The sequence below is a fragment of the Gordonia oryzae genome (assembly GCF_003797185.1).
Classification (GTDB): domain Bacteria; phylum Actinomycetota; class Actinomycetes; order Mycobacteriales; family Mycobacteriaceae; genus Gordonia; species Gordonia oryzae.
In genome coordinates this window covers 1-57,671 of record NZ_RKMH01000020.1, presented here as the reverse complement: position 1 = coordinate 57,671, position 57,671 = coordinate 1, and the positions used below count along the sequence as shown (strand labels likewise).

Genomic DNA, 57,671 nt, shown 5'->3' with positions numbered 1-57,671 from the left:
TCGGCGCCCTCGGCACGTCGCAGGTCGATGTAGGAGATGACGAATCCCGGCGGGGTCACGTCGCCGCCGATCAGGTCGGCGATCGGGGCGAACGGGGCGCTCCCGGCGTCGCGGTACCGCCCGACACTCGCCGCCACGGCGGGCAGGGCCGCACCGAATGTGGTGGCACCACCCAATCGGGCGTGCATAGGGATCACACCGACGAACCAACCCACCGCCTCACCCCACTGGGGACCGGTGCGGGTGTGGACGGGACTGATGAAGCGTAGATCGTCGGCTCCGCTGCAGGCCGCGCCTGCCATCGTCAGCGCCGTGTACACACCGACCGCCATCGAGGTGCCAGCGGCCTTGCACACCGCGTCGAACGCCTTGGTCTGGGCCGGGTCGAGCAGATAGGTCGACAGGCTCGACTGGTATCCCTCGTCGGGGCTGCGGGGGCAGGTGATCGTCGGGTTATGGCCGGCGGGAACCTCGAAACGCGGGAAGGTCGGCATGGGTCCGGGCTGTGCGACCGACGTCGAGGTCTCGAAGAACTCGCGCCACAGGGTGACCGCGGTGTTGTTGGCATCGATCTGCTCGCCGAGATCGCGTTCGGCGTCGGCGAAGTCGAGGTAGCTGCCGTAGTCCAGCAGATTGTGCGGCGTCCCGTCGAGCGCGGCCTCGTACAGGGTGGTGAGCTCGCGGATCGCGAAGACCTGTGTGTAGGCGTCCATCACGGTGTGGTCAGCGGCGAAGATCAGCAGAAAGCGATCGTCGTTACCCGGTTCGACGGTGACCGCAACGCAATGAGGCCAGCGCAGCGGTGACACGGTGCTGTTGAAGTACTCCTGGACGCAAGCTTGTGCCTCTTCGGCCGTCATGGCGTCACCGAGCGCACTCGTACGGACCGAGATCGCCTGGGGTGTGGTGGTGATCCTGGTCAGATCGTCCTCGGGTCCGGTACCGGCATCGGTGCGCACCGACGACCGGAACGCCTCATGCCTGCGGTACCACTCCTCGATGGCGGCCGCGAGTGCCTGTCGATCGAGGGGGCGGTCGATCATGAACGCCGTGCCGATCCATTCGCTGTACCAGTCGTCGCCCATCGTCTGGGCACGACGCGCGTGCTCGAGGTGCATGTAGGACAGCCGCCGCGGATCGGGCTGCCAGGCGGTGGCGTCGGCGGTCGGCTCCCACGCGGTCACCCGACCGCCGGGAATCCGATAGTCGGCGAGTTCTGTGTATTCCATCGAAATCTCCGGTAATGGTCGCGTGAACGGGACGGAGCAATTATTGAAAGCGCATCAACTGTTCAGGCCGTGAGCAATGGTGGGCCAACTCTGCCTCTGCTGGTCGCGCCAGTACGGCCAGGAGTGCGTTCCGGGATCGACGTATCGAATCGTCGCGGGAATGCCCGAGGCGACGAGTCGGGACTGCAATTCCCGCGTACACAGGTAGGTACCGAATTCGATTCCGCCACCGACGACCTGGCGATTCGCCGGGTCACCGTTACCCGGATACCCCGGCTTGTCGTACTTGCCGGGCATCCCGGTACCGCTGGAGATGTAGACGGTCGTGCCGCGCAGATTGCCGGCCAGCGACACCACATCGTGCGCGGCCCATCGGGGATCGTTCGGCGGGCCCCACATGTTGTCGGGGTTTCCGCCGAATGCGGTGACGATACCCCGCGGATAGGCCTGTCCGGCCAGGCCCGTGGTGGTGTAACAGCCGCTGTAGGAGGCCACCACGCGGTAGAAACCCGGATGACGTGCGGCGAGCACCAAACCGGCACCCGCACCCATCGAGATGCCCGCGATTGCGCGTTTCCCGTTTCCGTTGAATGCTTCGTCGATCAGCGGTGGCAGTTCGTCGATCAGGAATGTTTCCCATTGGTAGCGACCAAGTTTGGGATCGTCACGTTCCCAGTCGGTGTACAGACTGCCGTTGCCCGCCAGCGGCATCACGACGTTGACGTTCTTGTCGGCGTAGAAACGCCGGGCGTCGGTCTTGCGCAACCACATGCTGTTCTGCGGATCTTCTTCACCGAGTCCGCTGAGCAGGTACAGCGACGGACGTGGCCGGTCGGCGTGTGCCGGGGTGAGCACCTGCACCTTGATCGTCTTGCGCATCGCCGGGGAGTACACATAGAGCGCGGTGAGGTCGGTCCCCTCCGACGCGGTCCGTTCGATCGTCGCCTTCTGCGGCGCCGCATGGGCCGACCCCGGGTCACCGACGACCCCGGTCATCACCGCCGCAGCGACAACCAGAAGACCCGCGTAAACGCGGAAACGACGCCGCGAACGGCGACCAGAATCACCCGACAAATCAGCACCTCACGAACAGTGGACAACCGAGAAATGTGGCTCCGATAGACCGCAGCACGCTCAAGATAACCCGAATCCGCGGTTTTCGTCACAATTTCTTTCTGCGGATCAATGAATTACCTTGTCGAACCACGTGGGTCTTTCTGCAAGATTCCTGCGAAACCGCGCGCGGTGTCAAACCAAAGCTGACTTTGAATGGCACGGAATCGCCGAGATCTCGTTAGGCTACTCACCACAATCGCGTGGAGAAAGGAGGCCGGCATGGTCGTTTTGCCTCCGACCGCCATCGAGGCCGCGTCGTTGCGCAAGACGTTCGGGCGGGTCACCGCGGTCGACGAGGTGTCCCTGTCGGTCCCGACCGGCTCGGTCTGTGGGCTGCTCGGCACCAACGGTGCAGGTAAGACCACCACCGTCCGCATGCTCTCGACACTTCTCCGTCCCGACGGGGGCAGCGCGCGCATCTTCGGGCGCGACGTGGCGACGCAGGGCACCGCGGTGCGCTCCCTGATCGCATTGACCGGTCAATATGCGTCATTGGACGAAGACCTCAGCGCCGAGGAGAACCTGCGATTGTTCGCCGAGTTGCGCGGGTTCAGCAAGGCCCGCGCGCGTTCTCGCGCCGATGATCTGATCGGACAATTCGGACTTTCCCACGCCGCGAGTCGCGCGGTTTCCGGCTATTCCGGCGGAATGCGCCGCCGTCTGGATCTGGCGTGTTCCCTGATCACCGCGCCCCCGCTGCTGTTTCTCGACGAGCCCACCACCGGCCTCGATCCGGCGACCCGGGCGCAGGTGTGGCAGGCCGTGCGTGAGCTCGTCTCGGGCGGCACCACAGTTCTGCTGACCACTCAGTATCTCGACGAGGCCGACAAGCTGTCGGATTCGATTGTCGTGATGGATTCGGGACGGGTCGTCGCCGAGGGCACCGCCGATACCCTCAAGGAACGCATCGGTACCAAGTCGCTGCACGTGATCATCACCGACCCCGCACAGCTCTCACGAGCGGCCGGGGTCTTGCAGCACTGCCTGGGTACCGAGGTCGCGCAGGTCAGCGGCGAAGCACGGCTGTCGGCGTCGATCACCGATCCCGGGCTGGCCGCTCGCGCCGTCGCCGATCTGGAGGCCGCGTCGGTCGGCATCGTCGAATTCTCGGTTCAGCGCCCGACACTCGACGATGTGTTCTTCGCCCTCATCGGCGACCCGGCGACACATGACACTGCCGGAAACGAGATCTCGTGGCCGGACGCCTCATGACCGAAGACGTGCTGGGTGCCCGCACCTTCGAGACCGACGACGCCATCGACGTGGCACCGACCCCGGCGGCCGGGATCGAATGGCCGATCACCCCGCTCGATCGAGTGCCGCTCACGCAGGCGCTACGGCAGATCCTCGCCCTGGCGCGGCGGGGTTTCCTGCGGATGCGCCACTCGCCACAGGGCCTCATCGACGTCGTCGTCGTACCGATCGTCTTCACCGTCATGTTCGCCAACATCTTCGGCGGTGCGGTCGCCGGTGGCGTCGGGAATTACCTGCAGCTCTTGGTTCCCGGTGTGTTGGTGTCGGTGTCGGTGACGACGTCCATCGTCACCGGAACCCAACTGCGCGAAGACATCGACAGCGGTGTCTTCGACCGGATCGTGTCGATGCCGATTGCTCGCATCGCTCCCCTGGCGGGACTGCTGATCGCCGACACGGCGCGCTATCTCATCGCGACCACGGTGTCCCTGGCGGCGGGTCTGGCCATCGGATATCGACCGACCAGCGCGCTCGGCGTACTACTCGGCATGATCCTCGTCGTCTTCGCCGCGTTCTCGTTGAGCTGGATCTTCGCCCTCATGGGTGTGCTGCTGTCCAAGGTATCGGCGATCCAGGGCATCTCGATGCTGATCCTCATGCCGATGACGTTCACCTCCAACGCCTTTGTGCCGACCTCGACGATGCCCGGGTGGCTCGGGGTGATCGCCGAGATCAACCCGATCTCACACCTCATCTCGTCGTTTCGTGCGCTCGCCAGTCATGGGCAGTTCACCGCGGATGTCGGATGGACCCTCCTCGGCTGTTGTGTGATCCTGGTGATCTTCGCCCCCGCCACCCTGCGCGCCTACCTCACACGCCTATGACCAACCACGACAAGGACACCCGACGTCCTACCACCGAACGCCCCGGCTCCGAGCGTCTGGGCACCGACGACGACCTGTTCATCCGCATGGAGCACGCCCTCGGACTCGGTGTCATCAACCAGGGGTTGTGGCGATTCGACGGACGTCTCGATCCGGATGTGTTGTCCGCCCTGGCAACCCGACTGCGGTACGGGCGGCTGTCCCGCCTGGCACGACGCCGTCCACCCCCGGTCCGCGACCGCTGGCATTACACACCGGCGGCCGGGATGACCCACTTCGAGGACGAGCCCGTCGCCGAGGGTGACGCCGTGGCGTGGGCACGACGGCAGGCCGAGCGCGGGGTCGACAGCGTCGCCGGACCGGCGTGGCGACTGACCGCCGCGTACTCGGCGGACCGACGCACGACCTTCGTGTCGCTGATCGCCGCGCACGCCGTCGCCGACGGGTGGTCGATGGTGACGGCGGTCGAAGAAGCCGTTCTCGGAACCTATTACGCCGTCACCACCGAGCGGGTGGGTGCACTCGACGACGTCGTCGACGGTGTGCGGACCGCCGCGCGGGCCGCGCTGGCCGCGGGTCGGCTCATCGCCGGCACGGTCGGATCCCGGCGCGGGCCCACCCCCACCGGTCCGGTACGACCACCGGGACTCATCGCGGAGGACCCCTGTGCAATCCTGCTGAGCATCCCCGCCGACGACTACGCGCGTGCGTTTGCCCGTGCGCAGGGCAGCGCGAACGCGTTGTTCGTCGCGATCATGGTCGGACTGCTCGCCGAAGCCGGCATCGTTGGACCCGATGACGTTGTTCCCGTGTCGATTCCGGTGTCGATGCACTCCGATGGGGACCGTCGGGCCAACGCCACCACCGGGACAACCGCGCAGATCCGGGCATCCGACGACCGCTACCACGATCTCACCGCGATCCGGGTGGCCTGCAAGGAGGCCTACCGCAGCGTGCACGCCGGCACGTCCTCCATGGTCCACCTCTCGCAGGTTGCCCAGGCGCTCGGCGACCGACCGGTGCGACGCCTGGCCGCCAACGGCTCGACGCCGATGTGCCTGGCCTCCAACCTCGGCGAGTTGTCACCCGAATTCTGCAGCCTGGGAAGCGGACTCGACGCCGAGATCGCGGTGCGCGCCTTCACCGGTCGGCCGGCGGGCACGGCCGACTTCGGTGGCGGGGTGAGCGGATGGGTCGGCGTCGGTCCGCGCGCGATCGGGTTGGCGGTGACGTCGCTCGATCCGCGGCTGGCCGCCGATGACGCCGCCCTGGCGGTCCTGGTACGCGCCGAGTTGAAGCGATGGGAACTCGAGGCGAGCGAGTGGGGCGAATGAGAATCGCCTTCGCGCTGCACGGCAGCCGCGGCGACGTCCAACCGGCGGCCGCGGTGGCCGCCGAATTGGTGCGGCGTGGCCATTCGGTACGGCTGGCCGTGGCGGCCGATCTGGTGGAACCGTTTGCGCGAACGGCGATTCCGACCACCGAACTCTGTCCGTCGACGGCGGATCTGCTCGCCAGTCCACTGATCCGCAACGACCTCAAGTCGCTGAATCCGCGTACCCGTTTCCGGGCGTTGCGTGAGGTCAGCGCGTACGGGGTGGACCAGTCCGAGCGGGTGATGGCCGAGCTCGCCGACGATGCGGACGTCCTCGTCACCGGTCTGCTCGCGCAGGACCGGGCCGCGACCGTAGCCGAGAGCCGCGGGATCGCGTTTGTGCCGCTGCACTACTGCCCGGTGCGTGTCTCCGGGTCGGTGTCGCCGACGTATCGCACTGTGCCGCGAGCGGCCTCACGCATGGTGTGGACGCTCGCCGACCGGATCATGTGGCTCTCGACCCGCGGCGCCGACCGCCGCCTGCGCGCACGTCTGGGGCTGCCGCCGGATCGGCGACCGTTCAGTAGACGTCTGCGCGAGAACGGCATCCCCGAGGTCCAGGTGTACGACCCCGCCCTGTTCTCCGACCTGCCGCACGAGTGGGGACCGCAGCGGCCCTTCGTCGGATTCCTGTGCCCGGACAAGGAGATCCGTGCGGCGATCAACGACGGGCTGGACCGGACCGATGCGGCCATCGGTTTCGCCTGCTCGGGGCCGCCGCCGGTCTATGTCGGTTTCGGCAGCATGCGAGCGCCCCGGGATCGGATGGAGTTCGTCGTGACCACCCTGCTTGATCACGGTCTACGCGTGATCGCCCACACCGATCTGGATCTCCTAGTGGCGGATTCGCGCCTGTTCCGGGTATCCGGAACGGTGGATCACGAAGCACTGCTTCGGCATTGCCGCGCGGCGGTGCACCACGGTGGTGCCGGGACAACGGGTTCGGTTCTACGGGCGGGTATTCCGTCGACGGTCGGATGGTTCAGTGCCGATCAACCGATCTGGGCTGCCGCGCTACGCCGGTGCGGTGCCGGTACCGGGAATCGCCTGAGTCGAATGACCGCTGCCGACCTGTCGGCGCTGACCGACCCGGGTGTGCAAGCGGCCGCACGTAGGATCTCCGAGCGACTCCTCCCCCTGAATCATGCGGTCGACGCCGCGTGCGAGATCATCACCAACGCCGCGGCGTCCATGGCCTGACGGTGCCGACCCCGAACGGCGTCGGCCCCCGACCAGCGTCGACCGCCCGGTGTCGGCCGCCCGAAGGACACGGCGGCGACTCCGGTGGTGTCGAACCGCGGCGTGATGCTTGGATGGCGACATGTTCGGGGTCCTCACACCATGTCGCCACCGCCTGGGAGACGAACTCGCCGACCGGTGGCGCGCACACCTGTGCGGGTTGTGCCTGGCGCTGCGCGACGGTCACGGTCAGGCCGCGCGGCTGACCACCAACACCGACGCGGTGATGATCTCGATCCTCGCCGAAGCCCAGCGCAGCGGTGGGGCGGCGACCGCACGAGCGGGACGGTGCCCACTTCGGTCGCTGCGCATGGCCACGGTGGTCACCGCCACCGACCCGGGTATCCGGCTGGCCGCCGGCGCGTCACTCACCTTGGCCGCGGCCAAGGCCGACGATGTCCGCGCCGAAGGGCGCCTCGGGCTCGCGCCACACTCGCCGATGAGGTCGGCAACCGCCGGGGTGATCGGATCCCGGTTACATGCGGCGGCCTCGAATGCCCCGGTCCTCGACGCCGAGCGTATCCTGCACATCCTGCATCGCCAGTCCGAGATCGAGTGCACGGCAGCATCTCTCGGTGAGATCACCGATCCCAGCGGCCGGGCGTGCGCCGAGGTGTTCGCAGCGACCGCCGATGCCTCGGGGATGCCGGACAACCGCGCCGATCTCGAAGCCATCGGCTACGACTTCGGGACGATCGCCCATCTGCTCGACGCCGTGGACGACTATCACGCCGACGCTCTCTCCGGCGCGTTCAATCCGTTGCGCGCCACCGGAACCGAGGTGACCGCAGCGCTGACCGAGTGTCGCGACCGACGCAACCGGATCACCGAGCGGTATTCACGGCTCCGACTCGACGACGACCGGTTGCTGCGGGCGGTGCTCCTCGACGGTCTGCGGCACGCGATCGCCCGCCGGATGCATGCGCGGACCCGGTGGCCCGCCACGCGGCCACCGGACTTCCCCGACTCCTGGCCCTATCCCCCGCCATTCCCACCGAACCGGCGATTTCGTGATCGTCTCGGCCCGTTCCTGTGGACCGGCTGCACGGGCCGGGCGTGCTGCACCGACCACTGGAATCACTGCAGCGACAAATTCAGCAGCCCCTGCTGCACCGACGACTGCGGGGATTGCTGCGACTGTGATTGCACCTGAACGCTTTCGGTCGATGCCGCTCAGCCGACCCCACGGCCGGCCGACTCCCAGAACTGTGCGCGCAGCGCCTTCTTGTCGGGCTTGCCCAGCGCGGTCAACGGCAGCGCGTCGGCGAAGATCACCTGCTTGGGCGATTGCACCGCACCCTTGCGTTCCTTCACCGCGCCCTGGATCTCGCCGGCGATCCGCGCCCGTCCGTGGTCGTCGGATGCGGCGTCGGCACGCAACACGACGACCGCGGTAACCGCTTCCCCCCATTTGTCGTCGGGTACCCCGATGACGCCGACCTGCGCGACGGAAGGATGTTCGGCGACAACATCTTCGACCTCTCGCGGAAAGACGTTGAAGCCGCCGGTGACGATCATGTCCTTGGTGCGGTCGACGATATACCAGAAGCCGTCGTCGTCTTCCCGGGCGACATCACCGGTCCGCAGCCATCCGTCCCGGAAGGTCGCCGCGGTCTGCTCGGGCAGGCCCCAATAACCGCCGGCGAGAAGCGGTCCGGCCACACAGATCTCGCCGGGCTCGCCCGGCGCGACGGGCGCGTCGTCGGGGCCGAGGAGCGCGGTGTGCAGGAAGGCCGACGGCCGGCCACAACTCGACAGTCGGCGGGTGTCCTCGCCCGGTTTCGGATGATCGTGCTTACCGAGGTAGCTGATCACCATCGGGGCTTCGGACTGCCCGTAGTACTGGGCGAAGATCGGGCCGAAACGTTCGATCGCCTCGGCGAGCCGCACCGGATTGATCGGCGAGGCACCGTAATACACGGTTTCCAGTGACGAGAGGTCACGTGTCTTCGAGTCGGGATGATCGAGGAGCGCATAGAGCATCGAGGGCACCAGCATGGTGGCGCTGATCCTCTTCTCCTCGATCGTCGCGAGCACCTGCCCGGGGTCGAACTTCGACAGCACGATCATCGTGCCGCCCTTCATCAGCGTCGGCACGAAGAACGCGGCACCGGCGTGCGAGAGTGGCGTGCACATCAGAAACCGTGGCCGCTCCGGCCATTCCCACTCCGAGAGCTGGATCTGGGTCATCGTCGCCATCGCCGACGCGGTTCCGATGACGCCCTTGGGTTTCCCGGTGGTCCCGCCGGTGTAGGTGATCGACACAACGTGATCGCCGGGCAGGGTCGCCGCGCTGAGCGGGCGGGGCGAGAAGGTGTCGGCCTCGGCGATGATGTCGCGACCGTACGCGGACAATTCTTCCGGCACCGGCCCCAAGGTGAGGACCTGCTTGAGATGCTCGACGCGGTCCATCAGCGCCACCGCCCGCTCGACGAACATCGGCACCGGATCGATGACCAGTGTGGTGACCCCGGCGTCGGAGAGCACGTAGGCGTGATCGTCGAGCGAGCCGAGCGGATGCAGCGCGGTGCGCCGCCAGCCCTGGGTCTGCCCGGCACCGATCACCAGGAGTACCTCCGGGCGGTTGAGTGCCAGGAGTCCGACGGCAGTTCCCGATCCCGCCCCCACCGACTCGAACGCCTGCACGTACCGGCTGACCGCGTCGGCCATCTCGCCACCGGTGAGTTCGGTATCGCCGAGCTCGAGCACCTTGTGGTCGCGATGCCGTCGCAGCGCCGCGACCATGAGATCACCCAGATGGACCCCGCTGCGCAATGGATCGTATTCGGTCACAGAGCTGTCCTCAGTCATAGGATAAGACTAGGACGTGTTTCAGAACCGAGAAAGGGTGTAGCGAATATTCGTCGTGGACGTGCATAGATAGCAGCAGATCGCGGAGTGAATGGGACTAGAACACGTTGCAGATCCGGTGCGCCCTCATGGGCGTCGACTCCGCACTAGGATCGAGTCATGACTGACCTAGACCTGGCGACTTCCCGTCGCGACATCACCGACGCACTCCTGACCGCTCTCGAGCGGCGCCACGAGGTTCTCGACACCATCGTCGAGGCCGACAACCATTCCGATGCCGTCGCCGCGATCGCCGAATTGCTGGACAAGTCCCAGCTCGGCGCCGAGGCGATCCTCGACATGAAACTCGATCAGCTCACCAAGGACGAGCGGCGCAAGAATCAGGCCGAACTCGACGACCTGAACTCGGCGCTGACGTTCACCCTCGCCGAGCGACCGGCCTCCAGCGGTGACACCCTCGATCTGCGCCCGTTCTCCCCGGAGGCGGACGCCGACCTTTTTGCCACGCGCACCGCCGAACTCGGCGTGGCCGGCGACGGCTCAGGTGCTCCCGCAGGCGATCTGGCCGAGGAACTGAACAAGGCCACCGCGCGCGTCGACGACGAGGAAGCCGTCTGGCTCGTCGCCGTCGAAGGCGAGTCCAAGGTGGGCTTTGTTTTCGGCGAGTTGACCTCCGGCGAAGTGGACGTGCGCATCTGGATTCATCCCGAGCATCGCAAGAAGGGGTACGGTACCGCCGCCCTGCGCAAGTCGCGCTCGGAGATCGCCGCCTACTTCCCAGGTGTACCGATGGTGGTGCGGGCGCCGGGCGCCTGAAAACTCTCCACGGGCGGGTCGGTGCGCTCAGCCGACCCGCCGGGGCAGCCCGAACCGGGCGACGATCGCTCGGATGCGGGTGTCCTCGTCGATGACGAAGGTTTCCGACACCGGCGCCGCCAGTCCCAGCATCTTCGGCGTGACGTGTACGAGGTAGCGGGTGCAGACGCTATGTCCGTCGACCGTGGCCTCGAATCCACTGACACGGTGGATCAACCGGAACTGCGGTCCACGTTCGAGACTGCGCGCGATATGCGGTCCGTTACGCCCGGTCTTGACGCCGAATTCGACTCGGGTGCACTCCGGATGCAGGCCGACCCCGCTCGCGTCGTGACTGACCAGTGCGTCGACATAGGCGCGTGCCGCAGCGATACGGGCTGCCGCCACGGAGTCGGTCATGGTTCCCCCAAGAGATATCTGCCCTACGGTGTCAGCGCACGCCGTAGACCGGCATCGGCACCGGTGCCTTTCCGATGATCTCGGCGATCACCGGGCCGAGTTCGGACGATTCCCAGCGCGCACCCTTGTCTCGTTCGACGCTACGCTGCCAGCCGTCGGTGATCGAGATCTTGCCGCCTTCCACCTCGAAGACCCGCCCGGTGACCTCACTCGACTGCGGCGAGGCGAGCCAGCACACCAGCGGCGAGATGTTCGCCGGGTCCATCACGTCGAAGGAGCCGTCGTCGGGAGCGGCCATCTGCGCGGCCATCGCCTCGCCGGCACCGAGGGTCATCGCGGTGCGTGCCGCCGGTGCAATCGCATTGACCGTGACACCGTAACCGCTCATCTCGGCGGCCGCCTGAACCGTCAGCGCCGCGATACCAGCTTTGGCGGCAACGTAGTTACCCTGTCCGACCGAGCCGTACAGGCCGGCCCCGGACGAGGTGTTGACGACGCGGGCGGCGCGCGGGCTGCCGGCCTTGGCCTGTGCCCGCCAGTAGGCGCCGGCATGACGCAGCATCACGAAGTGCCCCTTCAGATGGACACGGACCACGGCGTCCCACTCCTCCTCGGCCATCGAGACCAGCATGCGGTCACGGACGAATCCGGCGTTGTTGACCAGGACGTCGAGTGCGCCATACTCCTCGACGGCCGTGGCGATGATGCCGGCCGCTGTGTCCCAGTCGGCGACGTCTCCGGTGGCGGCAATCGCGTCCCCGCCACTGTGACGGATCTCGTTGGCCACCGCGTCGGCGGCCTCGGGTATGAAGTCGTTGACGACCACCTTGGCGCCGTCGGCGGCAAAGGCCACCGCATGCGCCCGGCCAATGCCCTGACCGGCACCGGTCACCACGACCACACGACCCGCATTGGACGCGCTCTCAGCCACTGTTGTTGTCCTCTCAGATGTTTCGGTTCACAGCTCTTGGTTGGTACGGATCAGATCAGACGTCGTTGCCGGCGTTGGCAGCGGCGAGGAAGGCCGGCAGTTCGCCACCCCCGTGGACGGTCAGTGTGGCGCCGGTGATGTAGCAGGCCAGTGGCGAGAGCAGGAAAGCCGCGGCAGCGCCGACATCGGCGGGGCGCGCCATGCGGCCCATGGGAATCGTCCGGCCGACCGCGGCGATGCCCGCGTCGTCGCCGTAGTGCAGGTGGGCCTGTTCGGTTTCGACCGGTCCGGCAACGATCGAGTTCACCCGAACCCGGGGCGCCCATTCGACCGCGAGTGAGGTGGTGAGACTGTCGAGTCCGGCCTTGGCGGCCCCATATGCCGACGTTCCCGGCGACGCGCGATGGCCGCTGACGCTCGAGATGTTGACGATCGCGCCACCGCCCTTCTGGCCATGCATGACGGCCTGCGCCGCGCGTGCCACGATCAGCGGCGCAAGCAGATTGAGTTCGACGATCTTGCTCGCGAAGCGCGGTGAGGCGTCGGCTGCCAGTGCGAACGGCGACCCACCCGCATTGTTGATCACGCCGTCGATCCGACCGTAGGTCTCCACGATTCGCGCAAAGGTGCCGGCCACGGCGTCCTCGTCGCGCACATCGCACGGCAGAAACGTTGCAGTGGAGATCGATTCGAGCGCGTCACTCGAATGCCGAGCGCAGGCCACCGGGGTCGCGCCGAAGTCGGCGAGGGCGGCAACGATGCCGAGTCCGACACCCCTGGCACCGCCGGTCACCACCACAACGCGTCCGGCTAGCCCAAGGTCGTATCGGCCCGGCTGTCCGGACACCTGTGCCGCTGTCGTCATGGGTGCTACCCTACCAAAGAACCAAGCAATTGCTTGGTTGGTTTTCTTCAGCCCTTCGCGAGAGGAGCACGCGCATGTCGATCACCACTACCCGCACCGATGGCGGGGTCGTCACCGTCACCGTCGACTACCCACCGGTCAACGCCCTGCCGTCGGCGGCGTGGTTCGACCTCGCCGACGCCATCACCGCAGCGGGCAACGACCCCACCACGCACGTGGTGATCCTGCGCGCGGAGGGTCGCGGCTTCAACGCCGGTGTCGACATCAAGGAAATGCAGGCCACCGAGGGATTCGGGGCGTTGATCGCTGCCAACCACGGCTGCACCGCGGCGTTCAGCGCGGTCTACGACTGCGCCGTTCCGGTGGTCGTGGCGGTCAAGAATTTCTGCGTCGGCGGCGGGATCGGACTGGTCGGCAACGCCGACGTGATCGTCGCCTCCGAGGGTGCGGTCTTCGGTCTTCCCGAAGTCGATCGCGGGGCACTGGGCGCCGCCACACATCTGGCGCGCCTGGTTCCCCAGCATATGATGCGCACGTTGTATTACACGGCTCAGAATGTCACCGCCGAGCAACTCCTCCACTTCGGCTCGGTCCATCGGGTGGTAGCCGCCGACGAACTCGATTCCGCGGCACTCGACATCGCCGAGAAGATCGCCGCCAAGGACACCCGGGTGATCCGCGCGGCGAAGTCGGCGATCAACCACATCGACCCGGTGGACGTGAAGGCCAGCTACCGCCTCGAGCAGGGATACACCTTCGAACTCAATCTGGCCGGCGTCGCCGACGAACACCGCGACGAGTTCGTGTCGACCGGCAAGGCCCTCAACACAGGAGGACACGCCTGACATGGCAGCCACACCCACTGCGTCAACGCCCACCCCATCAATACCCACCGCAGCCACACCCCCTGCAGCCACACCCACCGACAAGACGAGCACGCTCGACGACGTCATCGGCGAGTTGCGCGACGGGATGACGATCGGTATCGGCGGGTGGGGTTCGCGGCGCAAGCCGATGGCACTCGTCCGGGCGTTGGCCCGCTCGGCGGTGACCGATTTGACCATCGTCACCTACGGTGGTCCCGATCTCGGATTGCTCTGTGCTGCAGGAAAAGTCCGGCGGGTCTACTACGGCTTCGTCTCCCTGGACTCGGCACCGTTCTACGATCCGTGGTTCGCCCACGCCCGCACCACCGGCGCCATCGAGTCACGCGAGATGGACGAGGGCATGGTCAAGTGCGGTCTGCAGGCCGCCGCGGCCCGGTTGCCGTTCCTGCCGATCCGGGCCGGACTCGGCTCCGACGTGCCGGCGTTCTGGGCGGACGAGCTCAAGACCGTCGAGTCCCCGTATCCCGACCCCGACGGCCGCACACAGACACTCATCGCGATGCCCGCCCTGCGACTCGACGCCGCCTTCGTCCACCTCGACCTCGCCGATACCCACGGCAACGCCGCCTACACCGGCGTCGATCCGTACATGGACGACCTGTTTTGTGCCGCCGCAGCGCGCCGCTATCTGGAGACCGATCGACTCGTCGACACCGAGTTTCTCGTCAACTCTGTACCTGTGCAACGTCTTCTGCTCAACAGGATGAATGTGGACAGAGTGGTGCATACCCCGAACGGCGCGCATTTCTCCCTCTGCGCCGGGAGCAGCCAAGATGTTGCTGCCGCAGGCGACTACCGCCGCGACGAAGCGTTCCAACGGTTCTACGTCGAGCAGGCCAAGGACGCCGACGCGTGGGCCGCGTTCCGTACGCGCTTCCTCGACGTCGACGAACCCACCTATCAACGCGAGGTCACGGCCTGGCGTGCCGAGCAGGAGGACCGCAAGTGAGCACCGCGACCACCGGGGTCACCCGGGCCGAGTACTGCGTCGTCTCCTGCGCCGAGATCTTTCGTGGCGCAGGCGAGATCATGGCGTCGCCGATGGCGCCGATCCCGCTGCTCGGAGCGCGCTTGGCGCGCCTGAGCTTTGCGCCCGATCTGCTCATCACCGACGGGGAGGCATTGATCCTCGCCGACACACCGGGCATCGGGAGAACGGGTCCCATCGAGGGGTGGATGCCGTTCTCCAAGGTATTCGACGTCGTGGCGTCGGGTCGGCGCCATGTGGTGATGGGCGCCAACCAGATCGATCGCTTCGGCAATCAGAACCTGTCGGCGTTCGGCCCATTGCAACACCCGACCCGGCAGATGTTCGGCGCCCGTGGCGCGCCCGGCAACACCATCAACCATCCGACGAGTTATTGGGTCCCAAGGCATTCGGCACGTGTGTTCGTCGACGCCGTCGACATCGTCTGCGGCCTCGGCTTCGACAAGGTCGATCCCGACAACCCCGCCTTCGACGACGTCGCCATCGCTCGCGTCGTCACCAATCTCGGAGTCTTCGACTTCGGCGGGCCCGACCACACGATGCGGGCACTGTCACTACATCCCGGGGTGAGCGCCGAGGAGGTCGCGGAGAACACCTCTTTCGAGATCGACGGACTCGCCGAGGCGCCGACAACGCGGGAGCCTTCCGGCGAGGAACTCCGCCTGATCCGGGATGTGCTCGATCCCAAGGGTGTTCGCACCAAAGAGGTGCGGTGAGATGACCGGAGATGGTATGACCGGCTCTGCCCCAACGGGTGCCAGGCGCGCCGCGCCCCTGCCTACGAGCTTCACCGATCTCGTCGGCATCGAGTACCCGATCGTCCAGACCGGGATGGGCTGGGTGTCTGGGCCGTCGCTGACGTCGGCGACAGCCAACGCCGGCGGTCTGGGAATCCTCGCGTCGGCAACGATGACCTATGACGAACTCGAAGCGGCCATCGCCAAAACGAAAGCGTTGACCGATAAGCCCTTCGGGGTCAACATCCGCGCCGACGCCACCGACGCACCTCAGCGGATCGACCTGATGATCCGGGAGGGCGTCAAGGTCGCCTCGTTCGCGCTGGCGCCCAAGAAGGAGCTGATCACCAAGCTCAAAGAGCATGGTGTGGTGGTAATCCCGTCGATCGGCGCGGCCAAGCACGCGGTGAAGGTAGCCTCCTGGGGCGCCGACGCGGTGATCGTGCAGGGCGGCGAGGGCGGCGGACACACCGGACCGGTCGCCACCACATTGCTGCTGCCGTCGGTACTCGATGCCCTCACAAAGAACGGATCCGACATGCCGGTGGTGGCGGCCGGCGGATTCTTCGACGGTCGCGGACTGGCCGCCGCCCTGGCGTATGGCGCGCAGGGGATGGCGATGGGGACGCGCTTCCTGCTGACCTCGGATTCGGCGGTGCCCGACGCCGTCAAGCAGGAATATCTGGCTCGTGGCCTCGGCGACACGGTGGTGTCGTTGAAGGTCGACGGGATGCCGCATCGGGTCCTGCGCACCCCACTCGTCGAGGCGCTGGAGAGCGGCAGCTCCGTCAAAGCCCTTCTCGCCGCAGCCCGTAACGCCAACGAGTTCAAGCAGCTGACCGGAATGCGCTGGACGACGATGCTGCGTGACGGCCGCGCCATGCGACGGTCGGGGGAACGTAGCTGGCAGCAGATCATCATGGCAGGCAACACCCCAATGTTGTTGCGCGCCGGACTCGTCGAGGGCGACACCCGCGCGGGCGTCCTCGCCTCGGGTCAGGTCGTCGGATTGATCGAAGATCTGCCGAGCTGCGACGAGTTGATCCAATCGATCATGACGCAGGCACACGAGCGTCTACACGCACTCGCCGCGCCGGTCAGCGCAGTGTGAGGAGGGTTCGCGTAACGAGATCGGCGATGACGCCGCGACGCGAGGAGTGCGGCTCGTCCCGCTCGAGACCTTGGGTGTGGCTGTAGACCACTCCCTCCAGGACGGTCACCAACCGCCGGGCCGCCACGTGCGGCTGCGCGGACCCCAGCGACTCCATCAGTCCTGCGGCCGCATCCTCGGAGAACATGCACCGACGCAAACGCCCGCGGACGTCGTCTCCGATTCCGAGGTCGAGTAACAGTGCCTGGCGCGCGATCACCTCGGCCACACGATCGGTAACGAGTCCGGTCACATACTCGCTGATCACCTCGACCGGGTCGCTGGAAGCGCCGGGTTGCCCGAGCACCACGTGGAACCGCTCACGGGAGAGGGTGATCAGCCGGTCGGCGGCGGCGAGCAATAGCGCTTCACGCGTGCGGAAATAGTACGAGGTCGATCCCTTCGGCAGATCGAGCCGACGATCGATCGCCTGATGCGTGAGAGCGTGCGTGCCCCCGGACGCCGCGAGTCCCAGCGCGGCATCGGCAATCTGGCAGCGGCGATCGGGACGGGACACACGTCACATAATAGCCAGACTCTACGATGATAGAGTCTGGACAATGTTCGGTCGCCGAAAACAATCCGCGCCGCCCGTGGGCAACGATGTCTTCGTCGAGGCCGCGACCCGCGCCGGCTTTCGACTGGATCCGTCCCAGATCGTTGCTGCGCAGCATCTCTCGGGTCGAGATCATCTCTATCTCACCGGGCCGGTGGGCCGGGGGAAGACGTGGCTGGTCGACACCTACCTCGGCGCCTTGCCCCCGAAGTGCGCACGGCGGCTCCATTGGCATGAGTTCGGACGTGACCTCGATGCGCTGATCAAAGGCCGCGGCCTCGAGGGAGCACTCGCGACGATCACGTCGGGTATCCGGGTCCTGTGCTTCGACGAGTTGACCGTCGACGACCGCGCCGACGGGATCTACATCGACGCGGTGATCCGGCGAGCGATCGAGCGCGACATTCGCCTGATCATCACATCCAATCATCGACCTCCTGATCTGATGCCCCACCCGTTACTCCACGCCACGTTTCTGCCGAGCATCGACTTCATTGAAATGCACTGTTCAACAGTAGAAATCGATGGTGGAACGGACTACCGCGCACGGTACCGGGCCGGCGCACACCACGACCAAGGGTTCGCCGGCGGCATGTGGACCACCGTCCGTGCCGCACCGACACATCGAGTGCCACAACCCGAGTCGGTCAACGGGCGCAACTTCTTCGCGTGGGACTCGACTCCCGACCACATCGGGGTGACGTTCGAGGAGATCTGTGGCCGACCGCTCGGGGCCGCCGACTACCTTCACCTTGCACGCCGGTACCGTTCGTGGACTGTCAGCGGCGTGCCCGGCCTCGCCGCAACCGACCGCCAGAGTGCCCGTCGCTTCGTCCACCTCGTCGACATCCTCTATGACCAGGACGTGCCGCTGACCATCGAATGTGCGGTCGGCCGAGGAGAGTTCGTGCATCACACAGTGGTCGACGACGCATCACGAGTTCGCCTGCTGAGTAGGCTCTCTGCCCTACGCGGGGCACCGGCGCCCAGCCGGACTGATCAATCGATCAAAACCAGATGATTCCGGAGCATCTTCGCCGGATGGGGTGGTTGCCGGCCGCTCAGGCAACTTCGATGACATGCAGGCCGTAGATGGTGAACCGGCAACCGTCGAAGGGCCCGGCGGAAACATAGTTTGTCTGGCAGAGCACGATATCCGGATCGTCCTCATTCTGGGGCAGTCGCGCGCCGAAGGTCTTCAACGTCGAGGCGATCAAGTGGGCGATGGTCCCGGCGTCGGCAACGGGATCGATATGGATCGACCGCATGGTGGGTTGATCATCGGCGGGTTGATCATCGGACAATTGCCACCCGAGATCGGCCAATACCGAATCGTCCGGCCCGCCCCAACCCCGAGCCGCCTCCGCGAAGAGGAATCCGTCTTCGTCGTCGATCAAGAACCGAACGAAACGTTCTGGGTGCCCCTCCGGTGCGAACACCACCGACATCCCGTCGCGGAGAACAACGAGCGTGCGACTGAGTACCACGACGGACCGCTCGAGCGCCTCGGTCAGGTCTGCCCAGTCGGTGACGAATCGCATTCCAGGACTGAGCATTCCGCTAAGCTTGTCGCCCGTCCGCGCTCGGACACCGGTCCATGCGGGACACAGCGGCGCGTCGAACGGACCATCCCCGTACTCGCCCATTGTGGCGACCTCGCGCTCGAACCGCTCAGCCGGATGCACAGCGATGCGCACTGTGCCATCGCAGTATTCGACCGCGTAGATCACCGCTGACGAACCGCCGCGAGATCGTCGGCCCCACCTGAACGACGAGGTCTTGCGCGATTCCCGCCACCAGTGGAACACAGTGCCGTCCGAATACCCACCGATCACCTGTGCAGACACACCAAAGTGGTCCTCGGTCGCGCGCAGGCACGCGGCGAGATCATCGAGCGTCGCCTGTTCGGCAATCACTCCGTCGACGCGGACGACGACGTTACAGTCGCTATGAGCGACCTCGCGCTGCCCAGCGTCGAACGGAGATGCAAAGCTGCCGCGCACTGCTCTGTCCACTGACTCAGTCGACCAGTCCCCCATATCGAGTGACCCCGCATGCGCGAGCACAGCGCGGTATCGGTTGACGTCGATCATCTCTTCCCCCAAGCAACCCATAACAATGATGCCGCTGGCCACCACACCGACCGCTGGTAGAAGTCCGGCACGATCCGGGTGGGCGCCCTTGTCGGCCGTCAACCTCAGATGCTCGAGAACTCACGCTGACTTGCCGGCCTGTTCGGATGGCGCCACCACCGTATCACCTCGGCCGCGCCGGGCAGATTCGGTCATCACAGGATGCAGACGGACCGGGAGACTGACAGAAAGTCACATTTACGAGATCCCGCCGACCCGCACGGATGGAACCGTCAGCAAGCCCCATTCTTGCGACTCAGACAGGAGTTTGTCCAGTCTTCGCCGGCCGGCGGTTTACGAGTCGGTGGGTCGAGACCTAAGGTGTGTCTCCCAATTCCCTTGGCGGGTCTTGGCGGCCCGATTGCGCCAATCCCTCGCAGAAGAATTGGGAGACACACCCTAGCCCGCGATCCCGTTGTGCTCGATTCTCAGATCCTTCTTGAGGATCTTGCCGCTCGGATTCTTCGGCAGAACATCGGCGAACACGATGTATTTAGGCCGCTTGTATCCGGCGAGGATCGGCTCGAGATGGGCTGCAACGGCCTCCTCGGTCAGAGTCGCGCCGTCTTTCGGGACGACGACGGCGGTGACCGCCTCGATCCACTTGGGATGTGGCACACCGAATACCGCGACCTCGGCCACCCCGTCGAGCAGATAGATCGCCTCCTCGACCTCACGTGAGGCGACGTTCTCCCCGCCGGTCTTGATCATGTCCTTTTTACGGTCGACCACCGAGAGGTAGCCGTCGGCGTCGATGATGCCGAGGTCGCCGGAGTGGAACCATCCATTGCCGAATGCCGCCGCGGTCTTCTCCTCGTCCTGGTAATAGCCCAGTGCCGCATGGGGACTGCGATGCACGATCTCGCCGACCTCCCCCACCGGTACCGGATTGTCGTCGTCGTCGACGACCTTGGTCTCGACATTCAAAGATGCCCGCCCGGCCGACCCCGCCCGGTCGATCTGCTCATGCGGCTGCAGAATGGTCGCCAGCGGCGACATCTCGGTCTGGCCGTAGAAGTTCCACAACAGCACGTCGGGCAACCGCCGCGACAACTCGCGCAGGATCTCTACCGGCATCGGCGAGGCGCCGTAATACCCCTTGCGCAGCGACGACAGGTCGCGCGTATCGAAGTCGGGGTGACGCAGCAGCGCGATCCATACCGTCGGCGGGCAGAACAGTTTGGTGACGCGTGCGGACTCGATGGTCGCCAGGATCGTCGCCGGATCGGGCGCGGGCAGGATGATGCTGGTCGCCCCGAGGTAGATGTCGGTGGCGAAGAAGCAGTCGAGTTGCGCGCAGTGATACATCGGCAGCGAGTGGATCTCGACGTCCTCACCCGACATTCCGCCGTCGACGATGCACGAAACATACTGTGTGATCAGTGATTTACTGGAGAGCAGCACCCCCTTGGGGCGGGACTCGGTGCCCGAGGTGTACATCATCCGCACCGGCTCATCGTCGCCGACGACGATGCCGGGCGCAGTCGCATCGCCGGAGGTCATCCATGCGGTGGCATCCTCCCACCCGTCCATCGGCGCGGCACCGGACAGGGCGATCCATCCGCGGATGTCGACAGCGGCGGCGGCGAGGTCGATCGCCGTGATCAGCGTCGGCCCGAGTGCATCCTCGACGACGACTCCGCGTGCCCCGCTGTGGGTCAGGATGAACGCGATCTCCTCGGCGCCGAGCCCGAAGTTGATGGGCACAAGAATCACCCCGAGTCGCGCGGTCGCGAAGGTGAGAACCCCGAACTGCCAGCAGTTGTGACTGATCAGCGCCAACCGGTCTCCGCGCTGGAGACCTCGCGCGGTCAGGGTGTTGGCGCACCGGTTCACCGCAGAATCGAACTGCGCGAACGTCAGTGTGCGGTCCCCGTCGATGATCGCTATCTTCTCGGGGCTGCGCTGGGCGCTGCGATGCAGCAACGCGCCGATCGAGTGTTCACGCGCCGTCCGGATCGCGGCGTCGGTCGATTCGCTGAATTCCGGTCCCATCACTGCCTCCGTTACCCGCAGGGTGTTGTCGACCACACAAATTACTCGGCCGTCCAACCAACCGAAACCCGTGGTCGGACAACGACGCCGACAGTGACCCGAACCCAGCGCGACCCCGGTGGAAGGAAGCTCAGCGCGGCAGGATGCCGTCGAGAACCACGGACAAGTATTGGTCGGCGATCTGCTCCACACTCAACGATCCGCCCGGCCGATACCAGCGGACCGCCACCCACACCGTGTCGCGCAAGAAGCGGTAGACGAGTTCGACGTCGAGGTCGGCGCGGAACTCACCATCGGCGACCCCACGCGCCAGCACCGAATGCCACAGCCCGCGAAACTCCTGATTGCGGTCGCCGATATAGGAGAAACGATCCTGCGGGGCAAGGCGTTTGGCCTCGTCCTGATAGATGGCCACCGCATGGTGATCGGCGTCGATGGACTCGAATGAGGCAATCACCAGCTGCCGCAGCGTCTCGGCAGCCGACAGACCGGCGTCGGCGATCTGCCGATAGCGGGCGAACAGGGCGTCGAGGAAACCCCGCAGGATCTCGTCGACCATCGACTCCTTGGAATCGAAGTGATGATAGAGACTCCCCGAGAGAATACCTGCGGCATCGGCGATGTCGCGCACTGTCGTCGACCGCAGACCCTGCTCCGCGAACATCCGACTCGCCGTCGTCAGCAATTCGTCGCGTCGGGAAGTTCCGTTACGTGGCGCCACCCCCGTACCCTAGCAAGCGCTTGGGTACGGGGGTGGCGCCCGCCAGGGGATTCAGCGCTTACGGACCTTCTTCTGTGCCCGCGCATTGAGCTTGGTCCACAGCTTCAGCTGACCGTTGGTCAACTTCTTGTCGCGGTTGGTAAACGGCGGCGACATCATCTCGGCCACGGAGAACGGCATCGTCGAAAAGGCCACGGCTCGTGCATGACTGAAGGTCTCGAAGCCGGTCTTGCCGTGGTAACTACCCATCCCGCTGCGCCCGATGCCACCGAACGGCAGCTCGGCACCGAACATGTGCAGCGCGAAGTCGTTTCCGTTGATCGACCCGCTGCGGGTGTTGTCGGCCAGCCGCGCGAAGTTGTCGTTGTCGTCGCCGCACCAGTACATCGTCAGCGGGTGCGGGTGGCCGGCGATGTAGCTGATCGCCTCGGTGAGATCCCGGTACGGGTACACCGTGAGCACCGGACCGAAGACCTCGTCCTCGGTGATTTTCATCCCCGACTTGACCCCGGTGAGCAGGGTCGGCGGGATCTTGCGACGCTCGGCCGACGGCAACGGTTCACCACCGGGGATGACCTGTCGCTTCTCGGCGCCGAGCGAGACCGCGTCGTCGATCAGCCCGACGATGCGCTCGTAGTTCTTCTGGTTGATCGTCGAGGTGTACTCGGGATTGTCGTAGATCGTCGCGAAGTTGGCGGTCCAGCGGGCCATCACCTTGTCGGTGAACTCACCGAGTCTGGCCTCCGGCACGAAGACGTAGTCGGGACACAGGCAGACCTGACCGCCGTTGACCATTCGGGCGTCGGCGAGCATCTTGGCCGCCTTGTCGATATCGGCGGAGACGTCGACGACGGCCGGGTTCTTGCCGCCGAGTTCGAGGGTTACCGGCACCAGATTCTTTGCGGCCTCCTGGGCCACCGAGGAACCGACCTCGGGCGAACCGGTGAAGAACATGTGGTCGACGGTGAGTTTCGCGAAATCCGATCCCGACCCGTGCGTGGGCGTGATGACCGCAAGTTCCTCGATCGAGAAGTAGTCGGGGGCGTACTTGGCGATCACGCCGGTGGTGCGCGCGGTGATCGACGACGGGCGCATCAGCACCCGGTTGCCGGCCGCGAACGCCGACGCCGCGGGCACGAAGGTCAGCTGCAGCGGGAAATTCCAGGGGCCCATGATGCCGACGACGCCGAGCGGATCGTGACGCACCCGCTGCTTGAAGCCGAGGGCTCCCTGCACACGCGCCGACACGGAATCGGCCATCCACTCCTTGACCCCGCGCCGCTGGTGGGTGAGGTCGATCATGCAGCCCGCAACGTCCGCGGCGATGCTCAGTTCCCTTGGCCGCGAACCGAAGTCGACGGTCAGCGCCTCGGCGATCTCGTCACCGTGATCGAGCAGCAGCGACGAGAGCCGGGTGATGCGGTCGATGCGGGTCGCCGCGTCCGGGATGCCGTCCCGCAGGAAGGCCGCACGCTGGATCTCGAGCAGTTCGGTCATCGAATGCGCCTCTGAGGAGACACGTCCCTCGGTCGTGCTGGTCACGTCAGCAGGTTTGGTCATTCGCCACCCTCCCTGGGTCGAGCGGCGTCTCGCGACCGTCGCTGAGACGTTTCCGTTCGCTCGTTCACCATAGTATGCGTCACGTCACAATGAAGTGGCTACACGTGTTCCCAGATCCCTCGCGACAGCGCCCGTTTGTTCGCCGACAGCGCCCGGCGGGGCGTCGACAGCGCCCGTTTGCTCGCCGACAGCGCTCGGCGGAGCGTCGACAGCGCCCGCTTGCTCGCCGACAGCGCCCGGCGGGGGGCCGACAACGCCCGATTGTTCGCCGACAGCGCTCGGCGGGGCGCCGACAGCGCCTAACAGGGCGCCGTCGGCGTCGTGGCGGGCGCTCTCGGCGTCCTACAGAGCGCCGTCGGCGTCGTGGCGGGCGCTCTCGGCGAACCACCCGCCGGTCAGCCCAGACGCTCGATGATGGTCACGTTGGCCGTGCCGCCTCCCTCGCACATCGTCTGCAGCCCGTACCGTCCGCCGGTGCGTTCGAGTTCATTCAGCAGCGTGGCGAAGAGCTTGGCACCGGTCGCACCGAGCGGATGGCCGAGGGCGATGGCACCGCCGTTGGGGTTGACCTTCGCCGGGTCGGCGCCGGTCTCCTTGAGCCAGGCAAGCACCACCGAGGCAAAGGCCTCGTTGATCTCGATAGCGTCGATGTCCTCGATGGACAGGCCCGTCTTCTCCAGTGCGTATGCGGTCGCGGGGATCGGTGCAGACAACATCATGACCGGGTCGTCGCCGCGCACCGAGAGGTGATGGATACGGGCCCGCGGGGTCAGCCCGTACTCGGCCAAAGCCTTCTCGGACACCACGAGCGCGGCCGACGCGCCATCGGAGATCTGGGAGGCTACGGCGGCGGTCAGCCGCGATCCCTGCGCCAACGGTGCGAGCCCTGCCATCTTCTCCAGCGACGTCTCGCGCGGACATTCGTCGACGACGCAGTCACCGAGCGGCGCGAGCTCGTTGTCGAAATGACCCGCGGCGATGGCCTGCGCCGCGCGCTGATGCGACTGCAGCGCCCACGCCTCCATGTCCTCGCGGCTGATGTCCCAGCGCACCGCCATCGCATCTGCGCCCGCGAATTGCGAGATCTCGGCGTCACCGAAGCGCTCCCGCCACCCGGCGGATTCGGCTGTCGGCGTGGTGAATCCGAATTCCTGGCCGGCGATCATGGCCTGACTGATCGGGATGGCACTCATGTTCTGCACCCCACCGGCGAGCACCACGTCCTGGGTACCGCTCATCACGCCTTGCGCGGCGAAATGGATCGCCTGCTGCGAGGATCCGCATTGCCGGTCGACGGTGGTGCCCGGGATGGCGAGCGGCCCACCGGCGGCGACCCACGCAGTGCGGGCGATGTTGCCCGCCTGCGGCCCGATAGCGTCGACGCATCCGAAGACCACGTCGTCGACGACCATCGGATCGATGCCGGTGCGCTCGAGGATCGCGGTGATGACGTGGGCGCCGAGATCGGCGGGATGAGTCTTGGCCAGCGAGCCGTTACGCTTGCCGACCGGTGTTCGGACGACGTCGACGATATAGGCTTGGGGTGACATCAGTTCTCCTGGTGGGTGTTCGGGGTCAGGCTCGCTGGCTGGAGATCGAGACGACCTCGCCGGTGAGATAGGTGGTGTAGTCGCTGGCGAGCATCGCGATGGTGGCCGCGACCTCCCAGACCTCCGCGGCACGTCCGTATGCCTCGTGCGCGGCGAGCTCGTCGAGCAGTTCGTCGCTGGTGACCTTCGCGAGGAAGGGATGCTTGGCGATCGACGGCGCAACCGCATTGATGCGCACCCCGAATTCGGCGGCTTCGACTGCAGCACAACGGGTCAGTGCCATCACTCCGGCCTTGGCGGCGGCGTAGTGGGCTTGTCCGCGTTGGGCGCGCCAGCCCAGTACCGAGGCGTTGTTGACGATGACGCCGCCGTGTTCGACGGACCGAAAGTGGCGCAGGGCAGCACGCGTGGCACGGAAGGTGCCATTCAAGGTGATGTCGACGACGCGGTCCCACTGTTCGTCGGTCATGTCGGCGACCGGGGTCTCGCCACCGAGTCCGGCGTTGTTGACCAGAACATCGATGCGGCCGAGTTCGTCTGCGGCACGCGCGATCAGCGCATCAACCTGCGCGGTGTCGGAGACATCGCAGGTTGCCTGCGCGACCGTCCGGTCACCGAACTCCGCGGACAGCTTCTCGGCAGCCTCGCCGAGCCGGCGTTCGTGCCAGTCGCTGACGAGGACATCGGCACCTTCGAGCAGTGCCCTTCTGGCAGTGGCGAATCCAATGCCGGTTCCCGCGGCGGCGGTGACCACCACCTTACGTCCCGACAGAAGTCCGTGGCCAGGCGTCTCCGTCGGCGGGTCGGCCAACGGCGAACGGCGGTTGTCGATGTCCGGGATGGTCATGCACGGGCCTCTCGGGGTAGGCCGAGCACACGCTCGGCGATGATGTTGCGCTGCACCTCGTTCGAGCCGCCGTAGATCGTGTCGGCGCGAGTGAAAAGGTAGAGCCGTTGCCACTCGTCGAGTTCGACGTGTTCGGGATCGGTGAGGTCGTTGAACGCACCCTCTGCGGTGGTCGCGGGTCCGATCAACGCCGAGGCGCCACGCACGGCCATTCCCAACTCGCCGAGATCGCGATGCCAGTTGGACCACAGGAGTTTTCCGACGGAGTCGGCACCGGCAACGCCGTCGAGCACTGCTTGCGCGTGGGCTCGCATCACGCTCAGGCCGATACCCGCGCGCGCGATGCGGGTGGCGACTTCCGGATTGTCGAGAGCACCGTTGCCACGCGCGAGATCGGTGACGGCGTCGAGTTCACGTGCGAAGCCGACCTGTTGTCCAAGGGTGGAGACGCCGCGCTCGAATTGCAGCAGTCCCATGGCGACCCGCCAGCCGTCACCAGGATCACCGACGATGTTGTCGGCATCGGTCACCGCATCGTCGAAAAACACCTCGTTGAATTCCGAGGTGCCGGTGAGTTGTTGGATGGGCCGGACGGTGACGCCCTCCTGGTCGAGGGGGACGAGCAGAAAACTCAGCCCCTTGTGCCGCGTCGAGCCCGGCTCGGTGCGACAGAGCACGAACGCCCACTGTGCCACGTGCGCCAAGGACGTCCAGATCTTCTGCCCGTTGATCTGCCACCGCCCGTCGGACGGACTCGCCGTGGTCGCCACGCCTGCGAGATCCGATCCGGCACCCGGCTCGGAGTAGCCCTGTGCCCAGAGTTCGGTCACGTCGACGATGCCGGGCAGGAATCGCTGTTTCTGCTCGTCGGTCCCGAATTCGATGAGCGTCGGGCCGAGAAGCTCTTCGCCGAGATGGTTGACCCGAGCGGGGGCGTCGGCGCGAGCGTACTCCTCGTGGAAGATGATGCGCTGGTTCAGCGTGGCGCCGCGCCCGCCGTGCCGCGTCGGCCAGCCCAGGCACGTCCATCCGGCGCGCGCGAGGTGACGATCCCACTCGAGGCGCTCGGTGAAGAACTCGTGTTCACTGCCGGGGCCGCCGCGACCACGCAACGACGCGAAGCCACCGGCGAGATTCTCCTCGAGCCACCCACGGACCGCCACGGCGAACTCCGCGTCGGCGTCGGGCGTCCGAGCTGCCCATTCGCCAAGATCCAGGGATCTGTCGGCAAGATCGATCGAGGTCATGACCGCTAGCATAACCTACCAAGCAAGTGCTAGGTTGGGGAGCATGGAGAGCGTCTCGACGACCCCGTCCGCGCTGCGTCGGGCGGCCCGCGAGTGGCCGGATCGACTCGCCCTGGCCGATGCCCAGTGGAGCAGTCCGGTCGAGTACTCGTGGTCACAATTGCACGATCGGGTCGTCGATACCGCCGCGGCCCTGATCGCGTCGGGGGTGGAGCACGGAGATCGGGTGGCGGTGTGGTCACCCAACAGCCATCACTGGCCGGTTGCGGCACTGGGCATCCATTACGCCGGTGCGGTGCTCGTACCACTGAACACCCGCTACACCGCCGGCGAGGCCGTCGACGTGATCGGACGGGCGGGGGTGCGTGCCGTCGTCGTCTCCGGCGACTTCCTCGGAGCCGATCACGCCGCCGAACTGATGACCACCCATCGCGACGCGATGCCAGACCTCGTGGTGCGGATTAGTTTGTCGGACAACCAAAAAACACCCGACGGTGCACTCGACTGGACCGATTTCCTCGACCGTGCCACCGACGAGACCCGCGCGCAGGCCCGGGCGCGCGCCGACGACGTCGCCCCCGACGACCTCTCCGACATCCTGTTCACCTCGGGCACCACCGGCACATCCAAAGGCGTACTGGCCGAACATCAGCAGACCGTCGCGGGTTCACACTCGTGGGGCGCCAACGGTCGCCTGTCCCCCGACGACCGCTATCTCATGGTGAACCCGTACTTCCACACCTTCGGCTACAAGGCGGGCATCTTGGCGTGCGTGTTGTTCGGGTCGGCGATGTTCCCGCAGGCCGTGTATTCGCCCGCCGAGGCCATAAAGCAGGTTGCTGCGCAACGGATCACCGTCTTCCCGGGAGCGCCGACCATCTTTCAGACCATCCTCGACGAGCCTGCACGCGAGAGCCTCGATCTCTCGTCACTTCGGTTGGTGGTCACCGGCGCAGCGATCGTTCCGGTGGTCCTCGTCGAACGTATCCAGCGTGACCTCGGCGTCGACACCGTCATCACCGCCTACGGGCTGACCGAGGCCAGCGGGTTTGTCTCCACCTGTACCCCCGACGACGATGACAACACCGTCGCAACCACCTGCGGGCGCGCTTTCAAGGGCATGGAGATCTCGATATCGGAGCGGGGTGAGGTACTCGCGCGCGGAAAAATGGTCATGCGCGGCTACCTCGACAACCCCCAGGCGACGGCTGAGGCAATCGACGCCGACGGCTGGCTGCATACCGGCGACATCGGCACCATCGACGGACGCGGCAATCTGCGGATCACCGACCGACTCAAGGACATGTACATCTGCGGCGGCTTCAACGTCTACCCAGCCGAGGTCGAACAGACCCTCGCCCGCCTCGACGGCGTTACCGAATGCGCGGTGATCGGCGTCCCCGACGACCGACTTGGCGAGGTGGGCCGCGCCTATCTCACCGTCCGCGACGGCGCCGGCCTCGACGAGGACCGTGTGATCGCTTACGCCCGTGAGCATCTGGCGAACTTCAAGGTGCCGCGGTCGGTGGTCGTCCTCGACGCCTTCCCCCGGAATGCGGCCGGAAAGATCCTCAAGCGCGAGTTGGGCTGAGGGTTCGTCCACACGTTTTCGGTTCTTCCCCTGGAAATTTCCGGGAGAAGAGGGGAAATCCAGGCAAGAAGGGCGAGGGCCCGGTCGGCACGATCCGAACGACTGTGGTCGGATGGGAGGGTGTCGACCACCCCCGACCCCACCGATGTGCTCACCGCGGCAGGCGCCCTCGACCCCGACCTGCCCACCGATCGGATCGTCACCCACGGCGCTGTCGTCTTCCTCAACGGCGCCCGCGCATGGAAGATGAAACGCCCTGTGCGCCTGCGGTTCTTCGACTTCTCCACCCCTGAGCTGCGCCACGATGTCCTACAGCGAGAGCTATCGCTCAATCGCCGGTTCGCGCCGGAGGTCTATCGGGCCGTACATGCGATCCGCCGTGCCGATGACGGCAGCCTCGCCCTCGACGGGCCCGGCGAGACGCTCGACTGGGTCCTGGAGATGACGCGCTTCGACGACGACGCACTTCTGGTCCACCGGGCCGCGCCCGGCAACCTCGACGACGCCTTTCTCCGAAAGCTCACCGAGAGCATCGTCGACCTTCATGCGTCCTCGCCGATCCGCGACGACCCGCACGGTGCGACCCGATTGCAGGAGGTGGTCGACGGGAACCTGGCAAGCATGTCGGCGTTCCCCGACGTTATCGATCCCGCTACGGCGCAGCGTCTGACGAGCCGGATCACCGCGATGATCGCCGAACGCTCCTCGATTCTCGACGCCCGGGCCCGCCAAGGGCGGGTGCGACGTGTCCACGGTGACCTGCACCTGGGCAACATCGCGATCATCGATGACCGTCCCGTCCCTTTCGATTGCCTCGAGTTCGACGAGGAGATGGCGACCACCGACGTCCTCTACGACCTCGCGTTTCTGCTGATGGATCTGTGGGCGCGGGACCTACGACATGAGGCGAACGTCGTCGTGAACCAGTACCTCGACCGCTCCCCCGACGACGAGGGCGGATTCTGCCTGCTGCCGATCATGCTCGCCGTGCGGGCCACGGTCCGCGCGCATGTCAGCGCCGCCGCGGACGCCGTTGACGACGCCACACGCTACCTGTCGCTCGCACTGGGGTTCACCGAACCGGTCGCGCCGCGGCTGATGGCGATCGGCGGTGGGTCGGGCACCGGGAAGACCACCGTCGCCCGCAAGATCGGTGGGGACCTCGAGCCCGCGCCGGGTGCACGGATTCTGCGCACCGACATCCTGCGCAAGCGACTCGCCGGTGTCGGCGAGGCCGAGACGCTCCCGCGCTCGGCCTACACACCGCAGGCCCGGTCAGTGGTCTACGACGAGTGCAACCGGCTGGCCACAACGGATCTCGCAGGCGGCATGAGCGTCGTCGCCGACGCCGTCTTCGGCAGTGCCGCACAGCAGGAGGCGATCGTCGCCGTGGCCACCGAGACCGGCGTCGACTTCACCGGATGGTGGCTGGAACTCGATGAGGCCGAACGCATCTCCCGCATCGTCGATCGGGGACCCGATGCCTCCGACGCCGACGAGGCGGTGGCGAGACGGCAGACCGCGACACTCGAACCGCCGGATGAGTGGACCCACGTCGACGCGCACGCCGACCCGGCGCTCTTCCTGAGGACATCCGTTCGTCCGCCGCAGATCTCCCGGGGACGCACGAAAGAGTAGGGGAAGTACACTCTTCCCCTACTTCTCAGCTGATCGGCTTGACCAGCGGGAACAGGATCGTTTCGCGGATGCCGAGGCCGGTCAGCGCCATCAGGAGCCGGTCGATTCCCATACCGGTGCCCGCGGTCGGCGGCATGCCGTACTCCATGGCGGTGAGGAACTCCTCGTCGAGGCGCATGGCCTCGTCGTCACCGGCGGCGGCCAGACGCGCCTGGTCGACGAAGCGCGCACGCTGGATGACCGGGTCGACGAGCTCGGAGTAGCCCGTGGCCAGCTCGAATCCGCGGACGTAAAGGTCCCACTTCTCGACGACGCCGGGAACGCTGCGATGCGCACGGACCAGCGGCGAGGTCTCGACCGGGAAGTCACGGACGAACACCGGCTGCGAGAGCTTCTCGCCGACCATGTGCTCCCACAACTCCTCGACGAGCTTGCCGTGCCCGTAGCCCTTACCCGTCGGGATCTGAAGCCCGACCTTCGCCGCGACGTCCAGCAACTCGTCAACAGTGGACCCGGGGTGATCGGCACCGCCGTCGGGCACGATCTCTTGCCCGAGCGCCTCCGACAGTGAGGGATACATCTGCAACGAGGTCCACTCGCCGGAGAGGTCGTAGACCTCTCCGTCGGCCATCGTGGGCGTCAGCGTCCCCAAGGCACGCTGCGAAACCTCTTGGACGAGTTCACGAGTCATAACCGCGGCGTCGTCATAGGTGCCGTATGCCTGATAGGTCTCGAGCATCGCGAACTCCGGCGAATGCGTGGAGTCTGCGCCCTCGTTGCGGAAGTTGCGGTTGATCTCGAAGACGCGCTCGATACCGCCGACGATGCAGCGTTTGAGGAACAATTCCGGCGCGATACGCAGGTAGAGGTCGATGTCGAAAGCGTTGGAATGGGTGACGAACGGCCGGGCCGCGGCGCCGCCATGCAGGGTTTGCAGCATCGGCGTCTCGACCTCGAGGAATCCGCGCTTACCCAGGGCCGCACGCAGTTCGGCCATCACCGAGATCCTGGTGCGGGCGATCGAGCGCGCCTCGGGCCGCATGATGAGATCCACGTAGCGCTGGCGCACCCGCGTCTCCTCGTTCATCTCCTTGTGCGCGACGGGCAAGGGACGCAACGACTTCGACGCCATCTCCCAGTCGTCGGCCATCACCGATAATTCCCCGGTGCGAGAGCTGATCACCTGGCCGTGGACGAAGACAATGTCGCCGAGGTCGACCTCGGCCTTCCAGCGCACGAGGGACTGCTCACCGACGCCGTTGAAGGAGATCATCGCCTGCAGTTGGGTGCCGTCGCCCTCCTGAAGCGTGGCAAAGCAGAGCTTGCCCTTATTGCGCAAGAAGATGACACGGCCGGCGATACCGACCATCTCACCGGTCTCGGTGCCGGCCTCCAGGTCGGAGAACTGCGCGCGGATCTCGGAGAGGGTATGCGTGCGCGCAACCGCCACCGGATAGGCCTGGCGGCCCTCGTCGAGAATCCTCTCCCGCTTCTCCCGCCGGATGCGGAGTTGTTCGGGGGTCTGCTCGTCGGCAATCGTCTCGTCGGGCGCGTCACTCACGTCCGTGAGCGTATTCGGTGGCGGTAGCGTCCACCAAGTTCGGCGAACAGCCATTCGGGGCCATCGCCATCCGTGTCGGTTATCAGGTGCACCGCTGCTAGTGCACCGCTGTCAGTGCACCGAGAAGATGTCGAGCTCGGCCTGCCTGATCCGGCCGTTGATGCCCGCCCGTCGCAGGCCGCGGTGACCGCCGACGACGAACACCGTGCCGATCACCCCCCGCGCCTGCAAATGCCAGCTCAGCCATTCGGCTTCGTGGCCGTCGTCGGAGACGAGAATCCAGCGGGCGTCGTGGGTGGCCGAGCGCAGTGCCGTCGGCGATCCGGGGGTGAGCAGATCGAGTGCCTCGGCGGCGTCGAGTGCGAGTGCCCCGACCAGCGCACCGTCGGCCTGACGCTTGCGGTGGCTGCGGATGTCGACGGGAACGGCTCCCGAGGCGACAGCCTCGGCATAGCGGCTGGGCTGCAGCGACAGCGGGCCGTTGGGTGTGGGAGCAGAGACGGGTGCGAGAACCTGGACCGATGCGGTCATGGTGAGAAACCTCGAGTGATCGAAAAATGAGCGGGGAGCGCTAAGGAGGGCGACCGCAGATGCGGACTCAGCCCTGACAACACTCCTGACAGCTCGTGATCACGTCGCTCAGTGTGCCACAGTGAACGCCAGCGGGTCCAGGGTCAGCGGGATTTGTGCACCGGGTGAGCAAAAGTCGATCTGCTTCCCTCGCATAGGCGCTGTCGGCGCAGTGCAGGGCGCTGTCGGCGCGGTGCAGGGCGCTGTCGGCGCTATTTGCGTCGCACGGACGCCTTGGTGCGTTCGTGCACCAGACGTAGCCCCTCGAGGGTGAGATGGGTGTGGTGAGTGGTCAGCGTCGAGCATTCGTCATATATCAGCGGTGCCAGGTAGCCGGTCGCCACGACGGTCACGTCATCCCCGTCGAGCCCCGCGACCGTGCTGCGGATGCGGTTCACCAGGCCGTCGATCTGACCGGCGAATCCGAACAGGATGCCCGACTGCAGGGCCTCGACGGTGTTCTTGCCCAGGACACTGCGCGGCGGCAGCAACTCCACCTTGCGCACAGTGACAGTGTGTTCGTTGAGCGCCTCGACACCGAGGTCGACGCCGGGTGCGATGGCGCCGCCGAGGAACTCGCCCCTGACCGACACCGCGTCGACCACGGTCGCCGTCCCGCACGCCACCACGATGGTCGGCCCGCCGTAGGTGTGAAAGGCCGCAAGGCAATTCGCGACGCGGTCAGTACCCACCTCTCTGGGATTGTCGACCAGCAGCGGAACCCCGGTGCGCACACCGGGTTCCAGGATGACATTGTGCGGGTTGTCGAAGTACCGGCCGACCATCACCCGCACCTCGCGTAGCAGCGACGGAACCGTCGACAAGGCCGCGACGCTGGTGACCTGCTCGATGTCGGAGCCGAGGAGTCCCTGGATCAGCAAAGCCAATTCGTCTGCGGTGCGCGCGGGTTCGGTGTGTAGGCGCCAGTCGCGGACCAGTCGCGCATGTGTGCCCGTACCGGCGAACACGCCGAGATGGGTGTTCGTGTTGCCGATCTCGACGGTGAGTAGCATCAGCGGAAGACGCCCGTCAGCAGGTGGCCGGCCTCACGCATGAGCGGCGGCGAGCTCGTCGGCATGGCGAGGATCGCGTAACCCCGACCCCTCCGGCGCGCGGGCCGGGTCGGTGCCCTGCTCGAGAACCCGGTTGTACTCGTCGACGAAGACGACGTGCGGTAGGTATTCGGCGATCTCCCGCTCATCGAGAATACCGTAGGCGATGATGATCACCAGATCTCCGGGATGGACGAGATGTGCTGCAGCCCCGTTGATCCCAATGACCCCGGTACCGCGTTCACCGGCGATCGCGTAGGTCTCGAGTCGCGCGCCGTTGGTGATGTCGACGATGGTGACCTGCTCACCCTCGAGCAGGTCGGCGGCCTCGAGCAGGTCGGCGTCGATGGTCACCGAACCGACGTAATGCAGGTCGGCCTGGGTTACGGTGGCGCGGTGGATCTTCGAGGTCATCATGGTGCGCAGCATGTGTGGTTCCTCCGAGGTCGTGGACAGGATGGGCAGAGAAGTCGTTTGAGTCGCACTCGTTGTCGACGGATCATTCGGACCTGGCCTCGCGTTCTTCCAGGCTCAATCCGATAGCGACGCCGACGTTGTCGATCAACCGCGCCGCGCCGAGTCGGGCAGCAACCAGCAGTCGCCCGTAGCCCTTGTCCGGCGGCTCCTCCAACGAACGACCCCGCAAGGCGAGATAGTCGAGTTCGATGTCGGGTACCGAGGACAAGACCTCTTGCGCCACAGCCACAATGGCGTCGGCACCCTTGGGTGCGGCGTGCGCGCCCGCGGTCAGCGCGGCCGACAGGGTCGTCGCGAGTTCCCGCTGCTCGACGGACAGATACCGATTGCGCGAACTCATTGCGAGGCCGTCGGCCTCGCGGACCGTGGGAACGCCGACGATCTCGACGTCCATATTCAGGTCCGCCACCATCTGACTGATGAGCACCAATTGTTGGTAGTCCTTCTCCCCGAAGTACGCCGTGTGCGGCGCCGCAATGTGCAGAAGTTTGTTGACAACGGTGAGCATTCCGCCGAAATGCCCTGGGCGCGAAGCCCCGTCGAGGATGTCACCGGCCGGTCCGGGATGGATCATGGTGCGCCGGCCGTTCGGGTACATCGCCGCCTCGGTGGGCGCGAAAACCAATTCCACGCCCAACGGCGCCAACAGCTCGAGGTCGGCGTCGAAGGTCCGCGGATAGGCGTCGAGGTCCTCGCCGGCCCCGAACTGCAGCGGATTGACAAAGATTGACACGATCACGACGGTGTTGCCGCGTTCCTGTGCCGCGCGGACCAATTCAAGATGTCCGGCGTGCAGCGCACCCATCGTCGGCACCAGGGCGACGCGTCGTCCGGTGCTGCGCAGTGCCGCGCTCACCCGGTGCAATGCTGCCGGATCGCGGTGCACCGTCAGGGTGCCGGGGGTGAAGAGGTGAGCCTCGTCGGCAATCACGTGGGCACTCATCGTTGCTCCGTATTCATCTGGGCCTCAGGGCATCGAGGACCGCCTGCGGCGCCTCCGACTGGTGTGCGGCGCGGCGCGCCAATACGCGGTACGCCTCGGCGATCGAACCCCCATCGGTGTCTGCACCGTCGGCATCCGCGCTGTCGGCACCGGGCAGCGCCCTCAAGGCCGCCAGGTGGGCGGCGACAGCTGCGCCATCCCCGCGTGCGACCGGACCCGTCAACGCCGACGCGCCGAGGTCGAGGACGTTGTGCAGCGACGCGGTCACCAGCGGTCCGAGGATGCGTTCGGCCAGGCGCACCGGGTTTCCGTCGACGGTCGCTGTCGACTGCCCGGTCCCGGCGGGGCCGGCGATCGCGTGGTTGAGTGCGGCCACCGCATCGCTGATGAGCGCGACGAGGTGATTGGCGCCGTGGGCGAGCGCCGCGTGATACAGGGTGCGGTCGCCCTCGGCCACCCGCACCGGCTCACCGCCCATCTCGATGACGAGGGCTGCAGCGATCGCCTCACCGACCTCATCACCCGCGGTGATCCCGAAACACGCCCGCGTCATCCGCGAGGTGTCGTCGGCCGTACCGACGAAGGTCATCGCCGGGTGGATCGCGAGTCCGGTCGCGCCCAATGCGGTCAGCGGTGCGAGGATGCCGACGCCGTGGGCTCCCGCGGTGTGAGCCACCAGGGTGCGTGGGCGTAAGGCTCCGGTGGCGGCGATGTCGGCGATCACGGTCGGCAGGACGGAATCGGGCACCGCGACGAGGAGGAGTTCGGACCGGGATACGACGTCGGCGAGCTCGAGGATCGCCGATTCCGGCAGCCGCTGCTCCACCCGGCAGCGCGAGTGCGGTGAACGCGCGACAACCGCACCGACCACGTGTCCGGCACGTTCGAGTGCCTCCCCAAACGCCGTGCCGACTCGTCCGGCGGATACGACTCCGACGGTCAGTCGAGCGGGAGCGGGGAGGTTGGTGATCCCTGGGATCGAGGCGCCGTGGTGTACCGATGCGCCGTGGCGGGCATATCCGTCCCCGTCGGGCCGGGGTAGGCCGACAGACGCCGCACGGGCGTCATCGTTCGACGAGGTCACCACTGTCCTCCAGGTCGTTCCAGTCCCGAGGGCTGCCGGGCGGCGCCCACAGCGGGTGTGGTGGGCCGCGACGGCCGGGTACCGGACGTTGCAGAGTCAGGGTAGGTGGTGGCCGCAGCCCGGATCCATCCCGTGTGACGGGACTCACCCCGCGGAGCCGAACGGCAAAACAGCGTGGTTGCGTGAAACGCGATCAGTCGCGACGACGGCGTCGCCCGCCGCCCGCGGCGTCGGTGTCGCGGAGTTGCTTGAGCAATTCCGACACGGGAAGACCGTTGGAATGCGCGTTGTCGGAGTCGTCGGCAGGGTCGTCGACCGCCACCGGCTCCGGCTGCTCCTCAGGGCGTCGCCGACGCCCTCCTCCACCGAACGCGGTTGTGCTTGCTGCGCCGGCGGTTTCATGCCGACCAGACGACCGCGCGGGATTCGGACCGGACGCATCGGCAGCCCAAGCCACGGGCGTCTCGGCGGCGCTGCCCGGCGTGGACATCTCGGGGGCGGTCCGATCCCATTCGTCGGTCGGGGTCTCGTCGACGAACGCGGCGGGCTCGCCGACCGCGTCATGACCGGACCGCTGGTGAGCCACCTGTCCGGGACCGGGCTGATCGTGACCCGACTGGCCGTGACCGGAGCGCTCCGGGAACCCCGACGTCGCGGAATCCGATAGATGGTCGGCCGTCGATGTGGCGAAACGTCCCGACAGCGGGTCGTCGGTGACGATCGGGATGACCTCGGTCATCTCATTGGGGTCGACCTTGCGCTCCACGTGGCGGCCGTCATCGGCAGCCGGAACGGTCTCGGCGAAGTCGCGTGCGGCGACCAGACCATCGTCGGGGGCGTGAAAATCGGCGGCGCCGAAGCCTTCCGGACGGTACTGATCCGGGGCGAAGCCCGGCGCACCATAGGCGCCACCAAGTCCACCGAAGGCGGAGTCGCCGCGCCCGGAATCCGAGTGCGAGACGTACTGGTTGGGATCGACGTACTGGTGGGGATCAAGGCCGCCGCCACCGAGGCCGGATGCGAGTTCGCGCAGCTTCTCGTTGGGCAGAGCGACCTGATCGTCGGGGAGGGTTTCGCCGAGCAGCCGCTCGAGGCTGGCGCGCAGTGAGATCACCTGTTCCTTGAGGGAAGCGAGTTCGACACCAGATTCGGCGGCGACCTCCTTGCGAATGGTGGTCTCGACGTCGAGTTCGTACTGACGACGCGCGGCGATCTCACGCTCGAGCTGGAGTTCGTACACGAGCCTCAGATCGCGGCTCTTGGCCTCGGCGGTCTCGGCCTGCTTGCGGAATCGGGTCACCCCGATCGCTCCGATAACCGCGGCCCACAGCGCCGCGATGACGGCGAGGCTGCCCGGGATCGACCGGTTGCCGGTGAAGATCATCAGAATGCTGGCCGCCAGAGCCAGCACGACCAGCAGCCCCAGCAGCCATTGGCCGACCGAGCGGCCGGCGCGCCGGGTGTCAGAGGAGCGGCCGGTGGAGGTCGTCATATCTGTGCAACTTACCCGTTGACCCGGCTTTGGGTGTACAAGCCCGGCGGAGAGTCACGAATCGTCGATGCGCTATGGCTCGGCGTGAGTGGCGCCGCCGGAATCGTCGGCGTGACCGTGGAGTTCTCAGGCCGGGCCCGGTCGCGTGTGACCGTTGCCGTTGACGGAATTGTCGTCGGGGTCGTCGGGCGCGCGGCAACAGTATTCGAGCCAGAGGGCGGCAACGATGAGCAGCACACCCCCGATCAGGCCGACGACCGCGGCGGGCGTGTCGCGTTCGGCGGCGCTCACCCCGGTCTGATTGAGCAAGAAGACAAGCATCCCGCCCCACAATCCAGTGGCGATCGCCCCGAGAATCGCCGACGCCTTGGCCAGCGCGACCACCCGGGCTGCGGTCAGCGGGTGCAACTGCCCGCGGGCGCGGCCGACCTGTTTGCCCTCGACGCGTGCCCGCACGATGAACCCGGTGGCCGCTTCGGTGACGGCGAGGACGTAGAGGACGATGCCGGCCAACGACGGGATCGGCGGGACGCTGGAGTAGTTGTAGCGCACCAGAATCCATGCGGTGACGCCGACAATGACGGCCACGAGTACCAGGTCGAGGGGCCTGGTCGGCCCCATCCCGTGGTGCTCGTCGTCGTCCTTCTTGGGCGCGGACGGCTCGCTCATCGCAGTGCACTTCTCGACAGCGGCCCGATCCGGCGTACCCCGTCGCGCTCGTCGGCGGGCAGAGCCGCGGAAAGCTCGGCGACCAGACGGGGCCCGGCGTCGGTGAACAGTTCGGCGTCGGGGTCGATCTGCAGCCATGGCAGCAGCACGAACGCCCGCTGATAAGCCCGCGGATGCGGCAACGTGAGGGTCGGGTCCGCCGAGCGGACGGTGCCGCCGGCGGTGTCGACCGTGATGACATCGACGTCGAGGGTGCGGGGTCCCCATCGCACCTCGCGTGTGCGGTGCGCTTGATCCTCCAGGTCGGCGCCGATCCGCAGCCACTCGTGCGGCTGGCGTGTGCCCTCCACGATCAGCGTGATGTTGCAGAAATCGTCCTGCGCGACCCCACCCCACGGTGCTGTCGCGTACACGTCGGACACGGCGACGACGCGGATGTCACGGCCTGCGGCGGCGAACCCGTCGGGCACCAGCGCCAAGGTGGCCATCGGGTCGCCGATGTTGGACCCCGCGGACAGCACCACGCGGCTGTGACCGACAGGGGGGGTGCTCACTTGACCGACTTCCGTGACCGACGGGTGACCACCGCGACGTCGTCGAAAGCCAACGGGATCGGCGCCGATGGCTTGTGCACGACGATCTCGCACGAGAGGACTCGCTCGTCGGCCATCACCGCATCGGCGATCTCCGCCCCGACCGTCTCGATCAGATTCCGCGCCGGGCCCGCGACGATCGCATGTATCTGTTGGGCCAACGCACCGTAGTCGACGGTGTCGGCGAGGTTGTCACTGGCCGCCGCGGCACGCAGGTCGGCCCACAGTGTGGCGTCGACGATGAAGAGCTGACCGTCATGGCGTTCATGCTCAAAGACACCGTGATTGCCGCGGACCCGCAGCCCCCTCAGCTCGATCCGATCGGTCATCAGCGCTCCCCTGCCGATAGGTGGGTGTGTACCCGGCCGCCCTCACCTGCACGCCACGCTGCGGCCACGAGGACCGCGTCGCGGCCAGCGGCGACGTCATGGACCCGCACCCCCCACGCCCCGCCGGCAGCGGCGAGGGTCGACACCGCCGCGGTGGCGACGTCCCGACCGGCCGGCGGCCGGTCGGCGCCGCCCGCAGCCAACAATGTGCCCAGGAAACGTTTACGAGACGCGCCGACGAGGATCGGGAAACCCAGCCCGACAAACGTCGGCAGCGCGTGCAGCAGGGCCCAGTTGTGGTCTGCGGTCTTGGCGAAACCCAGGCCCGGGTCGAGGATGATCCGATCCGGGTCGACGCCGGCGCTGACGGCGGCATCGACCTGACCGAGCAGTTCGCGACTGACCTCGGCGACGACGTCGTGATAGCCGCCGACATCGTCGACCCGGTGCGTGAAGCGACGCCCGGCGTCGGAGTCGTCCCCAGCCGGACGCCAATGCATGAGAATCCACGGCAGTCCGGCATCAGCCATCACACGGGCCATATCCGCGTCGGCACGGCCTCCGGACACATCGTTGACGATGCGCGCGCCCGCCTCGATCGCGGCCGCTGCGACCGAGGCGCGCATGGTGTCGACGGAAACCGTCGCCCCGAGATCGGTGAGCGCGGAGATCACCGGAGCGACCCGCGCGGTCTCGATCGCCGGATCGACCCGAATGGCGCCCGGACGGGTGGATTCGCCGCCGACGTCGATGAGGTCGGCGCCGTCGTCGAGCAGTTGCTGGCCGTGCGCGAGCGCGGCGTCGAGATCCAGGTAACGGCCGCCGTCGGAGAACGAGTCGGCGGTCACGTTGATGATGCCCATCACCTGGGTCGGCGCAGGACTCACCGGGTAATCAGGTCGAGCGCTTCGCCCCGCGACACCGCACTGGTCTTGAACAGGCCACGAACCGCCGACGTCGTGGTCCGTGCCCCCGGCTTGCGGATGCCGCGCATGGCCATGCACAGATGTTCGGCCTCGATCACGACGATCACGCCGCGCGGATTGAGCCGTCGCACAATGGCATCGGCGACCTCGCTGGTGAGACGTTCCTGAACCTGCGGACGTTTGGCGTATAGGTCGACCAGCCGCGCCAACTTGGATAGGCCGGTCACCTGCCCGCTGACGCCCGGGATGTAACCGACGTGTGCGACCCCGTGAAAGGACACGAGGTGGTGCTCGCACGTCGAATACAGCGGGATGTCCTTGACCAACACCAGCTCGTCGTGATCCTCGTCGAAGGTCGTCGCGAGCACTTCCGAAGGATCGGTGTACAGCCCCGCGAACATCTCGCGATAGGCGTTGGCGACACGGGTCGGGGTGCGCCGTAACCCTTCTCGATCCGGGTCCTCGCCGATCGCGAGGAGAAGTTCACGCACCGCGGCCTCGGCCCGTGCCTGATCGAACTCCGGCACCGGTTCCGCAGCAGAATCCGGACCCGGTTGATCGAGTGTCGTCACATCCGTCCCCTTTGTTCGCCTCCAGTCGCCACCGGGCTCAGGCGCCGGTACCGTTCACGTCTTTGCCGGCCTCGTCCGGCCGTCGGGAATGCCCGTTGGCACCCGGGCCATTTCCGTTGCCTTCGTGACCATGTGCACCATTGGGTTCGGTGCCGCCGTTGACCCCGGGGCCCTGCTCGCGCGGCGGCCACCCCGGCGCCGACCAATCATGCGGGGCGCCGTAGTCCGGCCATGTCCCGGCCTGTTGCCCCGCCTGGGGCTGTCCCGGTGGCGGGTACTGGGGCGGATAGTACTGCGGTGAATATGACTGGGGCGGATACGACTGGGGCGGATACGACTGGGGCGGATACGGATTCTGCTGCGGCGGGAGCTGTCCTGGGTACGGATAGCCGGGTGCTGCCTGCGGCGGATACGCCGGTGCACCCGGCTGCCCTCCGGGAGGGCCACCCGCGCCGACTGGCTCGGGTACCTTCACCGGCTCCGGCGGCGGCCAGGGCTCACCACGCTCGATAGCGAGCTCCCCCGGCGTCTTCACCGGCGGCTTGTCACTGGGCGTGCGATCCCCGAAGTCGTTGAACGTCGTGATCCGCGGCCGCTTCTCGACCTGCGAGAAGATCGTCTCCAGATCCTTACGGGTCAGCGTTTCCTTCTCCAACAGCTCACTGGCGAGCACATCGAGAGTGTCGCGGTACTCCGAGAGAATCGCCCACGCCTCGGTATGCGCCGCCTCTATCAGCCGGCGCACCTCCTCGTCGATCTCACCGGCAACCCCTGCGGAGTAGTCGGTCTGGTTACCCATCGAGCGGCCGAGGAACGGATCACCCTGCTCTTGCCCGTACCGGACCGCACCGAGCTTGGCGCTCATCCCATATTCGGTGACCATCGCCCGCGCGATCTTCGTCGCCTGATCGATGTCGGACGACGCGCCCGTCGTCGGCTCGTGGAATACCAATTCCTCCGCGGCACGACCACCCATCGCCATCACCAGGCGGGCGATCATCTCCGAGCGGGTCATGAGGTCTTTGTCCTGCTCGGGCACGGCCAGCGCATGACCGCCGGTGCGTCCGCGGGCCAGGATGGTCACCTTGTAAATCGGGTCGAGATCCGGCATCGCCCACGCGGCCAGCGTGTGCCCACCCTCGTGGTAGGCGACGACCTTCTTCTCGTGCTCACTGATGATGCGGCTCTTGCGTCGTGGCCCGCCGATCACACGGTCGACGGCTTCCTCGAGCATCTCCGCGGTGATTGTGTGCTTGTTCTCCCGAGCGGCCAGCAACGCCGCCTCGTTGACGACGTTGGCCAGATCGGCACCGGACATACCCGGGGTCCGCTTGGCCAGACCGTCGAGATCGGCGTCGGAATCGATCGGCTTGCCATTGGCGTGCACGCGCAGGATCGCTCGGCGCCCGGCCATGTCGGGATTGCCGACCGGGATCTGCCGGTCGAAACGGCCCGGACGCAGCAACGCCGGATCGAGGATGTCGGGACGGTTGGTGGCCGCGATCAGGATGATGCCCTGCCGATCCCCGAAGCCATCCATCTCGACGAGTAGCTGGTTGAGAGTCTGCTCGCGCTCGTCGTGACCACCGCCGAGACCCGCACCGCGCTGACGCCCGACCGCATCGATCTCGTCGACGAAAATGATGCACGGGCTGTTGTTCTTGGCCTGCTCGAACAGGTCACGCACACGGGAGGCACCGACACCGACGAACATCTCGACGAAATCCGAACCCGAGATGGTGAAAAACGGCACCCCAGCCTCACCAGCGACCGCGCGAGCCAGCAACGTCTTACCGGTACCGGGCGGGCCGTAGAGCAATACGCCCTTGGGGATCTTCGCGCCGAGCGCCTGATAGCGCATCGGATTCTGCAGGAAGTCCTTGATCTCGTAGAGCTCCTCGACCGCCTCATCAGCACCGGCAACATCGGCGAACGTGGTCTTCGGCATGTCCTTGGTGAGCTGCTTCGCGCGTGACTTGCCGAAGCCCATCACGCCGCCACGACCACCACCCTGCATGCGACTCATCACGAAGAAGAACAAACCGAAAAGCAGCAACACCGGCAGCAGGAAGATCATGCTCTGCCAGAACACCGACTGCTCGTTGACGTTTGTCTGATACGGCGCACCGGTCGCCTTGACGTCGTTGAAGATTTCCTCGCTCGCCGCGGAGGGATACTTCGTCGAGATCTTGGTCGACTCGTTGTCGCCGACCTTGACCGGCGTAGTGGTCTCGATACGCAGTTGCTGCTCACGGTCGTCGATCTGGATCGACTTGGTGTTCTTCGTGTTGAGCTGCGTCAGCGCGACAGAGGTGTCGACGGCGGTGTAGTCGCGATCGTTGTCGCGCCAGACGCTCCAGCCCCAGAAGGCGAGCACGATGACCGCCACGATGGCGAGATTGCGGAAGACTGTCTTGCGGTTCATGCCAGTGAGGGGTTGGTCCGCGGTGGTGACACCCGACCGGTCCCGTTGGTCCTTCCCATCGATTCGTGACCACAACGAGCCGAGATGACGCGGACAAATCGTGCAGAGGCACGCCGAGCATCGACCGTGATCATTGTGATAAGGCTACCGGTCAACGATCCCGCAGGTAAAACCGTTCCCAGTTTGTTGGCGCCGCCTCCGGCGTCGCTGGCGGGTACCGCTCAGCCTTGGTAGACACTCGGACGCAGCCGACCGATGAACGGCAGGTCGCGGTAGCGTTCGGCGTAGTCGAGGCCGTACCCGACGACGAACTCGTTGGGGATGTCGAAACCGACCTCGGCAACGTCCACGGGCGAGCGAACCGCCTCGGGCTTGCGCAGCAGCGTGCACACCTCCAACGACTTCGGAGAGCGGGTCGCCAAGCTCTTCATCAGCCACGACAGGGTCAGGCCGGAGTCGATGATGTCCTCCACGATCAGGACGTCGCGTCCGGCGATGTCGCGGTCGAGGTCCTTGAGAATGCGGACGACACCCGACGACGACGTCGCCGAGCCATAGCTCGACACCGCCATGAACTCCATCTGCGACGGAAGTGGCAATGCCCGCGCGAAGTCGGTCATGAACATGATCGCGCCCTTGAGTACACCGATGAGGACGAGATCGTCCTCGATACCGGCGTAGCGCGAGGCAACCGACTCGGCCAGCTCTGCGGTGCGCTGTTTGATCTGTTCCTCGGTGATCAGCACCGCTTCGATGTCATCGCCGTAATAGTGTTCGATCTCGTTCGCCACGGCCTCTAGCTTGTCATGCCCGACGGCCGGGGTGGACCCGACGTCGGCGAGCGACCCCGGGCGTCAAGGAAGATGGCCGAGAGGGGGTGCACTCTGCCCGCCGTGGGATGCCAACAGGTCCCCTGATAACGCGATGCCACCACGGTCACAACGCAGATGACGTTGCGGGTTTCCGACGTATGCACGTTGACCAATCATCACGGCAGTAAGGAAGAAGCCCGTGCACCGAAACCGCGGACCCGCACCGGAAGTGCTCGAATCCCATCGCTCCGCACGGACAATGACGTCATTGTTCCCGCTCGGCATTCTTCGCCTTCGCGGATCGGACCGAACCGCCGAATGGATTGGCGGTCATAGCCAGGCACACCGCATCGCGACCACCGGCCGCCGCAGGAGCGCAGACGGGCCGGACGCGAGATGACAGTCAAATCTTCTGATCTATTTGGCTTGCACTGGTGCTGATTTCGCGCCGGCCTCCGGCCAACACCGCAACGCCGATTGGCGCGGGCTACACGCTGTCGAGTACAGCGCCTCACTCACCCTGGCGCTGCACCACGGCAGATCCACGCGCAGCCAGAACCCTGTGGCACTCGTCGACGATGCGGGCACTGCGGTGTTCCACCTACCGTTGCGCTGCCGCCCGAGGACCGCGGAGTACCCGATTTCCGCGTGGATGTGCCGCAAGTCGGTGACACTCACTGGGTGATAACGCCGGACCGATTCGCAATCAATCGATCCGCAAGTGGTGCAACCCGCTCGCGCTGCCGCAGGAAACAACTTCTCAACGCTCGGCCACTCGGCAGGAACGCGACAATCATGCAGTGGCGCCCTTCATGCACAGCCTCGGCGCAGCCGCCACGGTCGGGACGCTGGTGGGCATCATCATCGACGCGACCGCCGGCGAGGTCACCAGTTGTGCGATCGGACTGGCCGCCGCGGTCATCGGCTTCCTGGTAACCGTCGTCCCCGCAGCGGGTCTCGGCGATGCTGCGGGCACGATCGTCGGCGGGTCGCGGCACCCTGGTCGTCGCGAGAACCCAGTACCGGCGAACCGTCAACTCCCCGTTCGGCCCTCCGGACCAGCACCCCCACAAACACACCGGTCCAGCCGCCGCACGCCCGGTCCGGCGACGTCAGCGCGGTGAGTCCCGCACCGCGAGTACGTCGCCGACCCGGACGACCTCGCGTCGGAACCCGCCATCGCCGCCGATGGCGACGCCGCCCTGACCGTGCCAACCGACGGCCAACACGTCCACCGCACCAATCACCCGGCTCGTCAGCCCGGTGGCCCCGACGTCGAGAAGCCACCGCCGGATCACCCTGGTCCGCACCGCGGCGGCGAGATCTCGCACACCCTTGATCGCCAGGCCCGAGTCGGTGCGGGCGGCACGGTAATACTCCTCGGCGAGCGCGTCGAGAGCGTCGGTGTCGGCGCGTAACGCATCGGCCGTGCGGCAGAGCGCCTCGACGACACCTCCGTGGACGACATCATCAAGCAGCGGCAGGACCTCCGAACGCAGACGCACCCTGGTGAACCGCCGATCACTGTTGTGCGCGTCGGCATGCGGAGCCAACCCGAGTTCGGTACAGACGCCGACGGTCTGTGCACGCCGGATACCCAGAAGAGGCCGCCCCCACGGCGCCGACCACGCGCGCATCCCGGCGATCGAGCGCGCGCCCGAGCCGCGTGCCAGTCCAAGCAGGACGGTCTCGGCCTGATCGTCGGCGGTGTGGCCGAGCAGCACCGGACACCCGTCCCGCGCCTCCGCGAGCGCCGCATAGCGGGCCGTCCGGGCCGCCGCCTCCATCCCGCCCGCGGTGCCGACACTCACCTCGATCACCTGCGCGCGGGCCCCGAGCCTGCGCGCTGCCTCGGCCGCGGCGTCGGCGATGTGCGCCGACCCGCGCTGGAGCCGGTGGTCGATGACGAGCGCACGGACCTCGAATCCGGCACGCACGGCGGCCGCGGTCAGCGCCAGCGAATCCGGACCGCCGGAGAGTCCGACGCAGACCTGCCGGTGGCTGCCGAGGTGGTCGGCGCCGAATCGCTCGACGGCCCGGATCAGAGCACCCGCGTTATCCATTTCGCCGGTTCGTCGATCTCGGCGGGCAGTGGCATCGTCTCCGGCGAGGTCCAGATCGCGTTGAAGCGCTCCATGCCGACCGTCGAGACCACCTCGTCGACAAATGCCTTACCCCGAATGTATTGGGCCAGTTTGGCATCCATACCGATGAGGGCACGGATGATGCGCTGCACCGGATTCCTCGGTCCCGTGCGCCGCTTATCGAAGGCCGCTCGGATCGACGCCACGGTGGGTACCTGCGCGGGGCCGACGGCATCCATCACATGATCGGCGTGGCCTTCGAGCAAAGTGCCGAGCATCAGCATCCGACTGAAGGCGTCATATTGTTCGGGCGTCTGCAGCAACTGCATCGCACCGATCACGCCCTTCTCGCGGGGCTTGCCGCCCTTGAGCGCTCCAGTGATGCGTTCGACGACGTCGGAGATCGATTCCCCGGCGTCGGAGGTGAGGATCTCGATGTTGTCGAGCATGTACTGCCGCAGCCACGGATTGGCCGAGAATTGCACCCGATGTGTCACCTCATGCAGGCACACCCAGAGCCGGAAGTCCGACGGCACCACCTTCAGCGTCCGCTCGACACCGACGATGTTGGGCAGCACCAGCATCAACACTCCGGGGTCGTCGGCTGCGCCCGAGACCGACTCCTCCGGCGGCGAGAACGGGTCGTACTGTCCGAGGATCGCCGTGGAGAGGAAGGCCAGCAGACCCGCGGTCTGCAGCCCGCCGATCCGCCCGCTCAGACCGGGTGAGTCGTCGGCGCCACCTGGCCCCGAGAGCATCGATCGCATGGATTGCCCTGCGGCGTCAATCCATTCGTCGCGTTCGAGCACGCGGGCCGCGGGCACCGCGAGGCCGTCGGCCAGACCGGTGACCTCGCGAACCGGCGCTTCGGCACGCACCGCGGCGTCGGCGAGTTCGACCCGTGCGGCCGTCCGCGTGTAGTCGGTCATCTTCGGGCCGGGCCGGGAGAGTTTCTTGCCCACCGTGGACGCAAGGCCCCAATCGATCCTGGCGCCGACCGACTCCAGATCGTGGTCTGCGTGCTCTATCGACATCCACACTCCCTCAGGTCGCCGGGGATGGCGTCGAGTGCCGGGCGGGCATCGGCCGGGGAGGTTCCCCCCGACATCAACGCGAACGACAACACCCGCCCATCGACGGTTTGCACTATGCCGGTCAACGAGCTCACCCCGGTCAGAGTTCCGGTCTTGGCCCGCACCCAGCCCGCTGCCGGGTTGTCCGGTTCATCGAAGCGGTCGGCGAGAGTTCCGGTGCCACCGGCGATCGGCAAACCCTCGAGGATCGGGCGCAGTGTCGCGTTACGGGCACCCTTGGAGCTGCGCGGATCGCCGGGACCGCTGATGGCGCCCATCAGGGCGTCAAGAAACGCGGCGGGGATCTTGTTCTGATACGACAGCCCCGACGAATCGCGCAGCGTCACCCTGGAGGTGTCGAAACCATTGTCCCGCAACGTTTTCACCACCGCAGCGGCACCGCCGGACAGGGTGGCCGGACCACCCTGGGACACCGACAACTCGATGGACAGCGCCTCGGCCATCACGTTGTCGGAGAAGCGGTTCATATCGTCGACGCGGGTGAGCAGCGGGGCTGAGGACACCTTCGCGAGAGTCTGCGCACCCGCCGGCGCCGTCGTCTCGATAACGTCGGTCGACACCCCGAGGGCCGTGGCGAGCGCCCTGCCGGCGGTGAGGGCCGGGTCGGCGACGCGTGGCGAGTACTCGTCGAGCGGTCGCGCGGTGCGACCGCCGTCGACCATGAGCGGCTGGATCGGGGTGATGTCGCCGCCGGCGATGTCGGCGCGATCCCACGTCGGGTCCATCGACGGCCCCGTGTACGCGCTGACGTCGACGGCCACCGAGCGCACGTCGACCCCGGAGTTCTTGATCTGGTCGGCGAGCTGCGAGATCCGGGCGGGGTTGGTGTAGAAGGTGTCGGTGCCGGGCGGCTGGGCGCTGAGCGTCGGGTCGCCGGCGCCCTTGAGGATGATCTGCCCGCCGGGCCCGGCGAGCACGGTGGTGGTGATGCGCTGATCGTGGGGCAGGGCGAGCAGCACCGCCGCCGCGGTGAGGATCTTCGCGTTGGACGCCGGGGTGCGCGGCTGGTCGGCACCCTGCGACCACAGCACGGTTCCGGTCAGCGAGTCGCTGATCTGGCCGGTGAGAGTGCCCAGGGCGGGCGCTGTGAGCGACGCGGCGATGGCTCGTTGAACGCCGGTCGCGGTCGGTTCGGGCGCGGTCGCCGACACCGGGCTGATGGCGGGGGTGAAGGCGATCGGCGCGGGCCGGCCGGGGGTGCCCGGCGGAAGCGGGTCGGGAGTGCTCAGCTGCAGGTAGGTGAACACCCCGCCGACCGCGATGGCCGCGACCAGAACGACCGAGAGCATCAACCAGATGACGCGCCGACGACGCACCCGGGGCCGGTTCACCGCGGCGCGTCCGTGATGTGCACCCACACAACCTCCGGGTCTCGACGTTCTTTCATGTCGACCTAACAGTATCGTTGAGGCGATTCGCGCCGCCGACTCGCACGAGGAGCCAATACCTGCATCCGGCGTTTCGGGCAGCGACGGCCGCGCTCACCCCAACGACAGTGCCACGATCAAGGAGGACGCGTGGAATTCGATGTGACCATCGAGATCCCCAAGGGAAGCCGCAACAAGTACGAGGTGGACCACGAGACGGGCAAGATCTATCTCGACCGCTACCTCTACACCGCGTTCGGTTATCCCGCCGATTACGGCTACATCGACAACACGCTCGGCGAGGACGGCGACCCGCTCGACGCCCTCGTCCTACTGCCGGAGCCGGTGTACCCCGGTGTGATCGTCCGGGCCCGCATCGTCGGCATGTACACCATGACCGACGAGGCCGGCGGTGACGACAAGCTGCTGTGCGTCCCGGCCAAGGACGTGCGTTGGGATCACATCCAGGACATCGGGGACGTCCCCGAGTACGAGCTCAAGGCGATCGCACACTTCTTCGAGCACTACAAGGACCTCGAGCCCGGCAAACACGTGAACCCGGGCGGTTGGGTCGGCACGGCCGAGGCAGAGAAAGTCGCCCAGGAGGCCATCGAACGTCTTCAGAAGCAGCCGCACGACGCCAACGAGCACTCGGGCTCCTGACGCTGGCTTTCGAGCACGAGAACGGCGCCCGTCCCCCGATCGCGGGGGCGGGCGCCGTTTCTTATCACGCCGGGGGCCGAGCCGGTGTCTACTGCGCGGGGCCGGTCGACTCCGGGTCGCCGAGCGGTTTGCCCCTGCGCAGAGGCAATTCCTTCCACGTGACGGTACCGATGATCGCGAGCAACGAGATGATCGAGACTGTCAGGAACACCCGGTCCATCGAGTTGACGAAGCCCTGCTTGATCGGCTCGGCCAGCTCGGTGGGTAGCTTGCTGATCACCGAGGTATCCGACATCACGCTCTCCGACGCCGCGCCGCCACCGGCGCCCGGATTCTGCGACGCGCTGATGAGACCCTTGGCGAATCCGCTGACCTGCGGGTCCGGACTCGACGCGGCGGTCATCACCGCGGTGCGGTACTGCGGAGCCGCCGCAGCGGTGACCATCTCGTCCTTGATGTTGGGGCCCATCAGGCTGAACAGCATCGAGAAGAACACGGCCACACCAAGCGTCGCACCGATCTGCCGGAAGAAGGTCGCGGTACCCGTCGACAGTCCCATGTCCTTGGGCGGCAAGATGTTCTGCATGGCCAGGGTGATCGGCTGCATGAGGTTACCGAGCCCGAAGCCGAGGAAGAACGCGTAGATCATGACCAGCCACACCGGCGTCGCCAGTCCCACCGTGTGCAGCATGAACATCATCACCGTGATCAGGACGGAGCCCAGGATGGTGAAGATCTTGTACCGTCCGGTCCGCGAGATCAGCTGACCCGACAGCACCGACCCGGTCATCAGCCCGAGCACCATCGGCAGCATCTGCAGGCCGGCAACCATCGGGCTCGACCCGCGCAGCACCTGGAAGTACTGCGGCAGCATCGAGATGCCGCCGAACATCACCGCACCGACGATCATCGAGACGACGATGCCCTGCGCGAAGACGCGATTCTTGAAGACGCGCAACGGGATCAACGCGTCGTCACCCATCAGGTGCTCGATGAGCACGAACACCGCGAGCCCGACCGCGCCGACGATGTAGCACAGCCAGGACCAGCCCGACAGCCATCCCCATTCGCGGCCCTGTTCGGCGACGATCAGCAGCGGTGCGACGGTCACCGCCAGCGCGGTGGCACCCCAGTAGTCGGTGCGGCCACCGACGCCCTTGTTCTGGTCGTAGTTGAGGACCCGGTAGACCACGGCGAGGGCGAGGATGCCGATCGGCACATTGACCAGGAACACCCAGCGCCACCCGGAGACCCAGAGGATCGAGGACTGCCCGGCGAACAGTCCGCCGAGCACCGGTCCCAGCACACTGGAGGTACCGAACACGGCCAGGAAGTAGCCCTGGTACTTGGCACGTTCGCGGGGCGGGACGATGTCGCCGATGGTCGTCAGCGCCAAGGTGAACAGGCCGCCGGCACCGAGACCCTGGAAGGCGCGGAACGCGGCCAGCTCGTACATCGAGGTCGCCATGCTGCAGGCCAGCGAACCGATCACGAAGATCGAGATGGCCAGCAGGAAGAACGGCTTACGCCCGTAGAGGTCGGAGAGCTTGCCGTAGAGCGGTGTGACGATGGTCGAGGTGACCAGGTAGGCCGTCGTGACCCAAGCCTGCATGTCGTAGCCCTGCAGATCGTCGGCGATCGTGCGGATCGCGGTCGAGACGATCGTCTGGTCGAGCGCCGCGAGGAACATGCCGAGCATCAGGCCGGTCAGCACCGTCAGGATCTGCCGGTGCGAGAGTCCCGCTCCGGCGTGCTCCTGCGGGGGACTCACCGTCAAGGCGGTGGCGTTGTCGTTGGTCATGGGTTCCTCGAGTTCGTAGGGGCTGGAGTGATACGTCGGGATTCCGACGCCGGTGCAGTCTCAGATCGCCGGCGTTCGCACGCGGGCGGGACAACGGTCTCGACGGCGTCGACGAAGCGGGTGAGAAGGATCACCAGGGTCGCCATTTCGTCTGCCGACCACTCGCTCATGGCGGCGTGCACGGCCGAGCGACGGCCCGCGCGCATCGACTCGACGCGGTCACGTCCGGCGTCGGTGATGACGAGCAGCGTCGCGCGCCCGTCGTGCGGGTCGGCTTCGCGTCGGATGAGCCCGAGGTCGACGAGTTGGCTGACGTGCCTGCTGACCGTTGACGGATCGGCGCCGAGTTCGGCGGCCAGCTCTCGCGAACGCATCGGGCGGGTGGCCAGGTGGAACAGACCTTTGAAGGCCGCCGTCTCGAACTCGCCGTCGGGCGTACCGAAGGTCGTGTGGACCGCGCGCTCGCGCATACGGATGTAACGCGCGAGTGTGTCGAAGAGCTGATCAATGTCGCGGTCTTCGACCATACCGATACCTCGATTGATGACGATGTCCCTTTTAGTTGCTGACCCCAACTAGTTGTCAACTTCATGTAGTTGGGTACCGCAAGTATGCGCCCGGGTTCATCGTCATGGCAAATCCCATTAGGATCGACGGTCGTGACCCCTGTACCACCACCGACGTCTTCAGGAAACCGACCGCACTTCACGTCCATGCCTGACCTGGCCTTACGGGACCTGGGCGGCGCCGTCGTGTGGACCAACGACGATCTCTTCGCGGAGGCACAGAACCTGATCAAGACACCCCCGGCGCAGTATCAGCCCGCGACGTTCGGTCACAAGGGTCAGATCTACGACGGCTGGGAGACACGACGGAGGCGGGAGGCGGGAGTCGATCAGGCGATCGTCCGGCTCGGCGCGCCGGGTGTCATCTACGGCGTCGTCGTCGACACCGCGTGGTTCAAGGGCAACTATCCGCCGTTCATCTCCGTCGAAGCCGCCGCCAAGGAGGGCGTCGTCTCCGTCGACGAACTGCTGACCGACACCGAGTGGGTCACCATCGTCGAGAAGAGCCCCGTCGACGGCGACACCCGCAATCCTTTCCGGGTCGATGCGAAGGATCGCTTCACCCACGTGCGTCTGACGATGCATCCCGACGGCGGTGTGGCCCGATTCCGGGTCCACGGGCGCGGCGTACCCAACCCCCACTTTTTCCGTTACGGCCATTTCGACCTGGCCGCCTTGGAAAACGGCGGCCTGATCACGGCCTGCTCCAACATGTTCTATAGCTCGCCCAACAACCTGCTCATGCCCGGCCGCGCACGGCACATGGGTGAGGGGTGGGAGACCTCGCGTCGCCGCGACGACGGCAACGACTGGGTGCAGGTGCGCCTGGCCGGGCAGGGCCGGGTGAGTCTCGTCGAACTCGACACCAGCTACTTCCTGGGCAACGCGCCCGGCGCGGCAATGGTCCGTGGCCGCGACGGCGAGGACGGCGAGTGGTTCGAGGTGTTGGGCCGCACCGACTTACAGCCCGACACCCGACATCGGTTCGTCATCGATCTCGACCGCCCGATGACCGAGGCGCGCATCGACGTCTATCCCGACGGCGGCATGGCTCGCGTCAAGCTGCACGGCGTGTTAACCGACGAGGCGCAGGCCGAGCTTGTCGAGCAGTGGGAGCGCGGCGAGGCCTGATCACTCCTGCCCGGAGTTGTCAGGCAGCACGTCGCTCCGCGAACGACGGCAATACCAGTTCGCGCACTCGGTGCCGCGTGGCCGATCCGTCGAGTGAGACGAGGATGACTGCGTCGGCGACCTCGGCCGCATAAATGTCGCGGATAAGGGTCACCAGACCGCTCGGCGTACCCACATAGCGCACGGTACCGCCGTCGATGACGTCCGGGATGTGTGCGACCGCCGCCCGCGCCGATGCGGCGCTCGGGGCGATCGCCACCTCCACCTCGAGTGCGACGGAGAAGTTCGCGGTGTCACGGGTACCGGCCCGCAGGAGTGAGCGGGCGCGCTGGGCGTCCCGCAACGTGGGTCGACGGACGACGATCACCGAGGACTTGGCCGGCACGTCGTCGGTGAGTGTGACCCGCAACGCCGGGCGGCCGATGCTGATGCGATCGAGTTCGATGGTCATGTCGGATTCCCTCCAGGTGAGGTCGAGATCAGTTGCGCGAGAGCGTCGATCAACCGATCGATGTCGGCGGCCCCGGTGCCGAGGCCGAAACTCGCGCGCACGGCGCCGTCGGGATGGCCGAGGCGAGTGAGGATTGGGTGTGCGCAGAACTTTCCGTCACGCACTCCAATGCCGTGTTCGGCGCTGAGATACTCGGCGACGGCGCGCGGGGCGATACCGTCGACGCCGAACCCGGCGATCCCGACACGATCGGTGATGTCGTCGAAGATGCGTAGCTCCTCGACGCCGTCGATCCGCGCGAGACCGTCATCGAGACGGCAACGCAATTCGTGCTCGTGCAGGCCGATCGCCTCGAAGCCGATCTCGGTGATCGCCTCGCAGGCCGCGGCGATAGCGATGGCGCCCAACACATTCGGCGACCCTGCTTCATGCCGCGCGGCACCGGTGTGCCAGGCAGTGGCCGCGCAGTTCTCGTCGGCACCGTCGACGACGCTGACTTGCGCCGACGCCCCGCCGCCGGCGAGGTAGGGGTCGGCGGCGTCGAGCCAGTCCGTGCGTCCGATGAGTACTCCCGCCCCAAACGGGGCGTAGATCTTGTGACCGGAGAACACCAGGTAATCGATACCGTGGCTGGCCATCGACACCGGCCGATGCGCGACGAGTTGGGCTGCATCGACGAGGATGCGCGCGCCGTGTCGGTGCGCGATGGCGGCGATGCGACCGATCGGCAGGACCTCCCCGGTGACGTTGGAGGCCGCGGTCACCGCGAGCAACGCCGCGGGTGCCGCCGCCAGTTCGCCTTCGAGTGCGACGAGGGTGTCCTCGATGCCCGGGCGGGCGGTCACGATGCGGGCCGTCCCGGAGTCGCGCGAAACCCACGGCAGCAGATTGGCGTGGTGCTCGATGTCGAGGACCACGACGTCGCCAGGGGTGCAGTGGGCCGCGAGATTGATCGCGTCGGTGGTGTTGCGAGTGAACACGACGATGTCGTCGGCACGCCCACGCACGAAGTGCCGCACCGTCTCCCGGCACTGCTCGTAGCGACCGGTGGTGACCTGAGACAGATGGCCGGCACCGCGGTGGACGCTGGCGTACTGGTGCAGCGACGCGGTGACGGCGTCGGCGACCGCGTTCAGGGCGGGGGCACTCGCCGCATAGTCGAGGTTGGCGTAGGCCACCTCGCTCCCGTCGGCGAGCGGCACCTGTTGTCCCGCGCCGACGACCTCGGCGAGCGGCTCGAAGGACGACGGATCTACGCACACGGTGGGGGTGATCGATGCGGGGGTGACGACAGCAGTCATCGAAAATCTCCTTGTGAATCCACGCTTGCCGTGTCCGGGTGGTACACGGCCAGGTCGTCACCCGGAGCACCCCACCGCGGAGGAGGGTTGCCGACCAGCGAGCCGGGGCTTGTCACTGGCACTCATGACCTGCATCAAGGGTGGCCTATCGCACCGGAGGGTGTCAATTTTCATTCAGCGTGGGCGAAATCCCGATACCGCCCGACGCTAAGTTGGTCGGGTGAGCGGCAAACCAGTGACAGATGTGGGAACGGGGCCTGCTCCGTTTGTGTTGTCGCGTCCGCATGGGGTGGTTCGCGCCGAGGGCATCGGGCGACGGTTCACCGCGGTCTCCGACGCCGTCAGCGCGCTGCGTTCCGGTGCGGCGGACGCGGTGGTCGGTGCGCTCCCGTTCGACCCCACCGATCCGGCCGCCCTGTTCGCACCTGGGCGGCTGCATCGGGAGCAGGCGCTGGGTGGGCGTGCCCCGGTCCGTCATTCACTGACCCACCTCGTCGAGATCCCCGACGCCGCCACACACCGGGAGCGGGTGCGCCGAGCGGTGGCCGCCATCCACGCCGGTGACGTCGACAAGGTAGTGCTCGCGAGAACCGTCGGCGCGATGCTCGATTCGCCGATTGGGATCGGCGTGCTTCTCGACGCGCTGGCGCACGGAAACTCCGAGCACAACGCGTTCGCGGTCGACACCGGCCACTCGTGGCTCCTCGGCGCGAGCCCGGAGTTGCTGCTACACAAGAGCGGCCGCGAGGTGACCTGTCATCCGTATGCAGGTTCGGCTCCCCGCTCGTCGGACCCAGAGGCCGACCGTGAGGCCCGAGACGAGCTCGCCGCGTCGGGAAAAGATCATCGTGAGCACGCGTTCGTCGTCGAGCATCTGCGTGAGCGATTGGCGCCGATCAGCGAGGAGCTTTCCGTCGCGACCCGACCTCAATTGCTCTCCACCGGCGAGATGTGGCATCTGGCCACACCAATTCGCGCCCGCCTCGCCGATCCGGATGTCGGCGCACTCGACCTCGCCCTGAGGCTGAGCCCCACCCCGGCGGTGTGCGGGACACCGACCGAGACTGCGGCACAGTTCATTCGGGATCATGAGGAACCCCGCGGACTCTACGCCGGCGCCGTCGGCTGGGCCGACGCGCAGGGCAACGGCGAGTGGATGGTCACGATCCGTTGTCTCGAGCTCAACGCCGACCGACAGACGTTCCGCACGTGGGCCGGCGGCGGGATCGTCGCCGACTCCGATCCCGACGCCGAACTCGCCGAGACCACCGCCAAACTGCGAACGGTGTTGCGGGCGTTAGGAGTCGATGCGCGCTGAACATAACGGCATGAGATTCCTCCCATTCGCCGATCAGACCGGTCATGAGACGTAACGCCCATCGACGCGGTGTGTCCGGCAGAGAACGAACTGACGGCAAAACCCATCGCCGCCATATGCCCACCCTGATCAGGGTCGACCACCCCCGTGCTGCACACCCCGCCCCGCGCAGCCGACCTCTGCGCAGCCACCTCCGCATTCGGCCGATCCACTCGATCACACATCTCACCGATCACCACCGTGCCGCCCACCAGGACCTCCAAACCGTTCCCCCGAACGCGGTTGGTCGAGATGCCCTTCAACCGACCACCGGGTTCAACTCGAGTCCTCGATGTGCGCCGGTCCCGCCTTGTCCGGGGGCGAGCTCGGCGGATCCACAACTATGACGACTGGCTCGAGGCCGAAGTTGCCGCATTCGAAGGGCTGCTCCGCAAGGCGCAGCAGGCGGCGTAACTGCTGGTCATGAGGCGGTCAGCTACTCACCTCACACGCGGAGATCTTCGGCGCCCATGGGCTCCCAGCGGCGTCATTCTCGGACATCTGTCGAAGTACATCTTGGGCGGCTGTCTCGACTGCCGGCCACCGCGGGTCAATGACGTGTCCTACACCGTCCTCGGCGTCATAGGCATCAACTAGCCATCACACCGCTCGTACCACCCAACACACCCGAGCAGCTACCGCCGGCCCAGCAACCTGGCCACTGCCTGCGCCGGCGGCTCACCCGACGACACCGGAAACACCCCACCATCATCACCAACCAAAAAATATGTCCGATCCACCCGTATTTGACCAGGACGATCCCGCACAAACACCCGCCACCCACCATCCACCCGAGACACCACCGCATCCTCCACCACAAACCCCACCACCGGACTCACCGCCACAAACGCCGCCACCCGATCCACCGCCGACCCACCATCAGCCACCACAATCGGCCGACCACACACCACCGACGGCTCCACCAAATCCCCAAACATGTCAATCGCCCGCGCCTTCACCTCACCCGCCGTGGCCATCGACGCCTCAAAATCCGCAGCCACATCACCACACAACACATGCACCACACCCCGCACCGGCTCCCGATCCACCACCACCACCACCAAAGCATCAAACAACCACAACGGCACCGGAAACTCACGGCGAAAGTCCCGCACAACCGTATTGAAATTTTCTAAATCTTCTATCGAAATTTGCACTGACCGTCGTCGGATTCGCTCACCACCCACCCACGCCGCCTGCGTGCCTACGGTGTGCCCCGGCTCGAAATGATCAATCATCATATACCGGTCCCACGGCCCCTCCCACAGGTCCCCGGTCGAATGCACCACAATATCCGCCAGTTGAGAACCCAACCGCCGCAAACTATCCTCCGGTTCAGACATCACCGCTCACCCGCTTCCGCAACAAATTCCACGATCTGCTTCTTGTAATAACGCCGCTTGTATCGCTGGGACGAATCATTACCGAAATCATGTCGGAGATCCACCTCTTCCAACCAGTTATTCGACCTCGCCGAGTACGCCTTACCGCCAACGGTCACTGTCTCGGGCCTCTCCCCCACGACCGGCGCATCCAGGTCGATCGTCGCCTCTACCCGTGCCCCGTACCGGGCGAAATCAGCCCACTCATTCTCCATCACCCGATACGGCGTCATATTGAAATACCCATCCTGAGCAAACATGTTGCGCAACCCCTGCGTCAACACAAACCGGAAACCGAACACATGCCCACCCTGATCGGTGTCGACCACCCCCTGCTGCACACCTTGCCCCCGCGCAACCCACCTCTGCGCCGCCACCTCCGCACTCGGCCGATCCACCCGATCACACCTGCTGCGCAAGCCGGCGCAGCGCGGCCTCGTCACCGTCGGGGAACTTCTCGCCCATCTTGTCGCCGAGCCACGTCAACCAGCCCGGCAACCCGATGGTCACC

At 66.5% G+C, this 57,671-nt stretch carries 56 protein-coding genes and 1 riboswitch (1 of these 57 running past the window's edge); of the genes, 18 read left to right on the top strand and 38 right to left on the bottom strand.

Going from position 1 to position 57,671, the window contains the following annotated elements:
* Positions 1-1,229, bottom strand: the 5' portion of a protein-coding gene (locus EF294_RS19860; protein WP_123932730.1) for a condensation domain-containing protein. Its footprint begins 247 nt before the window's first position; only the first 1,229 of its 1,476 coding nucleotides appear in the window; the start codon lies at positions 1,227-1,229; its stop codon lies beyond the left edge, outside the window.
* A gap of 54 nt (positions 1,230-1,283) precedes the next feature.
* Complete coding sequence (locus EF294_RS19855; RefSeq protein ID WP_123932728.1) at positions 1,284-2,303, bottom strand: alpha/beta hydrolase; 1,020 nt, start codon at positions 2,301-2,303, stop codon at positions 1,284-1,286.
* A 261-nt stretch (positions 2,304-2,564) separates the two neighbouring features.
* Here EF294_RS19855 and EF294_RS19850 point away from each other — a divergent pair, with 261 nt between their 5' ends.
* From EF294_RS19850 to EF294_RS19830, 5 genes are all read left to right on the top strand, one after another.
* The gene (locus EF294_RS19850; protein WP_123932726.1) at positions 2,565-3,557 is read left to right on the top strand and encodes an ATP-binding cassette domain-containing protein; all 993 of its coding nucleotides are present in this window, start codon (positions 2,565-2,567) and stop codon (positions 3,555-3,557) included.
* Positions 3,554-4,423: an ABC transporter permease gene (locus EF294_RS19845; RefSeq protein WP_123932724.1), complete on the top strand. Its 870-nt coding sequence runs from the start codon at positions 3,554-3,556 to the stop codon at positions 4,421-4,423. The genes EF294_RS19850 and EF294_RS19845 overlap by 4 nt, the downstream gene beginning before the upstream one ends.
* Positions 4,420-5,757 (top strand): condensation domain-containing protein, encoded by a 1,338-nt coding sequence (locus tag EF294_RS19840; RefSeq protein ID WP_123932722.1) that lies wholly within the window; start codon positions 4,420-4,422, stop codon positions 5,755-5,757. The genes EF294_RS19845 and EF294_RS19840 overlap by 4 nt, the downstream gene beginning before the upstream one ends.
* Complete coding sequence (locus tag EF294_RS19835) at positions 5,754-6,998, top strand: glycosyltransferase (protein ID WP_123932720.1); 1,245 nt, start codon at positions 5,754-5,756, stop codon at positions 6,996-6,998. The genes EF294_RS19840 and EF294_RS19835 overlap by 4 nt, the downstream gene beginning before the upstream one ends.
* A 121-nt stretch (positions 6,999-7,119) precedes the next feature.
* Positions 7,120-8,190 carry a DUF5685 family protein gene (locus tag EF294_RS19830; RefSeq protein ID WP_123932718.1) on the top strand — a complete coding sequence of 357 codons (1,071 nt, stop codon included), beginning with the start codon at positions 7,120-7,122 and terminating at the stop codon, positions 8,188-8,190.
* Positions 8,191-8,210: 20 nt separating this feature from the next.
* On the opposite strand, the gene fadD8 is transcribed toward EF294_RS19830, so the two are convergent.
* A complete protein-coding gene (fadD8, locus tag EF294_RS19825) occupies positions 8,211-9,848 on the bottom strand; it encodes a fatty-acid--CoA ligase FadD8 (RefSeq protein ID WP_123932716.1) in 1,638 nt (545 codons plus the stop codon).
* A 159-nt stretch (positions 9,849-10,007) separates the two neighbouring features.
* On the opposite strand from fadD8, the gene EF294_RS19820 reads away from it, so the two are divergent.
* Positions 10,008-10,664, top strand: coding sequence for a GNAT family N-acetyltransferase (locus EF294_RS19820; RefSeq protein WP_123932714.1), 657 nt, complete (start codon positions 10,008-10,010; stop codon positions 10,662-10,664).
* Between the two features lie 27 nt (positions 10,665-10,691).
* Here the strand turns inward: EF294_RS19820 and EF294_RS19815 are convergent, their stop codons facing one another.
* Genes EF294_RS19815 through EF294_RS19805 form a run of 3 tightly spaced genes read right to left on the bottom strand, consistent with a single transcriptional unit; the run spans position 10,692 to position 12,859 of the window.
* Positions 10,692-11,063 carry a DUF8021 domain-containing protein gene (locus tag EF294_RS19815; protein WP_123932712.1) on the bottom strand — a complete coding sequence of 124 codons (372 nt, stop codon included), beginning with the start codon at positions 11,061-11,063 and terminating at the stop codon, positions 10,692-10,694.
* Positions 11,064-11,094: 31 nt separating this feature from the next.
* Positions 11,095-11,994, bottom strand: coding sequence for an SDR family oxidoreductase (locus EF294_RS19810; protein WP_123932710.1), 900 nt, complete (start codon positions 11,992-11,994; stop codon positions 11,095-11,097).
* 55 nt (positions 11,995-12,049) lie between these two features.
* The gene (locus EF294_RS19805; RefSeq protein ID WP_185091167.1) at positions 12,050-12,859 is read right to left on the bottom strand and encodes an SDR family oxidoreductase; all 810 of its coding nucleotides are present in this window, start codon (positions 12,857-12,859) and stop codon (positions 12,050-12,052) included.
* 74 nt (positions 12,860-12,933) lie between these two features.
* Between EF294_RS19805 and echA20 the strand changes: the two genes are divergently transcribed.
* Genes echA20 through EF294_RS19785 form a run of 4 tightly spaced genes read left to right on the top strand, consistent with a single transcriptional unit; the run spans position 12,934 to position 16,582 of the window.
* Complete coding sequence (echA20, locus tag EF294_RS19800) at positions 12,934-13,704, top strand: (7aS)-7a-methyl-1,5-dioxo-2,3,5,6,7,7a-hexahydro-1H-indene-carboxyl-CoA hydrolase (RefSeq protein ID WP_123932708.1); 771 nt, start codon at positions 12,934-12,936, stop codon at positions 13,702-13,704.
* A gap of 1 nt (position 13,705) precedes the next feature.
* A complete protein-coding gene (locus tag EF294_RS19795) occupies positions 13,706-14,695 on the top strand; it encodes a CoA transferase subunit A (RefSeq protein WP_123932706.1) in 990 nt (329 codons plus the stop codon).
* Positions 14,692-15,450: a CoA-transferase subunit beta gene (locus EF294_RS19790; RefSeq protein ID WP_123932704.1), complete on the top strand. Its 759-nt coding sequence runs from the start codon at positions 14,692-14,694 to the stop codon at positions 15,448-15,450. The genes EF294_RS19795 and EF294_RS19790 overlap by 4 nt, the downstream gene beginning before the upstream one ends.
* A gap of 1 nt (position 15,451) precedes the next feature.
* Positions 15,452-16,582 carry an NAD(P)H-dependent flavin oxidoreductase gene (locus EF294_RS19785; protein WP_123932702.1) on the top strand — a complete coding sequence of 377 codons (1,131 nt, stop codon included), beginning with the start codon at positions 15,452-15,454 and terminating at the stop codon, positions 16,580-16,582.
* On the opposite strand, the gene EF294_RS19780 is transcribed toward EF294_RS19785, so the two are convergent.
* On the bottom strand, positions 16,569-17,138 hold the full coding sequence (locus EF294_RS19780; protein ID WP_123932700.1) for a TetR/AcrR family transcriptional regulator: 570 nt from the start codon (positions 17,136-17,138) through the stop codon (positions 16,569-16,571). The two genes, EF294_RS19785 and EF294_RS19780, sit on opposite strands and share 14 nt — an antisense overlap.
* 43 nt (positions 17,139-17,181) lie before the next feature.
* Here EF294_RS19780 and zapE point away from each other — a divergent pair, with 43 nt between their 5' ends.
* Complete coding sequence (zapE, locus tag EF294_RS19775) at positions 17,182-18,198, top strand: cell division protein ZapE (RefSeq protein ID WP_123932698.1); 1,017 nt, start codon at positions 17,182-17,184, stop codon at positions 18,196-18,198.
* A 40-nt stretch (positions 18,199-18,238) separates the two neighbouring features.
* Here the strand turns inward: zapE and EF294_RS19770 are convergent, their stop codons facing one another.
* The 8 genes from EF294_RS19770 to EF294_RS19740 all read right to left on the bottom strand — a co-directional run bounded on the left by EF294_RS19770 (position 18,239) and on the right by EF294_RS19740 (position 27,229).
* Complete coding sequence (locus EF294_RS19770) at positions 18,239-19,372, bottom strand: hypothetical protein (protein ID WP_123932696.1); 1,134 nt, start codon at positions 19,370-19,372, stop codon at positions 18,239-18,241.
* Between the two features lie 336 nt (positions 19,373-19,708).
* Complete coding sequence (locus tag EF294_RS19765) at positions 19,709-21,304, bottom strand: acyl-CoA synthetase (protein WP_123932694.1); 1,596 nt, start codon at positions 21,302-21,304, stop codon at positions 19,709-19,711.
* A 130-nt stretch (positions 21,305-21,434) separates the two neighbouring features.
* On the bottom strand, positions 21,435-22,025 hold the full coding sequence (locus EF294_RS19760; protein ID WP_123932692.1) for a TetR/AcrR family transcriptional regulator: 591 nt from the start codon (positions 22,023-22,025) through the stop codon (positions 21,435-21,437).
* 51 nt (positions 22,026-22,076) lie between these two features.
* Positions 22,077-23,585 carry an aldehyde dehydrogenase family protein gene (locus tag EF294_RS19755; protein WP_123932690.1) on the bottom strand — a complete coding sequence of 503 codons (1,509 nt, stop codon included), beginning with the start codon at positions 23,583-23,585 and terminating at the stop codon, positions 22,077-22,079.
* A gap of 98 nt (positions 23,586-23,683) precedes the next feature.
* The gene (locus EF294_RS21605) at positions 23,684-23,839 is read right to left on the bottom strand and encodes a hypothetical protein (RefSeq protein ID WP_185091165.1); all 156 of its coding nucleotides are present in this window, start codon (positions 23,837-23,839) and stop codon (positions 23,684-23,686) included.
* A gap of 141 nt (positions 23,840-23,980) precedes the next feature.
* Positions 23,981-25,138, bottom strand: a complete 1,158-nt coding sequence (locus tag EF294_RS19750) for an acetyl-CoA C-acetyltransferase (protein WP_123932746.1) — start codon at positions 25,136-25,138, stop codon at positions 23,981-23,983.
* 22 nt (positions 25,139-25,160) lie between these two features.
* Positions 25,161-25,982 (bottom strand): SDR family oxidoreductase, encoded by an 822-nt coding sequence (locus EF294_RS19745; protein WP_123932688.1) that lies wholly within the window; start codon positions 25,980-25,982, stop codon positions 25,161-25,163.
* Positions 25,979-27,229, bottom strand: a complete 1,251-nt coding sequence (locus tag EF294_RS19740; RefSeq protein WP_123932686.1) for an acyl-CoA dehydrogenase family protein — start codon at positions 27,227-27,229, stop codon at positions 25,979-25,981. Before EF294_RS19740 ends, EF294_RS19745 begins: the two co-directional genes overlap by 4 nt.
* Before the next feature lie 43 nt (positions 27,230-27,272).
* Between EF294_RS19740 and EF294_RS19735 the strand changes: the two genes are divergently transcribed.
* Both EF294_RS19735 and EF294_RS19730 read left to right on the top strand, forming a co-directional pair.
* Positions 27,273-28,820, top strand: coding sequence for a FadD3 family acyl-CoA ligase (locus EF294_RS19735; RefSeq protein WP_123932744.1), 1,548 nt, complete (start codon positions 27,273-27,275; stop codon positions 28,818-28,820).
* Between the two features lie 120 nt (positions 28,821-28,940).
* Positions 28,941-30,458, top strand: a complete 1,518-nt coding sequence (locus EF294_RS19730) for a bifunctional aminoglycoside phosphotransferase/ATP-binding protein (RefSeq protein WP_123932684.1) — start codon at positions 28,941-28,943, stop codon at positions 30,456-30,458.
* Positions 30,459-30,483: 25 nt separating this feature from the next.
* Here EF294_RS19730 and lysS read toward each other — a convergent pair whose 3' ends face one another.
* The 14 genes from lysS to hpt form a co-directional block, all read right to left on the bottom strand.
* Positions 30,484-32,019 carry a lysine--tRNA ligase gene (gene lysS, locus EF294_RS19725; protein WP_123932682.1) on the bottom strand — a complete coding sequence of 512 codons (1,536 nt, stop codon included), beginning with the start codon at positions 32,017-32,019 and terminating at the stop codon, positions 30,484-30,486.
* 111 nt (positions 32,020-32,130) lie between these two features.
* A complete protein-coding gene (locus EF294_RS19720) occupies positions 32,131-32,550 on the bottom strand; it encodes a rhodanese-like domain-containing protein (protein WP_123932680.1) in 420 nt (139 codons plus the stop codon).
* 251 nt (positions 32,551-32,801) lie between these two features.
* Positions 32,802-33,602, bottom strand: a complete 801-nt coding sequence (locus EF294_RS19715) for a type III pantothenate kinase (RefSeq protein ID WP_123932678.1) — start codon at positions 33,600-33,602, stop codon at positions 32,802-32,804.
* A gap of 33 nt (positions 33,603-33,635) precedes the next feature.
* Positions 33,636-34,070 (bottom strand): aspartate 1-decarboxylase, encoded by a 435-nt coding sequence (gene panD / locus EF294_RS19710; protein ID WP_123932676.1) that lies wholly within the window; start codon positions 34,068-34,070, stop codon positions 33,636-33,638.
* Positions 34,071-34,140: 70 nt separating this feature from the next.
* Entirely contained in the window at positions 34,141-35,061 is a 921-nt protein-coding gene (gene panC, locus EF294_RS19705) for a pantoate--beta-alanine ligase (RefSeq protein ID WP_123932674.1), read from the bottom strand.
* 13 nt (positions 35,062-35,074) lie between these two features.
* Complete coding sequence (locus tag EF294_RS19700) at positions 35,075-36,145, bottom strand: Rossmann-like and DUF2520 domain-containing protein (RefSeq protein ID WP_123932672.1); 1,071 nt, start codon at positions 36,143-36,145, stop codon at positions 35,075-35,077.
* A gap of 193 nt (positions 36,146-36,338) precedes the next feature.
* A complete protein-coding gene (locus tag EF294_RS19695; RefSeq protein ID WP_123932670.1) occupies positions 36,339-37,637 on the bottom strand; it encodes a DUF6779 domain-containing protein in 1,299 nt (432 codons plus the stop codon).
* Positions 37,638-37,763: 126 nt separating this feature from the next.
* A complete protein-coding gene (locus EF294_RS19690; RefSeq protein WP_123932668.1) occupies positions 37,764-38,306 on the bottom strand; it encodes a DUF3180 domain-containing protein in 543 nt (180 codons plus the stop codon).
* Positions 38,303-38,860 (bottom strand): 2-amino-4-hydroxy-6-hydroxymethyldihydropteridine diphosphokinase, encoded by a 558-nt coding sequence (gene folK, locus EF294_RS19685; protein ID WP_123932666.1) that lies wholly within the window; start codon positions 38,858-38,860, stop codon positions 38,303-38,305. Before folK ends, EF294_RS19690 begins: the two co-directional genes overlap by 4 nt.
* Positions 38,857-39,228: a dihydroneopterin aldolase gene (gene folB, locus EF294_RS19680; RefSeq protein ID WP_123932664.1), complete on the bottom strand. Its 372-nt coding sequence runs from the start codon at positions 39,226-39,228 to the stop codon at positions 38,857-38,859. Before folB ends, folK begins: the two co-directional genes overlap by 4 nt.
* On the bottom strand, positions 39,228-40,115 hold the full coding sequence (gene folP, locus EF294_RS19675) for a dihydropteroate synthase (RefSeq protein ID WP_123932662.1): 888 nt from the start codon (positions 40,113-40,115) through the stop codon (positions 39,228-39,230). The genes folB and folP overlap by 1 nt, the downstream gene beginning before the upstream one ends.
* Positions 40,112-40,726, bottom strand: coding sequence for a GTP cyclohydrolase I FolE (gene folE, locus EF294_RS19670; RefSeq protein ID WP_123932660.1), 615 nt, complete (start codon positions 40,724-40,726; stop codon positions 40,112-40,114). The genes folP and folE overlap by 4 nt, the downstream gene beginning before the upstream one ends.
* Positions 40,727-40,763: 37 nt before the next feature.
* The gene (ftsH, locus tag EF294_RS19665; protein WP_123932658.1) at positions 40,764-43,151 is read right to left on the bottom strand and encodes an ATP-dependent zinc metalloprotease FtsH; all 2,388 of its coding nucleotides are present in this window, start codon (positions 43,149-43,151) and stop codon (positions 40,764-40,766) included.
* A 221-nt stretch (positions 43,152-43,372) separates the two neighbouring features.
* Positions 43,373-43,942 carry a hypoxanthine phosphoribosyltransferase gene (hpt, locus tag EF294_RS19660; protein WP_123932656.1) on the bottom strand — a complete coding sequence of 190 codons (570 nt, stop codon included), beginning with the start codon at positions 43,940-43,942 and terminating at the stop codon, positions 43,373-43,375.
* Between the two features lie 583 nt (positions 43,943-44,525).
* On the opposite strand from hpt, the gene EF294_RS22850 reads away from it, so the two are divergent.
* Both EF294_RS22850 and EF294_RS21600 read left to right on the top strand, forming a co-directional pair.
* Positions 44,526-44,648 (top strand): hypothetical protein, encoded by a 123-nt coding sequence (locus EF294_RS22850; RefSeq protein WP_484103580.1) that lies wholly within the window; start codon positions 44,526-44,528, stop codon positions 44,646-44,648.
* A gap of 115 nt (positions 44,649-44,763) precedes the next feature.
* On the top strand, positions 44,764-45,087 hold the full coding sequence (locus tag EF294_RS21600; RefSeq protein ID WP_185091164.1) for a hypothetical protein: 324 nt from the start codon (positions 44,764-44,766) through the stop codon (positions 45,085-45,087).
* On the opposite strand, the gene tilS is transcribed toward EF294_RS21600, so the two are convergent.
* The 3 genes from tilS to dacB are packed head-to-tail and all read right to left on the bottom strand — an operon-like array spanning position 45,076 to position 48,499.
* Entirely contained in the window at positions 45,076-46,026 is a 951-nt protein-coding gene (tilS, locus tag EF294_RS19650; RefSeq protein ID WP_123932654.1) for a tRNA lysidine(34) synthetase TilS, read from the bottom strand. The two genes, EF294_RS21600 and tilS, sit on opposite strands and share 12 nt — an antisense overlap.
* The gene (locus tag EF294_RS19645) at positions 46,005-47,081 is read right to left on the bottom strand and encodes a zinc-dependent metalloprotease (protein WP_123932652.1); all 1,077 of its coding nucleotides are present in this window, start codon (positions 47,079-47,081) and stop codon (positions 46,005-46,007) included. The genes tilS and EF294_RS19645 overlap by 22 nt, the downstream gene beginning before the upstream one ends.
* Positions 47,072-48,499, bottom strand: a complete 1,428-nt coding sequence (gene dacB, locus EF294_RS19640) for a D-alanyl-D-alanine carboxypeptidase/D-alanyl-D-alanine endopeptidase (RefSeq protein WP_123932650.1) — start codon at positions 48,497-48,499, stop codon at positions 47,072-47,074. Before dacB ends, EF294_RS19645 begins: the two co-directional genes overlap by 10 nt.
* Before the next feature lie 159 nt (positions 48,500-48,658).
* Between dacB and EF294_RS19635 the strand changes: the two genes are divergently transcribed.
* The gene (locus EF294_RS19635) at positions 48,659-49,171 is read left to right on the top strand and encodes an inorganic diphosphatase (RefSeq protein ID WP_123932648.1); all 513 of its coding nucleotides are present in this window, start codon (positions 48,659-48,661) and stop codon (positions 49,169-49,171) included.
* Between the two features lie 88 nt (positions 49,172-49,259).
* Here the strand turns inward: EF294_RS19635 and EF294_RS19630 are convergent, their stop codons facing one another.
* Both EF294_RS19630 and EF294_RS19625 read right to left on the bottom strand, forming a co-directional pair.
* Positions 49,260-50,972 (bottom strand): MDR family MFS transporter, encoded by a 1,713-nt coding sequence (locus EF294_RS19630; RefSeq protein ID WP_123932646.1) that lies wholly within the window; start codon positions 50,970-50,972, stop codon positions 49,260-49,262.
* Positions 50,969-51,499 (bottom strand): MarR family winged helix-turn-helix transcriptional regulator, encoded by a 531-nt coding sequence (locus tag EF294_RS19625; protein WP_123932644.1) that lies wholly within the window; start codon positions 51,497-51,499, stop codon positions 50,969-50,971. The genes EF294_RS19630 and EF294_RS19625 overlap by 4 nt, the downstream gene beginning before the upstream one ends.
* Positions 51,500-51,685: 186 nt before the next feature.
* Here EF294_RS19625 and alc point away from each other — a divergent pair, with 186 nt between their 5' ends.
* On the top strand, positions 51,686-52,669 hold the full coding sequence (gene alc / locus EF294_RS19620) for an allantoicase (protein ID WP_221182463.1): 984 nt from the start codon (positions 51,686-51,688) through the stop codon (positions 52,667-52,669).
* A gap of 19 nt (positions 52,670-52,688) precedes the next feature.
* Here alc and EF294_RS19615 read toward each other — a convergent pair whose 3' ends face one another.
* Positions 52,689-53,120 carry a hypothetical protein gene (locus EF294_RS19615; RefSeq protein ID WP_123932640.1) on the bottom strand — a complete coding sequence of 144 codons (432 nt, stop codon included), beginning with the start codon at positions 53,118-53,120 and terminating at the stop codon, positions 52,689-52,691.
* On the bottom strand, positions 53,117-54,421 hold the full coding sequence (locus EF294_RS19610; RefSeq protein WP_123932638.1) for an aminotransferase class V-fold PLP-dependent enzyme: 1,305 nt from the start codon (positions 54,419-54,421) through the stop codon (positions 53,117-53,119). The genes EF294_RS19615 and EF294_RS19610 overlap by 4 nt, the downstream gene beginning before the upstream one ends.
* 16 nt (positions 54,422-54,437) lie before the next feature.
* Positions 54,438-54,551, bottom strand: a riboswitch (SAM riboswitch).
* Positions 54,552-54,641: 90 nt separating this feature from the next.
* On the opposite strand from EF294_RS19610, the gene EF294_RS19605 reads away from it, so the two are divergent.
* Complete coding sequence (locus EF294_RS19605) at positions 54,642-55,739, top strand: isochorismate synthase (protein ID WP_123932636.1); 1,098 nt, start codon at positions 54,642-54,644, stop codon at positions 55,737-55,739.
* A gap of 674 nt (positions 55,740-56,413) precedes the next feature.
* On the opposite strand, the gene EF294_RS22325 is transcribed toward EF294_RS19605, so the two are convergent.
* Both EF294_RS22325 and EF294_RS19595 read right to left on the bottom strand, forming a co-directional pair.
* The gene (locus tag EF294_RS22325; RefSeq protein WP_123932634.1) at positions 56,414-57,121 is read right to left on the bottom strand and encodes a hypothetical protein; all 708 of its coding nucleotides are present in this window, start codon (positions 57,119-57,121) and stop codon (positions 56,414-56,416) included.
* Positions 57,121-57,489 (bottom strand): DNA/RNA non-specific endonuclease, encoded by a 369-nt coding sequence (locus EF294_RS19595; protein ID WP_246007984.1) that lies wholly within the window; start codon positions 57,487-57,489, stop codon positions 57,121-57,123. The genes EF294_RS22325 and EF294_RS19595 overlap by 1 nt, the downstream gene beginning before the upstream one ends.
* Positions 57,490-57,671 lie beyond the last annotated feature (182 nt).

Bases quoted from the DNA above. Each gene is read 5' to 3' on its own strand.
- EF294_RS19690 (WP_123932668.1), bottom strand. From the start codon at position 38,306: ATGAGCGAGCCGTCCGCGCCCAAGAAGGACGACGACGAGCACCACGGG.
- panD (WP_123932676.1), bottom strand. From the start codon at position 34,070: ATGCTGCGCACCATGATGACCTCGAAGATCCACCGCGCCACCGTAACC.
- EF294_RS19755 (WP_123932690.1), bottom strand. From the start codon at position 23,585: ATGACCAAACCTGCTGACGTGACCAGCACGACCGAGGGACGTGTCTCC.
- echA20 (WP_123932708.1), top strand. From the start codon at position 12,934: ATGTCGATCACCACTACCCGCACCGATGGCGGGGTCGTCACCGTCACC.
- EF294_RS19835 (WP_123932720.1), top strand. From the start codon at position 5,754: ATGAGAATCGCCTTCGCGCTGCACGGCAGCCGCGGCGACGTCCAACCG.
- EF294_RS19840 (WP_123932722.1), top strand. From the start codon at position 4,420: ATGACCAACCACGACAAGGACACCCGACGTCCTACCACCGAACGCCCC.
- EF294_RS19850 (WP_123932726.1), top strand. From the start codon at position 2,565: ATGGTCGTTTTGCCTCCGACCGCCATCGAGGCCGCGTCGTTGCGCAAG.
- alc (WP_221182463.1), top strand. From the start codon at position 51,686: ATGCCTGACCTGGCCTTACGGGACCTGGGCGGCGCCGTCGTGTGGACC.
- fadD8 (WP_123932716.1), bottom strand. From the start codon at position 9,848: ATGACTGAGGACAGCTCTGTGACCGAATACGATCCATTGCGCAGCGGG.
- EF294_RS19645 (WP_123932652.1), bottom strand. From the start codon at position 47,081: ATGTCGATAGAGCACGCAGACCACGATCTGGAGTCGGTCGGCGCCAGG.
- EF294_RS19745 (WP_123932688.1), bottom strand. From the start codon at position 25,982: ATGACCATCCCGGACATCGACAACCGCCGTTCGCCGTTGGCCGACCCG.
- EF294_RS19615 (WP_123932640.1), bottom strand. From the start codon at position 53,120: ATGACCATCGAACTCGATCGCATCAGCATCGGCCGCCCGGCGTTGCGG.
- EF294_RS19805 (WP_185091167.1), bottom strand. From the start codon at position 12,859: ATGACGACAGCGGCACAGGTGTCCGGACAGCCGGGCCGATACGACCTT.
- zapE (WP_123932698.1), top strand. From the start codon at position 17,182: ATGTTCGGTCGCCGAAAACAATCCGCGCCGCCCGTGGGCAACGATGTC.
- EF294_RS22325 (WP_123932634.1), bottom strand. From the start codon at position 57,121: ATGTCTGAACCGGAGGATAGTTTGCGGCGGTTGGGTTCTCAACTGGCG.
- EF294_RS19610 (WP_123932638.1), bottom strand. From the start codon at position 54,421: ATGACTGCTGTCGTCACCCCCGCATCGATCACCCCCACCGTGTGCGTA.
- EF294_RS19785 (WP_123932702.1), top strand. From the start codon at position 15,452: ATGACCGGAGATGGTATGACCGGCTCTGCCCCAACGGGTGCCAGGCGC.
- EF294_RS19695 (WP_123932670.1), bottom strand. From the start codon at position 37,637: ATGACGACCTCCACCGGCCGCTCCTCTGACACCCGGCGCGCCGGCCGC.
- EF294_RS19820 (WP_123932714.1), top strand. From the start codon at position 10,008: ATGACTGACCTAGACCTGGCGACTTCCCGTCGCGACATCACCGACGCA.
- ftsH (WP_123932658.1), bottom strand. From the start codon at position 43,151: ATGAACCGCAAGACAGTCTTCCGCAATCTCGCCATCGTGGCGGTCATC.
- tilS (WP_123932654.1), bottom strand. From the start codon at position 46,026: ATGGATAACGCGGGTGCTCTGATCCGGGCCGTCGAGCGATTCGGCGCC.
- EF294_RS19765 (WP_123932694.1), bottom strand. From the start codon at position 21,304: ATGGGACCGGAATTCAGCGAATCGACCGACGCCGCGATCCGGACGGCG.
- EF294_RS19720 (WP_123932680.1), bottom strand. From the start codon at position 32,550: ATGACCGCATCGGTCCAGGTTCTCGCACCCGTCTCTGCTCCCACACCC.
- panC (WP_123932674.1), bottom strand. From the start codon at position 35,061: ATGAGTGCCCACGTGATTGCCGACGAGGCTCACCTCTTCACCCCCGGC.
- EF294_RS19630 (WP_123932646.1), bottom strand. From the start codon at position 50,972: ATGACCAACGACAACGCCACCGCCTTGACGGTGAGTCCCCCGCAGGAG.
- EF294_RS19735 (WP_123932744.1), top strand. From the start codon at position 27,273: ATGGAGAGCGTCTCGACGACCCCGTCCGCGCTGCGTCGGGCGGCCCGC.
- EF294_RS19815 (WP_123932712.1), bottom strand. From the start codon at position 11,063: ATGACCGACTCCGTGGCGGCAGCCCGTATCGCTGCGGCACGCGCCTAT.
- EF294_RS19795 (WP_123932706.1), top strand. From the start codon at position 13,706: ATGGCAGCCACACCCACTGCGTCAACGCCCACCCCATCAATACCCACC.
- EF294_RS19740 (WP_123932686.1), bottom strand. From the start codon at position 27,229: ATGACCTCGATCGATCTTGCCGACAGATCCCTGGATCTTGGCGAATGG.
- folB (WP_123932664.1), bottom strand. From the start codon at position 39,228: ATGACCGATCGGATCGAGCTGAGGGGGCTGCGGGTCCGCGGCAATCAC.
- EF294_RS19625 (WP_123932644.1), bottom strand. From the start codon at position 51,499: ATGGTCGAAGACCGCGACATTGATCAGCTCTTCGACACACTCGCGCGT.
- EF294_RS19845 (WP_123932724.1), top strand. From the start codon at position 3,554: ATGACCGAAGACGTGCTGGGTGCCCGCACCTTCGAGACCGACGACGCC.
- EF294_RS19715 (WP_123932678.1), bottom strand. From the start codon at position 33,602: ATGCTACTCACCGTCGAGATCGGCAACACGAACACCCATCTCGGCGTG.
- EF294_RS19830 (WP_123932718.1), top strand. From the start codon at position 7,120: ATGTTCGGGGTCCTCACACCATGTCGCCACCGCCTGGGAGACGAACTC.